Genomic DNA, 55,925 nt, shown 5'->3' on the forward strand with positions numbered 1-55,925 from the left:
CCAGCCAGCGCTTCGTCCACACTGTTATCAATAACTTCCTGGCCCAGATGGTTTGGGCGCGTCGTATCGGTGTACATCCCCGGGCGGCGGCGAACCGGCTCAAGCCCGGTGAGGACCTCAATGGCATCAGCGTTATAGGTTTGCGTCATGATTTAAACTAGCAATTCGCATTGATTGTCAGTGGCTGTGCAGTCCAAGAAAATCGACAATCTGGGTGAAATGATTCTCAAAGCCCGTGAAAGCATGGTTTCCGCCCTCTTCTATAGTCTGGCGGCAGGATGCGTAATACGCCACTGCCTGGCGGTAATCCAGCACTTCATCTCCCGTCTGTTGCAGCAGCCAGATGAGATCCGGTGCCTCAAGCGGGTCGACCTGCATAACTTTGAGATCGTAAATATGGCGTGACTCTAGCACATATTGCTGGCCGGTGTAGGGGTTCTCGTTTTCGCCAAGAAAGTCCCGCAGCAGCTCAAACGGCCGTACCGCCGGATTAACCACAACGGCGGGCAGCATAAAGCATTGCGAGAGCCAGGTGGCGTAGTACCCGCCCAGCGATGAGCCGACCACACCGAATGATTCTCCGCCGTGCCCGAGCACGATAGATTCCAGCATCTCCGCGGCCTGAGCCGGGTAAGGCGGCAGCTGCGGGATGATCATCTCAACGTCGGGGTGATGCTCGCCCAGCCACTGGCGAAACTGCGTCGCTTTTGCGGAGCGCGGCGAGCTGTTGAATCCGTGCAGATAAAGGAGCGTAGACATCAATAGCCTTCTGAAGCGGTGTCCGGGCGGAACTGTGCGCCGGTTAAACGACAGACTTCCGTGGTCAGCGTGCCATCGGCATGCAGTTCCAGCCAGCGCCAGCCTGGCGCGATGGTATCCAGCGTAAAGTTGGCGCAGTGCGGCTTAAACTGAACGCAGGTCGACGGCGTCGCCAGCATCCGACGTCCGTTCCAGTCGAGATCCTGTTCCTGATGAATATGTCCACACAGCAGATTTTTCACCCGCGGAAACTTTGCCAGCACGCGATCCAGCGCCGCGGAGTTGCGCAGGCTGTGTTGATCGAGCCAGCTGCACCCGGCTGGCAGAGGATGATGATGAAGCAGCAACAGCGTATGACGTTCAGGTTCAGCAGCCAGTTTGGTCTCCAGCCAGTCGAGTTGAAACTCGCTTAACTCACCGTGCGGGACGCCAAACACCTGGCTGTCCAGCAGCAGGATCTGCCACTGTTCGCCCGCAAAAACGCATTTCGCCGGAGAGATCCCCGCATCCTGGAGGGAACTGTACATCGCAGGCTGGAAATCATGGTTTCCTGGCAGCCAGACGCAAGGTACGCTAAAGCTCGCGATGCCTTCAGCAAAATGCTGGTAGGCCGCGGAGGATTGATCCTGCGCCAGATCGCCGGTTGCGACAATCAGATCGCATACACGATTTTCAGCGTGAATGGCGCTCAGTACCGCCTGATAACTCTCCCAGGTGTTGACCCCCAGTAGCGTCTCATGCTTTTCGGCAAAAAGGTGGGTATCGGTGATTTGTAATATCCTGACTGGCGCCCCACCAGCAACAGTCAGGTTCAACAGGCTTTCCAAATGGTGTCCTTAGGTAGGTTTATGACGCTAACAAACCGGAATCGCCATTGCTCCATGTGCTAAACAATATCTTAGCCAGTCGGCTAAAAACTGGTTAATTTGATGCTTTTCGTCGCGTTGATGCAACTTTTTATTCGGGTAATCATACCGCGCCTTGAAGCGAAAGATCTGCTGGCTTGAACACACTTCAGCGACCATCGCATCGTGGTAGAGGCGGACCGTCATCGACGGCAGGCTCCAGTAGCTAATACTGGGTGCCGTTTGCTCAATCTCCACCAGCGTAGTGTAGCGCGTTGATTCTGTTATGGTTAACCGATACTGCGCGTTGCTCACCTGATAGCTTACCGTTTCGCCGGGTGCGTCGTTTTTCGGCAGCAGGCGGCGCAATTGTGCGAAATTGGTTTCGCACAGGCGCATCATTTCTGGGAAGTCAGGCGTATAGCGCTTCATTTTTTCCACTCGTTTCGTAATGTCTGATAATGCAGCTGTAGCCATTGCAGGGCGATGACAGACGCTGCGTTGTCGATTTTCCCCTCTTCTACCCACTGGTAAGCCTGCTCCCGGCTCACCACATGAACCCGAATATCTTCGTTTTCATCAGCCAGACCGTGGATCCCTTCCGCCGTCGTGGCGTCCACTTCCCCCACCATAATGGACAAGCGCTCGCTGGTGCCTCCCGGGCTTGCAAGATAGCTCAGCACCGGTTTTGTGCGGCCCACCACCAGCCCCGCCTCTTCCAGCGCCTCGCGCCGGGCGACGTCTTCGACCGACTCACCTTCTTCGATCATCCCGGCCACCATCTCCAGCAGCCACGGGCTCTCGCTCACGTCATAAGCGGCTATGCGGATCTGTTCCACCAGCACAACTTCATCGCGCACTGGGTCAAAGGGTAGCAAGACTGCCGCATGCCCGCGCTCAAAAATTTCGCGTCTGATTTCGCCGCTCATTTCACCGTTAAACAGGCGATGCCTGAAACGGTAAAGTTCCATTGAAAAAAAACCGCTATAAAGCGTTTCTCGTGCAATAATTTCTACATCGTTTTTGGCGAATGTCACGGGCAACTTTTCTGGTTTTTGCATGAGTCGAGTCCTGGTAGCAATGGTGATGAAATTGTGAATTTCAAGGCTGTTTGGCTGCCGTTTGTAAGGCTATATGATAGATTGGTGCAAATTACCGCCAGATGGCACGTAACGCCAACCTTTTGGTGTGGATGATTCTGTTAGAATCGGCAATTATTTTTTAATTAGATCAGCGCTAATACTGCTTCACAACAAGGAATGCAAATGAAGAAATTGCTCCCCATCCTTATCGGCCTGAGCCTGACGGGCTTCAGTGCAATGAGCCAGGCGGAAAACCTGTTACAGGTCTACCAGCAGGCACGTCTGGGCAACCCTGATTTACGTAAATCAGCGGCCGATCGTGATGCTGCGTTTGAAAAGATTAACGAAGCGCGTAGCCCATTGCTGCCACAGTTAGGTTTAGGTGCAGATTATACCTACAGCAACGGTTTCCGCGACGCTAACGGCGTTAACTCCAATGCTACCAGCGCCTCACTGCAATTAACACAGACGCTGTTTGATATGTCCAAATGGCGCGCCCTGACCCTGCAGGAAAAGAGCGCGGGTATCCAGGATGTGACCTATCAGACCGACCAGCAAACGCTGATCCTGAACACTGCCACGGCTTACTTTAACGTGCTGAGCGCGATTGACGCGCTGTCCTACACCGAAGCGCAGAAACAGGCTATTTACCGTCAGTTAGATCAAACCACCCAGCGTTTCAACGTGGGTCTGGTGGCGATCACCGACGTGCAGAACGCCCGTTCACAGTACGACACCGTGCTGGCCAACGAAGTGACCGCGCGTAACAACCTCGATAACGCGCTGGAATCCCTGCGCCAGGTCACCGGGAATTACTATCCTGAACTGGCGTCCCTGAACGTGGACAGCTTCAAAACGGATAAACCGCAGGCGGTTAACGCCCTGCTGAAAGAAGCGGAAAACCGCAACCTGACCTTGCTGCAGGCGCGTCTGAGCCAGGACCTGGCCCGCGAGCAAATTCGTCAGGCGCAGGACGGCCATCTGCCAACCCTGAGCCTGAGCGCGTCTACCGGTGTCTCTGATACGACCTATAGCGGCTCTAAAACCAACACAGCCCAGTATGACGACAGCAACCAGGGCCAGAACAAAGTCGGCCTGAGCTTCTCCCTGCCGCTGTACCAGGGCGGTCAGGTCAACTCCCAGGTGAAACAGGCGCAGTACAACTTTGTTGGCGCGAGCGAGCAACTGGAAAGTGCTCACCGCAATGTGGTGCAGACCGTGCGTTCTTCCTTCAACAACGTAAACGCTTCGATCAGCAGCATCAACGCCTATAAACAGGCCGTTGTGTCTGCACAGAGCTCCCTGGACGCGATGGAAGCGGGTTACTCCGTTGGTACCCGTACCATCGTTGACGTGCTGGACGCGACCACCACGCTTTACAACGCGAAACAGCAGCTCTCCAGCGCGCGTTACCAGTACCTGATTAACCAGCTGAACATCAAACAGGCTCTGGGTACGCTGAACGAGCAAGACCTGCAGATGCTGAACAGCGCGCTGGGTAAACCGGTCTCCACCTCTCCGGACAGCGTTGCACCGGAGAACCCGGAGCAGGTTGCCGCAGTTGATAACTTCAACGGTGACAGCAATACCCCTGCTGCACAGCCAGCTGCTGCGCGTACCACTGCGCCTTCCAGCAAAGGCAATAATCCGTTCCGTAATTAAGCATTGCCCGATGGCGCTTCGCTTATCGGGCCTACTTGATCGTAGGCCGGGTAAGCGCAGCGCCACCCGGCGCAAAATCACACCCGAACGTAAGCCAACGTAAAGATCCCCCTGATTCCGCCCCTCTTCGCTTCATTTTCAACCACTCATCCTCTATCCTGAGCGTTATTACCACTGGGTCCTGGAAGACAAATATGAAACGGACAAAAACGATGAATCACGCGTCGTTCCGCAAAAGCTGGAACGCACGTCACCTCACCCCTGTTGCACTGGCGGTCACCGCCGTCTTTATGCTGGCAGGCTGTGAGCAAAGCGACGAAACGGTCTCGATGTATCAAAACGCAGACGACTGCTCTGCCGCAACCGGTAAAGCTGCCGAATGTAAGACGGCCTACACCAGCGCGCTGAAAGAAGCGGAACGTACCGCACCGAAATATGCTTCGCGCGAAGACTGCGTGGCGGAATTCGGCGAAGGCCAGTGCCAGCAGGCTCCTGCTCAGGCAGGCATGGCGCCGGAAAACCAGGCGCAGGCGCAGTCCAGCGGCAGCTTCTGGATGCCGCTGATGGCGGGCTACATGATGGGCCGTCTGATGAGCGGCGGCGCGGGCTACCAGCAGCAGCCGCTGTTTAGCTCCAAAAACCCAAACAGCCCGGCATACGGTAAATACACAGACGCCACCGGTAAAAACTACGGTGCAGCAACGCCTGGCCGTACCACGACCGTGCCTAAAACGGCGATGGCACCTAAGCCAGCAACCACCAGCACCATCACCCGCGGTGGCTTTGGTGAATCTGTGGCGAAACAAACCACCATGCAGCGCAGCGCGACCGGGTCTTCGACTCGCTCAATGGGCGGCTGATTATGGAACGAGTCAGTATTGTCGAGCGCCCGGACTGGCGCGAAAAAGCCACCGAATACGGTTTTAACTTCCACACCATGTACGGCGAGCCGTACTGGTGTGAAGACGCCTATTACAAGCTCACGCTGGCCCAGGTTGAAAAACTGGAAGAGGTCACCGCTGAATTGCATCAGATGTGCCTGAAGGTCGTGGAAAAGGTTATCGACAGCGATGAGCTGATGACCAAATTCCGCATTCCGAAGCACACCTGGAGCTTTGTACGCCAGTCGTGGAAAACGAACCAACCTTCACTTTACTCTCGCCTCGATCTCGCCTGGGATGGCGTGGGTGAACCTAAGCTCCTGGAAAATAACGCCGATACGCCAACCTCCCTGTACGAAGCGGCGTTCTTCCAGTGGATCTGGCTGGAAGACCAGGCCAATGCCGGAAACCTGCCGGAAGGCAGCGACCAGTTCAACAGCCTGCAGGAAAAGCTGATTGAGCGTTTTGCCGAGCTGCGCGAACAGCATGGCTTCAACCTGCTGCATCTCGCCTGCTGCCGCGATACGGAAGAAGACCGCGGCACGGTTCAGTATCTGCAGGACTGCGCCGCCGAAGCGGAGGTAGCGACCGAGTTCCTCTATATCGAGGATATCGGCCTGGGTGAAAAAGGTCAGTTTACGGATATGCAGGACCAGGTCATCAGCAACCTGTTCAAGCTCTACCCGTGGGAATATATGCTGCGTGAGATGTTCTCCACCAAGCTGGAAGATGCTGGCGTGCGCTGGCTGGAACCGGCCTGGAAGAGCATTATCTCCAACAAAGCCCTGCTGCCGATGCTGTGGAAGATGTTCCCGAACCACCCGAACCTGCTGCCAGCCTACTTTGCGGAAGACGATTTCCCAGAAATGGAAAAATACGTCGTTAAGCCGATTTTCTCCCGCGAAGGCGCAAACGTGTCGATCATCGAAAACGGTAAGACGCTGGAAGCAGTTGAAGGGCCTTACGGCGAGGAAGGCATGATCGTCCAGGAATTTTATCAACTGCCGAAATTTGGCGACAGCTATACGCTGATTGGCAGCTGGCTCATCAACGATCAACCTGCCGGGATTGGCATCCGCGAAGATCGCGCGCTGATCACGCAGGATCTGTCACGCTTCTATCCGCACATCTTTGTGGAGTAAGATCTGCCGGGTGGCGGCTTCGCCTGACCCGGCCTACGGTTTTGTAGGCCCGGTAAGCGTAGCGCCACCGGGCATGTTTTCAGCCTACCTGCACCGACAACATACTCAAACTCCCCATCTCAATTCCGTCGACCGGGATCGTCACCGGTTCCTGACCATCCCACGCGCCAAGAACGTACAGCAGCGGCAGGAAGTGCTCCGGCGTCGGGTTAGAGAGCGAACCGCCCTCGTGCTCCAGATAGTTCACCAGCGGATGCTCTTCGAACGGGCCCTGCCAGGTCAGGTTCGCTTTTACGTAGTCGTTAAAAGAGGTTGCCCACGGGTACGGGGTATTTTCACCGTGCCAGCGCGCCGTGCGGAGGTTATGCACCACGTTGCCGCTCGCCACCAGCATAATGCCTTCATCACGAAGCGATGCCAGCTTACGGCCCATCTCCATGTGCCATGCCGCGGGTTTGGTGCTGTCGATACTCAACTGCACCATCGGGATATCCGCTTCAGGATACATTTTGATCAGCACGCCCCACGAGCCATGGTCAAAGCCCCAGGCTTCTTTATCCAGCGCGACCGGGACAGGTGCCAGCAAATCCACCAGCTTCTGCGCCAGTTCGGGCGAGCCGGGGGCCGGATAATGCGTATCATACAGCGCCTGCGGGAAACCACCGAAATCATGAATGGTTTTTGGCGTTTCCATCGCGGTTACGCCCGTCCCACGGGTAAACCAGTGCGCAGACACCACCACGATTGCTTTTGGACGCGGCAGCGTCTCGCCCAGATGATGCCATGCGCGGGTATAGACGTTGTCTTCCAGAACATTCATTGGGCTACCGTGGCCTAAAAACAGGGCTGGCATACGGGAAGAAGTCATGGTGATATCCTTACAGAAGGTGTCAATTTAATGGTGCTACATTACGCCCAATCGGGCAAAGATGAACGCAGATAAGCGTGAAGATCATCATCAGGAAATTTGAATGTAAGGAATGTGTAAAACGGAGCTCCCTCTCTCGCTTTGCACACAATGAATCATTACTATTAATGAGAATCATTATCATAAGGAGCAATGCATGTCAGTCCCCTTGATCCTGACCATACTGGCGGGGGCCGCGACCTTCATCGGTGCGATCCTCGGCGTGCTTGGCCAGAAGCCATCTAACCGCGTACTGGCCTTTTCACTGGGCTTTGCTGCCGGGATCATGCTGCTCATCTCCCTTATGGAGATGCTCCCTGCCGCACTGGGTACAGAAGGCATGTCTCCGCTGCTGGGTTACGGAATGTTTGTCTTTGGCCTGCTGGGATACTTTGCCCTCGACCGTATGCTACCGCACGCGCACCCGCAGGATTTAATGCAGAAAAACGTAACGCCCATGCCGCGGAATATTAAGCGAACAGCGGTTCTGCTGACGCTGGGCATCAGCCTGCATAACTTCCCGGAAGGGGTCGCCACCTACGTGACGGCCAGCAGCAATCTGGAAATGGGCTTTGGCATCGCGTTGGCGGTCGCCTTACACAATATTCCTGAAGGACTGGCCGTCGCCGGGCCGGTTTACGCCGCCACCGGCTCAAAGCGCACCGCCGTGTTCTGGGCAGGGATATCAGGGATGGCAGAAATTCTCGGCGGCGTGCTGGCCTGGCTGATCCTGGGTAGCCTGGTCTCCCCCGTTGTGATGGCGGCCATCATGGCAGCGGTCGCCGGGATTATGGTCGCGCTTTCGGTAGATGAGCTGATGCCGCTGGCAAAAGAGATCGACCCTAATAACAACCCCAGCTATGGCGTGCTGTGCGGCATGTCCGTAATGGGATTCAGCCTCGTCTTGTTACAATCGGCGGGTATTGGCTGAACGGTTGCGCTCCCCTTATTGAGGGAGCGCAATTTTTTCTTATGTCAGTGAATGCCAACTATCAGTATTAATGATACAAAGTCCGGCACCATACTTTCTGAACACCATAGAATTCACTTAAGAAATATTATTTATAACTATTTTCCGTAAAACAATTACCACTCCGTGTATTAAAAAAAACTCAAAAGGTTGATGTTAATCACTATTTAAACCTAGCCTCTGGCTTTATAGAAAAGGTATCCATCCCTCTCATAATCTCAAAAAATATATTAACCACATCTAAATCGCTCATTAAGAAATGCTCACGAGATAATCCATATTGTGGTTGATATATTTCGACCGCTTTAATGAAATAAATGTGTTGCAATATTAATTCATTAAACTTATTGCGCCATCCAATCTTAGATAAAGGATTATATCTTCATGTTTAACAAGACTATTCTGGCAGTTGCGACAACGGCACTGCTTTCTGGCCTGTCATTTACTGCTGTGGCGGCAGATAACCAGGGCTCAGGGAAGATCACGTTTACCGGTGAGGTGATCAGTGCGCCTTGCTCTATCACCCCGGGAGATGAAAATCAGACCATTGAATTAGGCGAAGTCGCGGATAGCGTGCTGAACAGCGGTAAAAACTCGCTGCCGGTTGACGTAAATATCCACCTGCAGGATTGCATTCTCTCTACAACGACCGGGCAAACCACCACCACGATCGACAAAGTGAAGGTCACCTTTGCCTCCGCAAGTACCGATTCGACTGACACCAGCCTGATGAAAAACACCCTCGATGGCAACATTGGCGGTGCAACAGGTGTAGGCATTCGCTTGCTGGACAGCGGCAGCAATAAAGTCACGCTGGGTAAACCGATTGAAGTGTCATTCCCAACCACAAATGCCTATCAGGAACTGAACTTCAAAGCCCGTATGGAGCCCGTGTCCGGCAGCACGGCTACCCCGGGTAACGTTCAGGCCCAGGCGAACTATATTCTTGAATACAAGTAATTTGATTGTCGTCTGAAAACGTAGCCGATGAAGGACTCATCGGCTTTTATGCATTCTTTTTAAAAGCGAAACGGATTTATGCTAAAACACTCAGCGCATCAACTCTCTCGCCTCTCTGCTTTTATTAAGCATTCGCTGAGTGCCACACTTTACTCAGCATTATTCGTGTTGCCAGTTTCCGCGGTTGAATTCAACACAGATATGATTGACGTTGAAGACCGAAGTAATATCGATATTTCCCAGTTCGAGAAAAAAGGCCACATCGCGCCGGGTAGCTATCTGGTCCGCATTCAGGTGAATAAAAACACGTTGCCTCAATCCGCAACAATGGAATGGATCGCAACGGAAAACGAAAGCGGTTCGCAAATTTGTGTGAATGCCGGTCAACTATCCGATTTCGGACTGAGCACCGATTTTATTTCGCGACTCCATTATTCACAGGTCGGACGTTGCCTTGATCTTTCGACTTTTCCGGAGCTGGGCTTTTCCCTTAATAAAGGGACAATGGTGCTTTCCGTCACCGTTCCCCAGGCATGGATGAAGTATCAGGCGCAAAACTGGACGCCGCCGGAATTTTGGGATGAAGGTATTGCGGGCGTTTTACTCGATTATAATCTCTATGCCAGCCAGTACGATCCGCACGGGGGCGACGACAGCCAGAATGTCAGCGCCTACGGTACGCTCGGGCTTAACCTGGGTGCCTGGCGTCTACGTTCAGATTATCAGTACAATCAAAACTTTCGACACGGCGAGTCTACGGGCAGCGACAGCAGTCTGGCACGGACCTATCTCTACCGCCCTATCCCTTCGCTGTCATCAAAAATGAAGCTGGGGCAGTACGACTTAAGTTCAGATATTTTTGATACCTTCCACTTTACGGGCGCATCGCTGGAAAGTGATGAAAGTATGCTGCCGCCAGATTTACAAGGCTATGCTCCGCAAATTACCGGCATCGCGCAGACCAATGCCAAAGTGACCGTCTCCCAGTCTGGCCGCGTTCTTTATCAAACAACCGTCGCGCCGGGCCCGTTCACAATTTCTGACCTGGGTGAAACCTACCAGGGACAGCTGGACGTAATGGTCGAAGAGGAAGATGGGCGCAAAACCACCTTCCAGGTGGGTTCATCCTCAATTCCCTTCCTGACCCGAAAAGGCCAGGTGCGTTATAAAACATCCGTCGGTAAACCTACCGCTACGGGCCATAACGACATCAATAACCCTCTTTTCTGGACAGGAGAGCTCTCCTGGGGCTGGTTAAGTAACGTTTCGCTTTATGGCGGTACCATGCTCACATCTGATGATTATCAGGCCATGACCACCGGTATCGGCTTCAACCTGGATTCGCTCGGTTCGATATCTTTTGATGTGACGGGCGCTGAGGCCACGCTGCATCGGGAAAAAAATGATAAACAGCGTGGTTACAGCTATCGCGCGAACTATGCGAAACGCTTTGAGGCAACCGGCAGCCAGATTACTTTCGCAGGTTATCGATTCTCGGATAAAGAATATGTCTCAATGAGCGAATATCTCGCCTCCCGGGACGGCGATACCTCAACGACAAACGAAAAAGAGAGCTATGTTATCTCTTTCAACCAGTACCTGGATTCTCTGGCCTTAAATACCTATTTCAACGTCACCCGTAACACCTACTGGGACAACAGCAGCAACACGAACTATTCCTTTTCGGTGAGCCGCAATTTTGATATTGGCAATTTAAGAGGTTTATCCGCATCGCTGGCGCTAAGCCGGGTCCGCTGGGACGACAGCGACGAAAATCAGGTCTACTTCTCCTTCACCCTTCCGCTGGAACAGAGTCGCAGCATTATGTACAGCTACCAGCGATCGGGCGGCGACAGCGCGTCTCACATGGTTTCCTACTATGACGCCTCCGATCGCAACAATACGTGGAACCTCTCTGCCTCGACGACGGAAGACGATTTGCGCGAAGGTGAACCGTCATTGCGCGGCGGATACCAGCACTATTCCCCCTACGGACGTCTCAACCTTTCAGGCAGCGTTCAGCCTAACCAATATCGTTCGATCAGCGCGGGCTGGAATGGCTCGCTTACCGCCACGCGGCATGGCGTAGCCCTGCATGATTACAGCCCGGCCGATAACGCCCGCATGATGATCGATGCCGACGGCGTTGCCGGAATTGAGGTCAATAGTTCGCGCACGCGTACCAACGCATTCGGTATTGCCGTCGTGCCTTCACTCAGCAACTACACCACCTCAACGGTGCGTGTTAACAACAACACGCTGCCTGATGGCGTAGACATTGAAACCTCCGTCATTCGCATCACGCTGACCGAAGGTGCCATTGGTTACAGTAAGCTGAACGCCACCACGGGCTACCAGATTGTCGGCATCATTCGGCAGGAAAACGGACAGTTCCCGCCCCTGGGCGTCAGTATCGTCGACAGCGCTACGGGTAAAGAGGTCGGGCTGGTTGCCGAAGAAGGCTTCGCTTATCTCAGCGGGATTCAGGAAAACAGCACGCTACGTCTCACCTGGTCCGGCAACGCTTGCGAAATCACGCCGCCGAACCAAAGTAACCTTAGCGGTGACGCTATATTTTTACCTTGTAAAACAGTGCATTAATTCAGGACGAATAAAATGAACATGACTTTTTTAACAAAAGGACTTATCTACATGCTGGCCGTGTGCGGTATTGCACATGCCACCGTATCGCCAGACAGAACGCGCATCATTTTCAACGCCTCAGCAAAAAGCGTGTCGGTCAGACTGACGAACCAGAGTAAAACCGCCCCTTATCTGGCTCAGTCCTGGATTGAGGATAAAGAGGGAAAAAAAACGCGCGAGTTTATCTCCCCTATTCCGCCACTGTTGCGTATCGAGCCTGACGAACAGGCGCAGGTTCGCCTGATGGCACAGCAAAACCTCAGCAAACTGCCCGCCGATCGCGAGTCGCTGTTTTATTACAACATGCGGGAGATCCCGCCCAAAGCCGAGCAGAAGAACGTGATGCAAATCGCCATGCAAAGCCGGCTTAAACTGTTCTGGCGGCCAAAAGCCATTGAGCTGAAAGAGGGACAATTTGTGCCGCTGGAAAAAGTGGTCATATCCCGCTCGGCTGACGGTCTGCAACTCAAAAATTACAGCCCCTATTACATCACCGTGGGATATATCGGACTGAATGGCAAAACGCTGTTACCGGGTGCAGAAAGCGTGATGGTTGAACCTTTCGGCCAGGCCTCTCAGACGCTGCGGAATTTACCTGCAGAATTTCAGATAGGCTATGTTGGAGATTACGGCGGGCTGGAAATGTTTAAAGTGAACTGTAATGCGGTGCAAAACACCTGTCAGAGCAAGCCGGTGAAAAAGGGATAATGATGAAAAGGATCTGCTTCGCTGCAATCGCATTATTTTGTTTGTTCTCATCATCCGCATGGGCGCTGGAATGCTATAAAGGTTCAAAAGGGGGGGCAAGCCTGGTGACAACCACGTTGCCGGCTTTCACCGTGCCCGCAAACGCCCCTGCCGGCCAAAAAATCTGGGAAAGCGGCGATTTGCTGGTGACGGTGTATTGCGATAACGCTACGCGCGATCACACTAAGCCGGTCGACCAGGATCCATGGAGTGAAAATATATATGCCTATATCCTGGACAGTTTTCATAATACCGATAGCCTGATGACCAACAATCCCTATCTGGCATTTGGGGTGACCTATAACGGCGTTGACTATGATACCCCTGATATCAAAATTGATACCGGCGCCTGTCTCGATAAAAAAGAGGACTTTTACGGAGAATATAAAGTCGCAGCGTGTAACGGCACCACAATACAAAAAAACGTCACTTTCACCGTGCGGTTTCGCCTCTACGTAAAGTTAAAAGCGGTACCAAAAGAGCAGTTTGACTTCACATTCCCTTCGGTCACCGTACTTACCTTTGATGGTGTTGGCGGAATAAATGTCATGCCTGGTGCCAAAAACCTGCATTACGATATCGCCGGCCTCTCCAATATTCACTTCCTGGACTGCGGTGTGGATATCCGGATCTATCCTGAAAATCAGATTGTGAATTTTGGCCAGTTTACGGAGAGTGCAGTCAGCACCAGCGCCCTCACCTCACCGTTTAGCATTTCGACAATCCGGGATGCCACTGCAGGCTGTTCAGAACAGTTTGACGTAACGACCAGCTTTTACACCACCGATACGCTCTACGATGATACGCATCTGGACATGGGAAATGGTTTACTCATGCGTCTCATTGATAAAACCAACGGCGACGTGACGTACAATCAGTATCTTCCTTTTGCAACCTATCACCCTGATGATACGGTGACGACGCTAACTCACGATTATACGGCTGAACTCACCCGCAAACCGGGTGAAGCCATTGCTCTCGGACCCTTCAGTAAAGACATTATTGTCAAAATCAATTATCAATAATTGATCAAAAAGCAGACCAGCATCTCATGTTGGTCTGCTTTTTCAGCATTTCACCCTCTCTTTTTCTGCATAAGCCATTCACTTCAATAATTAATGAATCAAAGCTTAATGAGTCTTTAATTATTTTTTAATCACAGACCGTTACAATTAGTTTTAGAATGCGACTGCCTCGAAAACAAATACATTTTAAACATTATTCATAAAAGGATATTTCATGCGAAATATTTCAAAAGCACTTTTAGCGGTTGCGTTAACCTCTCTTATCTCTGGCACTGCACTGGCAAGCGATCAGGGCTCCGGTAAAATCACCTTTAAGGGCGTTATTATTGACGCACCGTGTAATATTGCACCAGACAGTATTGATAAAGAGATTGAACTTGGCCAGTTCACCACGGCGATGATGAATGCGAATAAAAAATCCACCGCGGTACCGGTTGATATTAACCTGGAAAACTGCCAGCTTGATGCTGCAGATGAAACTGCAACTCCCGTCACCAAGGTGGATGTGACCTTCAGCAGCACGGCAACCGACACCACCGATAGCAACCTGATGAGCAACACCTATGCCGGCGGTGCGCAGAACGTCGGGGTTCGTCTGCTGAATAACGCAGAGTCCCCCATTACACTGGGCTCCGCGAACAGCGTCGACCTGTCAGAAGGTTCCTCTACTCAGACGCTGCATTTCAAAGCTCAGATGGAAGTAGTCAACGGTAAAACAGCAACGGCCGGTCAGGTTGAATCAACCGCGAATTATGTATTGCTGTATAAATAAGCAAATATCGTTAATTTTATTTCGGCTGGCAATATATTTGCCAGCCATAGCGGTTATTTTATTTTCGAGCTGAATGATGAAATACAGTTCACCAGGATTAATCATCGCAGGCTTTCTTATCTCACACCCGCTTCTCGCCGTTGAGTTTAACATTAACGCTATCGATAAAGATCAGCGCAGCAATATTGATTTATCACAGTTCAGAGATAAACGTCATATTGCTCCAGGATATTATTTCGTTACCGTTTCGATAAATAAAACCCCGCTTGCCGCTGGCTGGCTGCTGGGCTGGCAAAAAAAAGGGGACACAACGGAGGTCTGCATTCCGGCAGACCTGGCTGATACTTTCAGCCTGGATGACAAGATCCGCGGCACGCTTGCCGATAAAACAGGCTGCGTCGATTTTTCCGGTCTGCCGCAGGTGCATTTCGAGTTTATCCAGGCGACACAAACGCTGGAGGTAACCATACCTCAGGCCTGGCTAAAGTACCGCGCCACCGACTGGATGCCGCCTGCAACCTGGGACAACGGCGTCTCCGGCGTACTGCTGGATTACAATCTCTTCGCCAGTCGCTACCAGCCAGATGAAGGGCCAGGCAGCGATAACGTGAACACCTACGGGACCGCCGGAGCGAACCTAGGCGCCTGGCGGTTCCGGGGAGATTATCAGTATGCCCTTAATCGTACCGATGAGGGTTCGCAGAACGAAGGCCGGTTGTCCCGCGCTTACCTTTTTCGCCCTCTGCCATCATTGGGTTCAAAGCTGACGCTGGGTGAGTCTGATTTTCAGTCCGATATTTTCGATGGTTTTTCGTATACCGGCGCCTCGCTTATTAGCGACGAGCGCATGCTTCCCTGGTCACTGCGTGGCTACGCGCCGCAAATCACCGGCATCGCCCGGACCAATGCAACCGTGACCGTCAGCCAGTCTGACCGGATTATCTATCAGACCAACGTGCCGCCCGGCCCCTTTGTGATTCAGGATATCAATCAGTCCGTACAGGGCACCCTGGACGTCAAGGTCGCTGAAGAAGATGGACGTACCAGCACATTCCAGGTTGCTGCGGCGTCAGTACCATTCCTTACCCGCAAAGGCCAGGTTCGCTACAAACTGTCGGGAGGGAAAGCCCGTGAGGACAGCTCGCACCGCATTGAAGGCAATGCGTTTCTGAGCAGCGAATTTTCCTGGGGCATGATGTCCCACACCTCGCTGTACGGCGGCGTACTGAATAGCGGCAATGATTATCGCGCGCTGGCTGCGGGCATCGGACAAAACCTGAATGTGCTGGGCGCGCTCTCGTTTGATGTCACGCAGGCCACCAGCCAGCCAGACGGTAAAGCTCAACAGACGGGATACAGCTACCGCATCAACTACAGCAAACGGTTCGACACCACCGGCAGCCAGCTTACGCTTGCGAGCTACCGTTACTCCGACAGCCGATTTCTCAGCTACGCCCGTTTTCTTGAAAATGAGCAGGACAATAAGGAGACGGAAAAGCAGACCCTGAGCGTTACCGCCAGCCAGTACCTTCCCGCCCTGTCTTTGAACCTGTATCTCGGCATGCTGCGCCAGACATGGTGGGATAGAGCCTCCTCCACCACGGGAACCCTGACGGCAGGCTACAGCTTCGATCTGGGTCGCTGGAAAAATCTTGCCGTCACGGCCTCCTGGAGCAAAACCTATTATCAGGACCAGGGTGATGATACGCAGGTTTACGTCTCGCTGAGCGTACCGCTGGCCCCCGATCGTCGTCTGAGCTACGACCTGAGAAACGGTGACAATACGCGCCAGACGCTCTCCTGGTACGACGCCTCGGACAGGAATAACACCTGGGGGATATCGGCGAGTACAGAAAGTGAAAAGCCCGACGCCGGCGCGCAGCTCAGCGGTACCTATCAGCACTATGCCGGGACGGGAGATCTCAACCTTTCCGGAAGCTATAAGGCCAACGAATACCGTTCGGTCAGCGCGAGCTGGAACGGCTCGTTCACCGCGACTGCCCAGGGTGCCGCACTGCATCGCCGAAGCTATGGCAACGAGCCGCGCGTCATGGTCAGCACGGAAAGCATCGGCAATATCCCATTAAATATGTCCCGTGACGCCACCAACGCGTTTGGCATCGGCGTGCTACCGGCTTTTTCGAGCTATTTACCTGCCAGTGTACAGGTCAATCTCAATGCTCTGCCGGAGGGTGTGGATGTCGACAGTCGCATTATCCGCGCCACATGGACCGAGGGGGCCATAGGTTATCGACAAATCGCTACCCGTAAGGGGCAGGATGTTGTTGGCATTCTGCGCACGCCCACCGGCATGCCGCCGCTCGGCGCGCGGGTTCACGACCAGGAGACCGGCGCCGAAGTCAGCATTGTTGCCGAAAACGGCCATCTCTGGCTGGGTGCGGTAAAAGCAGAAAAACATTTTACGGTGACGTGGGGGGACGGCCAGCAATGCCGCTTCTCCCTGCCCGCTTCTCTGGAAAACACGACGCAGCTTATGCTGCCCTGCCAGTAGATATCATGATGAAATTACACCTGTTATCAGCAACCCTTTTTCTCTTTGGCTCCTGCGCCTCGTTCGCGGCGATCAATTTGGATCGCACGCGAATTGTCTTTCCCGAAAGCGACAAAGCCAGCAGCCTGACGATTGAAAACCAGAGCCATGCGCTTCCCTATCTGGCGCTCGCCTGGATTGAAGATGGTGAGGGGCGCAAAGAGGACAGCCATTTTATGGTGCTTCCTCCCCTGCAGCGCATTGAACCAGGCACCTCATCACAGGTGCGGGTGGTAAAACAGCCGGCAACACGCGAGCTGCCGAAAGACAGGGAGACCCTGTTCTTTTTCAACCTGCGCGAAGTGCCGCCTAAAAGCGAGAGCCCGAAAGACGATCGCAGCGTGATGCAGGTTGCCATGCAAAGCCGCATCAAGCTGTTCTGGCGTCCAGACGCTATTCACAAAAAGCCCGGAGAGGAAACGGAAATGCGGCTCGCCATCACCCTGTCGGGTAAAACCATGACGCTGCATAACCCTACGCCGTACTTCGTCACGCTGGCGTGGCTTAGCAACAACGGCAAAACCATGCTGCCTGGCTTCGACAGCCTGATGATCGATCCGTTTGCGACCCGCACGCTGACGCTGAGCACGGCAGAAGGAACAGGCTACACCATCGGGTACATTGATGATTATGGCGCGCTGCGCAAGGTCAATTTAACGTGCTCCGGGTCAACCCAATGCACGCTGACGCCGCGCAAGGCAGGGCAACATGCGACATCTCGTTAAGCTTTTCTTTCTGCTGTGGGTGATGTCGCCGATTAAGCAAGCGCTGGCGCTGAACTGCTATCTCGGCACGCAAAACGGCCCGGTTGAGCAAACCAAAACGGTGTCTGAATTTTCGATCCCCAGCAACGCCACGATCGGCCAAAAAATTTGGGAATCCAGCGACATCAAGATCCCGGTTTACTGCGACAGAAATACCGCCTCAAACCATGAGAATGAAGATGTGTTCGCCTGGGTGAACCCTTACCCGTCCGTGTCAGATCCTTACTACGAGCTGGGCGTGACCTACGAGGGGGCGGATTACGATGCCGCCGGCCAACCCTACGGTGCGGACACTCGCCAGTGTCTGGACAACAACAGCCTGAGCAATTACACGCCTGAACAGCTCAAAGCGATGGGCTGGGAGAAATACGTGTGTTCGGGGAATCCGTGGGACGTTCATACCTCACGCACCTTTGTGGCGCGCTTCAGGCTGTACGTCAAACTCAAAGCAGCGCCGCCTCAGGGGTATATCAGCACGCTGGGAGATTACATCGTGGTGCAGTTTGACGGCAAAGGGGGCGTAAATACCCTTTCTGATGCGAAAAACCTTAAATATCATATTAACGGGCTGGAAAACATCAAAGTGCTGGACTGCGGGGCAACGTTCAGTATTTATCCTGAGAATCAGGAGATCGATTTTGGCACCTTCAGCGCGCGAGACATCGTGAATCAGGGCGCGCGAACCCGCACGTTTTCGGTAAAAACGACGAAGGTGCAGGATGCGCAATGCTCCGACGGGTTTAAGATTGACTCTTCGTTTTATACCGATAAAACGCTCACCGCCAACGACACGGCACTGCTTATCGGCAACGGCTTAAAGCTGCGTATTCTTAACGGCACACAGCCCTATACCTTCAATCAGTATGACGAGTATGCCGATTTTACCGGTTCGGTGCTGCAGTTCGAAACCACCTACACCGCCGAGCTTTCTCACGCCGAAGGTTCGGGCATTGTTTCAGGCCCTTTTGAAACCGTCGTGCTGTTCAAAATCAACTACCACTAGACACAAAAAAGCCGGGTTTCCCCGGCTTTTTCACATCAGCACGTTCAGCTGGCTTTGCGCTCGTGCGCCTGGCGATACTCCACCAGATCTTCAATGGTCACCACCGGCATGTTGTGCAGACGCGCAAAAGTGATGCACTCCGGCGCGCGCGCCATGGTGCCATCATCGTTGGTCAGTTCACACAGCACGCCCGCAGGTTTGAAGCCTGCAAGCGTCACCAGGTCGATAGTCGCTTCGGTATGACCGCCACGGGTCAGCACGCCGCCCGCCTGCGCGCGCAGTGGGAAGACGTGGCCTGGACGATGCAGGTCGGACGGCTTAGCACCATCGGCAATCGCAGCACGAACGGTGGTCAGACGGTCAGCCGCAGACACACCGGTCGTCACGCCGTGCGCCGCTTCGATGGTCACGGTAAACCCGGTACCAAAAGCGCTGGTGTTGTTTTCGACCATCATCGGCAGGTCGAGCTGCTTACGACGGTCTTCGGTAATACACAGGCATACGATGCCGCTGCCGTGACGGATGGTCAGCGCCATCTGTTCAACGGTCATGTTTTCGGCGGCGAAAATCATATCGCCTTCGTTTTCACGGTTTTCATCGTCAAGCACCATCACACCGCGGCCTTCGCGCAGTGCATCCAGTGCATGTTCAACACGTTGAGTTGAAGTGCCAAAAGAGGAAAGTAGCGTCTGATTCATGGTAAAAAAACCTCATTAACATTATGGTTACCAGAATCAGGGCAGTCTTAGGAGCGCCGTACAAGCGGCAAAAAGATAACGTGAGCGGGCCCATGCCCGACTGGATCGTTACTCTCTCCCATCCGGACTCTAACCGTCGGCCCCGGAATTACACCGGATCTGCTGACCTTTGAGTATTTACCCAAAGCGCTCGCGGGCTTTCAGCGTTAAGCTGATTTACCGCCGGTGGGGAATTTCGCCCCGCCCTGAGAATAAGCGAGATAACTATAACGCTATTGATTAACCTGGGCAATGCATAAGCTTCAAACAAATCTGCTTTATCCTGGAGCATGACGCGCTACAATGTTCATCAACACCGTTTTATCAAGGGAAGCCGCTATGATTGACCCGAAGAAAATTGAGCAAATTGCGCGTCAGGTTCACGAGTCCATGCCAAAAGGCATTCGTGAGTTTGGTGATGACGTTGAGAAGAAAATCCGCCAGACGCTGCAGGCGCAGTTGGTTCGCCTTGATTTAGTGAGCCGCGAAGAGTTTGACGTGCAAACCCAGGTTCTGCTGCGCACCCGCGAAAAGCTGGCGCTGCTGGAACAGCGCCTGACCGAGCTGGAAAACCGCAATACCCCGGAAGAAGTGAAGCCGGCACCGGCGATTCCGCCGGTGGACGACCAGGCCTAAAATCAATGCAAAACGGCAACCTCGGTTGCCGTTTTTTTTGGTTTGCGCCCTCTCCCTGTGGGAGAGGGTTGGGGTGAGGGCATCAGCCCGCACGGACTACTGACTGTCTTTCTGGATCTTCTTAATGATGTTGGTGGTTGAACACCCGTCCTCAAAGTTGAGCACCATCACCTCACCGCCGTTGGCCCAGACCTCTTCGCTCCCCGCGATTTGCTCCGGTTTGTAATCCCCGCCTTTCACCAGCAGGTCTGGCAGAATACCGGCAATCAGGCGCTGCGGCGTGTCTTCTTCAAACGACACCACCCAGTCCACGGCTTCCAGCGCGCCAAGCACGATCATACGCTGCTCCAGCGGGTTCACCGGACGCGTTTCACCCTTCAGGCGTTTCGTCGACGCATCGCTGTTAACCGCCACAATCAGGCGATCGCCCAGCTTGCGCGCATTCGCCAGATAGGAAACATGGCCCGCATGCAGGATGTCGAACACGCCGTTGGTCATCACCACTTTCTCACCGCGCTTGCGCGCAGCGGCGACGGCCACTTTCAGCTCGTCTTCGCTCATGACGCCAAAACCGGTATCGGCACGACCGCGCACCGCGTTTTCCAGTTCGATAGGCGAAACGGTAGACGTCCCGAGCTTACCGACCACCACGCCCGCCGCCGCGTTCGCAAAGTAGCACGCTTCTTCGAGAGAATTACCCGCCGCCAGCGTCGCCGCCAGGACGCCAATCACCGTATCACCGGCACCGGTTACGTCGTACACTTCCTGCGCCTGGGTTGGCATATGCAGCGGCGCTTTGCCTGGCTGCAACAGCGTCATTCCCTGCTCGGAGCGAGTCACCAGCAGCGCGGACAGCTCGAAGTCAGCGATGATCTTCATGCCGCGCTCAACCAGCTCTTCTTCGGTTTTGCACTTGCCCGCCACCGCCTCAAACTCTGACAGGTTTGGCGTCAGCAGCGTCGCGCCGCGATAGCGCTCAAAATCGGTCCCTTTCGGGTCGATCAGCACCGGCACGCTGGCTTTACGCGCCAGCTGGATCATCGTCTGCACGCTGGCCAGGGCACCTTTCGCATAGTCAGACAGCACCAGCGCGCCGATATTGCCCAGCGCCTGGTTGATACGCTCGTGCAGCGGCTCAGGATCAACGCCTTCGAACCCTTCTTCAAAGTCGAGGCGGATCAGCTGCTGGTTACGCGACAGCACGCGGAGCTTGGTGATCGTCGGGTGGGTCGGAACAGAAACGAAGTCGCACTTCACGTTCACGTCCGCCAGCGACTTGCTCAGCGCGCGGGCCGCATCGTCGATGCCGGTCAGGCCCACCAGACGCGAATGCGCGCCCAGAGAGGCAATGTTCATCGCCACGTTTGCCGCGCCGCCGGGACGCTCTTCAATGGTGTCGACCTTAACTACCGGTACCGGTGCTTCCGGAGAGATGCGGCTGGTCGGCCCATACCAGTAGCGATCCAGCATCACATCCCCAACAACCATTACCCCAGCACGTTCAAACTCTGGCAGTGTTACTTTCATTCCTGACTCCAGAAAGATTCACAATTTGCGCGCGATAATATCACACTTGATTTGTTAAGCACGGTTCCACCAGCCACTTCTGCCAGCTGGCCGTTACCTGAGCGCGTTCGGCGGTGAAACAGTCCAGCGCCACGTGCCCCGGCTGCTCCTGCAACGCCAGGTGATGCAGCTCGTCGCGCAGCGTGGTGTAGGCGCGGGTTAAGGCCTGCGCCTCCTGCTCGTCCATAATGTCGTTTTGCGCCAACAGTTCCAGAATGCGCACGTTATCCGACCAGCGAGTGAGCTTCGGCTTGTCGTGCGCGTGCAGCAGCACCAGATACTGGGTAATAAACTCAATATCGGTAATTCCACCCTCATCGGCTTTAATATCAAAGCGATCGCGATGCTTATTGCCTAAGTGCGCACGCATTTTCTCGCGCATTTCGCGCACTTCGGTCTGCAACGTACTGCCGTCACGCAGGGTGGTCATGACCTCCCTGCGGATGACGTCAAACTGCGTTTTGAGCTGCGGATCGCCATACACCACGCGAGCACGCACCAGCGCCTGGTGCTCCCACGTCCAGGCTTCATTCTTCTGGTAATCGGCGAAGGACTCCGTCGAAGTAACCAGCATGCCCGCCGCGCCGGACGGGCGCAGACGGGCATCCACTTCATACAAAATGCCCGACGAGGTGCGGGTGCTGAACAGGTGCATGATGCGCTGCGCCAGGCGCAGGTAGAACTGCCGCCCGTCAATCTCGCGCTCGCCGTCGGTCATCACGTCAACCGGGCAGTCGTGAAGGAAGATTAAATCCAGATCGGAGCTATAGCCCAGCTCCCAGCCGCCGAGCTTACCGTAACCCACCACCGCGAACCCGCGGCCGTCACGGTCGGCCAGGTGTTTCGGCTGGCCGTAGCGCGCCACCATCTGCACCCATGCCTGATGCACCACCGAGTCGATAATCGCTTCCGCCAGCCAGGTTAAGTGATCGCTCACTTTCATTACCGGCAGCGTTCCGGCGATATCCGCGGCCGCCACACGCAGCATCTGGGCCTGCTTAAACTGACGCAGCGCCTCCAGCTGTTGCTCTTCGTCCTCTTCCGGCACGCGCAGCAGATACTGGCGCAGCTCGTCCCGGTAGGCGTCAGTCGCCGTCGGCTGATAAAGGGTATTCGGATCGAGCAGCTCATCCAGCAGCAGCGGGTAACGCGCCAGCTTGTTGGCTACCATCGGCGACGCAGCGCAGAGCGTAATCAGGTGCTTCAGCGCGCCGGGGAACTCGCTCAGGAGTTCAAGATACGTGGTACGCGTGATAATCCCGCTCAGCAGCGGCATCATCCGCGAAAGCGGCACCGGCGCATCCGCCCGCGAGCAGACTTCGCTCAGCAGGTGCGGCATCAGGTGATCCAGCACCTGACGACCGCGCGGGCCGATGGCGCGTTTGTTCAGCTCAAGGCGGAAATCAGCGATCAGCGCCACCACGCGATGACGCGCGTCGTCGGTTAAGTGCGTCAGCACCGGCGTGGTGTCATCTTCCTGAAGCGCATCCTGCCACAGCTCGCGCCAGTGTTCGGAGAGCGCATCGTCCTGCGACTCACTTTCGTCATCGCCGATCAGCTCGTTAAAGATGCGGCGCACGCCTGCCATATGGGCATCGAGCCGTTCGGTCAGCGTTGACCACTCTTCCACGCGCATTCCCCAGGCCAGACGCGCCCGGTTCAGGTCGTCGCCCGGCAGGGTCTGAGTCTGTTCGTCGTTGATGCTTTGCAGCAGATTTTCCAGACGACGCAGGAAAAGATAGGCCTCGCGCAGGGTTTGCGCGTCGCCGTCCGGCAGGAGATGCAGCTGCGCAATGGCGCTCAGCGTCGGTAACAGCGAACGAGACTGCAGCGACGGCTCGCGTCCGCCGCGAATAAGCTGGAAGACCTGGACAATAAATTCGATTTCGCGGATGCCGCCCGCGCCGAGCTTGATATTGTCCTTCAGACCACGGCGGCGCACCTCGCGGGCAATCATCCCTTTCATATTTCGCAGGGACTGGATGACGCTGAAGTCGATATAGCGACGGAACACAAACGGGCGCAGCATGGCGCGCAGCTCGTTGGCGTAAGCGTCGTCGCTGTCGCCCATGATCCGCGCTTTGACCATCGCGTAGCGCTCCCAGTCGCGTCCCTGCTCCTGGTAATAATCTTCCAGCGCCGCAAAGCTCAGCACCAGCGGCCCGCTGTCGCCAAACGGACGCAGGCGCATGTCCACGCGGTAGACAAAACCGTCCTGCGTGGGCTGGTCCAGCGCCTTAATCAGACGCTGGCCGAGACGGGTAAAGAACTGGGCGTTGTCCAGTTCGCGACGGCCGCCGCGCGTGGAGCCGTTCTCGGGCCAGGCAAAAATCAGGTCGATATCGGAGGAGAAGTTCAGCTCGCAGCCGCCCAGCTTGCCCATCCCCAGAATCAACAGCGGCTGGGGAACCCCTTCCTCGCTGCACGGCGTGCCCCACTCTTTACAGCAGGCGGCGTAGAGCCAGTCTCGCGCGGCGACGATCAACGTCTGCGCCAGCTCGCTTAACTGCTGCAGCGTGCTCTCTTCGCTCACCTGCTCCAGCGCCTGCGCCCAGGCAATGCGCACCATCACCCGACGACGGAACTGGCGCAGGACGCGCATCAGCGTGGCCTCATCCGCCACGTCTTCGAGTGCAGCCTGCAGCCAGCCAGCATAGTGCCGCCACTCGTCTGCCTGCGGCGGTGCGTTCTCAAGCTCCGCCAGCCAGTCCGGGTTGGCGGCGATACTTTCCTGCACAAAATCACTGAATACGAGCACGCTCTTTGCCTGCTCGCTTAACGATGACGCCGGTAATGACTCAGGCAGACGTTCGCAAACGGTCTGCCACTGCTGCTGTAACTGCGAAGAAAGCGGCATTATTGGGGTTCCTTGCCAGAGTTAACGTTTTCCGCTGTGCAGCCAGAACGGCTCCTGCGAAATGGCCTCGTTACGGAAATGCTCAATCTCGATATGCTGACGGGTTTCAATGGCATGCTTCAGTCCCTGCCAGTTTTCCAGCCAGGCCTGGGCCTTCGCGCCGTCATAAGCGCCGGAAAGCAGCAGCATGCTGTCGACGTTGCGCGAAAGGCGGGGAAGCTGATCGCCATACTGGTCGCCCAGCGGATAGGCAAACGTGGTCTTCAGCTCAGCGGCATGGCGGGAAAGATGAATATCCGCGAAGCGTTTGAAGTTTTCCGCGATTTTGGCCTCTGCTTTCGCATCCAGGAACGGGCGCCAGCCGCGCGTCACCAGAAACTCGGTCAGCGCCAGTTTTGCCGTCGCGTTTTGCGGGCTGTAGATCGCCGTTTGCGCAGAGACGTCGGAGTGCATCAGCGTTTCGGTTTGCGTCAGCAGATCACGTAAGTGAGCGCTCGCTTTTCGAGGCACGATACCGCCGAAGAGCGTCAGGGTATGGCGCACCAGGGCAATCGCCGCCAGCACGTGGGATTTGGCGTTTTTCACGTTTCGCACCCACAGCTCTTCGTGGTACTGCCACTGAGAAAGCGCCAGCTCCAGCGCGGCCTCCAGGCCCTGTTCAACGCTGGCTTTCGGCGCAACGTGCAAAATGGTCGTCTCTTTCAGCACGCGCGGCGCATTCCCGGCGGCCAGATGGTAACCCCGCGCGGCTTTGCTCAGGCTCCCCTGACGTAATCCGGACTGGTTCACCAGCCTGCGCGCCAGCTTCAGCACGTCATTCGCATCCCCTTCCAGCAGCTCAAGCTCCAGTTCGCAAATCGGCTCATGGAACTCTCCCGCCTTCACGTCACCCAAATCCAGGGCGATTTCGATGCGGCTTTTGCCTTCCGTCACCAGCCATTTTTCACGCCAGAAATCGGTGCTGAACAGCGGTTGCACCTGCTCCGCCAGCGTGGAAGGCAGCTCGCCTTCCGGCCAGACTTCGGCAGGGAAACGTTCCAGCTCAAGTTCTGGCTTACTGATGTCGATATTGTACTCCGGGCGCTGATGCAAACCGCCGACCACACGGCCGGCAATTTTCATCGTCATCTCGTAGCGACCGTTTGCACCGCGGATGCGCAGCCCCATATCGTGGCGGCGCAGCCAGTTGTCCGGCGTTTCGTAATAGATATTAAGCAGTTGTACCGGTGCATGGTGTTCGCCGGAAAGCGTATGCAGATGCTGGCGGAATGCGTCAACGCTGTCTTTTTCGACGATAAATTTTAATTCGATTTCCTGAGCCATAGCCTTGTACTTTTGCGGGCGTCACAGACGCGTCAATGAGGGCGAACTTCCTCGCCATTTGTTTGTCAGTACATAGTATTTTGCGCCAAATTGCCATGCAATGAGCAATTTGACGGGCGTAAATGTGTAGAGTCGTGACACAGATGATTCTGATTGCTGATGAATGCTTTGCGTAGAGACACTGTTGCCACTACTATCGTTCCACTATTTATGAAAATAACGACTAATGATGCTTAAATTACGCCTGATTGGACTTACTTTACTCGCTTTTAGCGCCGCAACCGCAGTGCACGCTGAAGAGAAGCGTTACGTTTCTGACGAACTGAACACCTGGGTACGCAGTGGCCCTGGAGACAATTATCGCCTCGTGGGTACGGTAAATGCCGGCGAGGAAGTCACGCTGTTACAGACCAACGCGGACACCAACTACGGCCAGGTGCGCGACAGCACCGGTCGTACTTCATGGATCCCGCTGAAAGAGCTGAGCACCGTACCAAGCCTGCGCACCCGCGTCCCGGATCTGGAAAACCAGGTGAAAACCCTGACCGATAAGCTGAACAACATCGACGGAACCTGGAACCAGCGCACCGCTGAAATGCAGCAGAAAGTGGCGCAAAGCGACGGCGTGATTAACGGTCTGAAAGAAGAGAACCAGAAACTGAAAAATGAGCTGATTGTCGCGCAGAAGAAAGTGAATGCCGCCAATCTGCAGCTCGATGACAAACAGCGCACCATCATCATGCAGTGGTTCATGTATGGCGGCGGCGTGCTGGGCGTTGGTCTGGTGCTGGGTCTGGTTCTGCCGCATCTGATCCCAAGCCGTAAGCGTAAAGACCGCTGGATGAACTAATTCGTCTTCTCTGCCAGACTTACGTATCATTCTGGAAAAGAGAAAACGGGAGTGTAAGGCGTGAAGAGTTATCTGGTCGGTGGTGCGGTACGTGATGCGTTGTTAGGTCTGCCGGTCAAAGATAAAGACTGGGTGGTGGTTGGCGCCACCCCTGAAGAGATGCTCGACGCGGGCTACCAGCAGGTAGGCCGCGATTTCCCCGTGTTTTTGCACCCGCAAAGCCGCGAAGAGTACGCCCTGGCGCGTACCGAGCGGAAATCGGGCTCGGGCTATACCGGCTTCACCTGCTATGCCGCACCGGACGTCACGCTGGAGCAAGATCTCCTGCGCCGCGATCTCACCATCAACGCGCTGGCGCAGGACGAAAACGGCCAGATCGTTGACGCCTATGGCGGCCAGGACGATCTGCGCAACCGTCTTTTACGTCACGTCTCCCCCGCGTTTTCTGAAGATCCGCTCCGCGTCCTGCGCGTGGCGCGCTTTGCCGCGCGTTATGCGCATCTCAGCTTTCGTATTGCCGATGAGACAATGGCGCTGATGACCGCCATGACCGAGGCGGGCGAGCTTGCACACCTGACGCCAGAGCGCGTCTGGAAAGAGACGGAAAATGCTCTCACCACGCGCAACCCGCAGATCTTTTTCCAGGTCCTGCGCGACTGCGGCGCGCTGAAGGTGCTGTTCCCGGAAATAGACGCGCTGTTTGGCGTTCCCGCCCCGGCGAAATGGCATCCGGAAATTGATACCGGCGTGCATACGCTGATGACGCTGAGCATGGCGGCCATGCTCAGCCCGGACGTGGACGTACGCTTTTCCACCCTGTGCCACGATCTCGGCAAAGGCTTAACGCCAAAAGAATTCTGGCCTCGCCACCACGGGCACGGCCCGGCAGGGGTGAAGCTGGTCGAGGGACTGTGCCAGCGTCTGCGCGTCCCAAACGAGATCCGCGATCTGGCGAAACTGGTCGCCGAGTTCCACGACCTGATCCACACCTTCCCGATCCTGAAGCCGGCCACCATCGTCAAGCTTTTCGATAACATCGACGCCTGGCGCAAACCCCAGCGCGTGGAGCAAATCGCGCTCACCAGCGAAGCGGACGTGCGCGGTCGTACCGGGTTTGAAGCGTGCGATTACCCGCAGGGTCGTTTGCTGCGTAAAGCCTGGGACGTGGCAAAAGCGGTGCCGACGAAAGACGTTGTCGACGCGGGATTCAAAGGACCGGAGATTCGGGAAGAGCTGACGAAACGGCGAGTTCAGGCGGTATCGGACTGGAAGGAAAAGCATTGCCCTCAGCCGAAAGACTGAGGGCCATCGGTCAGAAGAAGACCACGTACACCGCAGCCGCCACGATAAAGCGATAGATCGCGAACGGAATAAACGAGATACGCTTAATCAGCTGCAGGAAGGTTTTGATGGCAATCAGCGCCACAATAAACGCGGTGATGAAGCCCACGGCGAACATCGGAATGTCGCCAGCCGTCAGGAAGTGATAGCTCTTATAGACGTCGAGTACGGTGGCACCCATCATCATCGGCACCGCCAGCAGGAACGAAAACTCCGACGCGGCATAACGGCTCACGCCCATCAGCATCCCGCCAGAAATCGTTGCGCCTGAACGCGAGAAGCCCGGCCACAGCGCCAGACACTGGAAGCAGCCAATAATAAACGCCTGACGATACGTCATGTCGTCCAGACCTTCCGCACGCGGGGTTTTAGGTTTCAGCACTTCTGCTGCAATCAGCAGGAAACCGCCAACCACCAGCGCATACATCACGTTAATCGGGTTAAACAGAGACTTGATGGCGTCATGGAAAACCAGACCCAGCACCACCGCAGGGACCATCCCGAGCAGGATATGGATGAGCGTCAGACGGCCGGTGCCTTCACCTTCGCGCTGAGGAAGACGACCAAAGTGGATGCCGATCAGACCAAACAGACGACGCCAGAACATCACCACCACCGCCAGAATCGAACCCAGCTGAATGACCACTTCAAACGTCTTTGCGGTATCGCCTTCAAAGCCCAGCAGATGGCCAACGATAATCATATGGCCCGTACTGGAAACGGGTAAAAATTCCGTCAATCCTTCGACCACACCCAGTATTGCCGCCACCAGCAGCGAGTGCATATCGCTCATCTATAAACCCCTAAAAAGATATAAAAAAACGGTCGCCCCAACGGCTACCGTGAAAGATACAGCTTTAAGACCGATATAACCTAAAATGGTTTAGCTATTATGACGTTAAATCTGTCCTTTCAGATTTGTGCCACGCTCGATGATGACGCCGACATTGGCGGCTCGCGCCACCGCGCCCGGCTTGCTCAGCTTGATGCGCACCCACGGCGAATTGAATTTGGTGAGCAGCAGTTCCGCCACTTCCTCCGCCACCCGCTCGACCAGCGCAAAGCGTTGCCCTTCAACGTGGCCGATGACCGTTTCACTGATGTCGGCATAGCTCAGACAATCGTTCACGTCATCGCTTTTTGCCGATTTGCGGTTATTCCAGCCCATTTCGATATCGAACACCAGCTTCTGCTCGATGGTCTGTTCCCAGTCGTAAACACCAATCGTGGTGATTACCGAAAGTTGCTCTATAAATACAATATCCATCACGACCTGCCTGCTTTTTGGCTAAACCGGATACCACTTCCGGCGAATTATGCGTATTATCCACAGATGCTGAGAATACAGATACATTTTCAAAACGGAACAGCGTTATGAGTGCAATCGCGCCTGGAATGATCCTCCTCGCCTACCTTTGCGGCTCAATCTCCAGCGCCATTCTGGTCTGCCGCATCGCCGGGTTACCTGACCCGCGTGAAAGTGGTTCCGGGAACCCGGGAGCGACCAACGTACTACGAATTGGCGGCAAGGGAGCAGCCGTAGCGGTTTTGATTTTTGATGTTCTGAAAGGGATGCTACCCGTCTGGGGCGCGTACGCGCTGGGCGTTACGCCGTTCTGGCTGGGGCTCATTGCCATTGCCGCCTGCGTTGGTCATATCTGGCCCGTCTTCTTCGGCTTTAAAGGCGGCAAAGGCGTGGCTACGGCTTTTGGCGCCATTGCGCCTATCGGCTGGGACTTAACCGGCGTCATGGCCGGCACCTGGCTGCTGACCATTCTTCTGAGCGGCTATTCGTCGCTGGGCGCCATTGTCAGCGCGCTGATTGCCCCGTTCTACGTCTGGTGGTTCAAACCCCAGTTTACCTTCCCGGTGTCGATGCTCTCCTGCCTTATCCTGCTGCGCCATCACGATAATATTCAGCGCCTGTGGCGTCGTCAGGAGACCAAAATCTGGACGAAGCTCAAGAGAAAGAAAAAAGACGCTCCGAAGGGTTAGTTATGCCTTATAGCCAAATGTGATTTTGGCCACCTTCTGCCTGTGGTAACTGTTAGAGACACAACACAACCACATCAGAAGAAAATGGCAGACATTACAGAAACCACTCCCCTTTCAACACCACAACATTCAGCGAATGGCGACATCCAGTGGGTGCGCAGCGCCGCTGACGTCTCGCGGCTGGTCAATGACGGTTCTCAGGGACGGGCGAATGCGCGCATCGTCATCGGTATCGCGCTGGGCGGGATTTTCCTCGATGCCTACGACCTCGGCGCGCTGGCCTTCGGCATAAAAGACATCACCCGAGAATTTAACCTTACGCCGGCAGGCACCGGCATGGTGGCCTCGGCCATTACCTTCGGGGCCATTGTCGGGGCGCTGCTCGGCGGCTACCTCACGGACAAGATTGGCCGCTACCGGGTCTTTATGGCCGACATGCTCTTCTTCGTGGTGGCCGCCATCGCCTGTGCGCTGGCACCTAACGAATACGTGCTGGCGGGCGCCCGCTTTGTGATGGGGCTCGGCGTGGGGATCGACCTTCCCGTGGCGATGGCGTTTTTAAGCGAGTTTGCCAAACTCAAAGGCCCGGGGAATAAGGCCTCCAGCGTCGCGATGTGGTGCCCCACCTGGTATGCCGCCATCAGCATCTCGTATCTCCTGGTGCTTTTCTTCTACGCCGTGCTGCCGGAAAGCCACAGCGACTGGCTGTGGCGTTTGATTCTGGGCTTCGGCGCGGTGCCGGCGCTGGTGATTATCGCCATCCGCAGCCGCTATATGAGCGAATCGCCGGTCTGGGCGGCGAATCAGGGCAACCTGAAAGAGGCAACCTCGATCCTGCGCCAGTCCTATAACATCAACGCCCACGTGCCGCAGGACGCGCTCAGCCAGCCCGCACCCGTCGTCAATAAAGCGAAATGGTCTAACTACCTGAACCTGTTTCGCGGCATCTATTTACGCCGCACGACGCTCGCCACGCTGCTGTCCGTCGTCTCGTCGTTTGCCTATAACGCCGTGGCATTTGGCCTGCCGGTGATCATCTCCAGCTTCTTTGTCCAGTCGATGCTCACCACCATTCTGATTTCTCTGGTGCTTAACCTGCTGTTTGCCTTCGTCGGCGGGCTGCTGGCGGTACGCTACGTCCCGCGCTTCGGTGCCTGGCGGATGTCGCTTGCGGGCTACGCCTGCCAGCTAGTCGCGCTGCTCGGGCTGGCGCTGGTCGGGCGGCCAGAAGGCGCAGCGGAAGGTGTGGTTGCCGTCGGCATGCTGGCGCTGTTCCTGTTCGGTCAGGGCTTCGGCCCGGGCGCGCATACCATGACGTTTGCCTCGCTGAGCTACCCGACCTCGCTGCGCGGCGTCGGCGTGGGTCTCAACCAGACGCTGATGCGCAGCAGTTCCACGCTGTCGCTGTTCCTGTTCCCGCTGCTGGTCGCCTCCCTCGATACCGCCGTGTTCTGGGTGATTGCGCTGGCGCCGTTTATCGGCCTGGCCTCCCTGCTGGCGATCCGCTGGGAGCCGTCCGGGTATGACGTGGATGCGGAGGATTACCGCTAATGACCTCGCTTCGGTGGGTTAACCCCACCGAAGGGTTCTTACAAATCATCCAGCAGCGTTCGGGAAAGTTTTTTCAGCATCTCAAGCTCTTCATCATTCATCCGCATGCTGCAGCGAATCTGGTCCGGCAGCGCCATCACCTGCTTTTTCAGTGCGTTAGCCTTCTCCGTCAGAACAACATTTTTCATTCTTTCGTCACCCACAACCGCGATACGGTTGAGAAACCCCTTTGCCTCAAGCTTTTGTACCAGCGGGGTCAATGTGCCCGAATCAAAAAACGTCTTATCGCTGAGATCGCGAAGTGGAATGTTGTCTTTCTCATAAAGCGCCATCAAAACAACAAATTGCGGATAGGTCAGATCCATTTCCTGCAATAAGGGACGATATTGCCGAACGAACGCGTTGGTGACCGAGTACAGTGAGAAGCAAAGTAAATCATCTAATGTCTTGTTTTCTTTCATTTCTCTATCAACCCTGAGTCAGTTTTATAAAAAAATTATAAATAAAGTTTGACTAAAAGTATCTTGCGCGCAAGTATTACACCAGCAACTTAATAGTGCACTACTTAAATAACGTCACCGTTTAACACTCGCTTAAAGAGGTACTACCATGAAAACATTAACCGCCATCCTGGTTTCTTCCGTATTCGCGTCAGCCGCAGCGTCCGCTCACACCACCAATACCCCTACCCCGACCGCAGGCGTACAGGCATTTCTTAATGTTCTCAATTCAGGCAAGGGTAAGCCAATGGAACAGATGACTCCACAGGAGGCCCGCCAGGTACTGATCGGCGCGCAGCAAGGCGCAAAACTGCCCCCCGCTCAGGTTTCAGAAAAAACGATCCAGGTAAATGGTCAGGCGATCAAACTGAAAATAGTGAAACCTGAAAACGCAACCGGCACGCTGCCGGCATTTATGTTCTTCCACGGCGGCGGTTGGGTGCTGGGTGATTTCCCAACCCACGAACGCTTGATCCGCGATCTCGTTCGCGCGTCGGGTGCCGCAGCGGTTTACGTTGATTACACGCCGTCACCTGAGGCCCATTTCCCGGTAGCCATTAATCAGGCCTATGAAGCGACAAAATGGGTAGCCGGGCACGGTCAGGAAATTGGCGTGGACGGTAGCCGTCTGGGTCTGGTCGGTAACAGCGTGGGCGGCAATATGGTGGCTTCCGTGGCGCTGCAGGCAAAACAGTTCAATGGGCCAAAAATTCGCTACAACGTCATGCTCTGGCCTGTTACCGATGCAAATTTTGATACTGCCTCGTATAACCAGTTCGAGAACGGCTATTTCTTGTCGAAAAACATGATGAAATGGTTCTGGGATAACTACACCACCAACGCAGCCGATCGCAACAATATCCTTGCCTCTCCGCTTCGCGCCAGCGCCGCGCAGTTGAAAGGCTTCCCGGAGACGCTGATTCAGACAGCAGAGCTGGACGTTCTGCGGGATGAAGGTGAGGCATTCGGGCGTAAACTGGATGCGGCTGGCGTTCCGGTGACCGTCACGCGCTATAACGGCATGATCCACGATTACGGCCTGCTCAATCCACTGAGCGAAGAGCCTACGGTCAAGGTTGCTCTGGAGCAGGCTGGCGCAGCGCTGCATGAGCACCTGAAATAACAGCATCGCGATGCTTGTCAGACAGCACGCCCCCTGGGGCGTGCTTTTTTGTTTCGTCTTAACCGCCATCCATAAGCGACTCATATGACAGCCTTCAATTCTGCCAGGGCATACTGAAACGACCCCGATGATGAGCGGATGGATGCAGCATGTTAGCAGCTCAGGTCACTGATAATACGTATAAAGGCTGGCAGGCGTCGCTTGCCCTGCAGTTTTGTCACACCCCTGAGAAAACCCTCCTGCACTCTGCTCATCACCTCGGGCCGCTCACCGTTCAGCGGCCGTTTTATCCTGAAAGCGAAACCTGCCACCTCTATCTGCTGCACCCACCCGGTGGCGTTGTGGGCGGCGATACGCTGGATATTTCTGTCCGGCTGGACGCCAACAGCCACGCGCTCATCACCATGCCCGGCGCCAGCAAGTTTTATCGCAGCAGCGGCCCGCAGGCTCGTCTGAGCCAGCACTTTTATCTCGATGAAGACGCCATCCTTGAATGGCTGCCGCAGGACACCATTATTTTTCCCGGTGCGAATGCCGCGCTGCGCTCCGTCTTCCACCTGAAGGCCTCCAGCACGCTGCTGGCGTGGGAGCTGTACTGCCTGGGACGACCGGTGATCGGTGAAACCTTCAGCCACGGCACGCTGGAGAGCCGTCTTGAGGTCTGGGTCGACGACGCGCCGCGCCTGATTGAGCGCCAGCATCTCAGCCATGGCGATCTCACGCCCGTTGCCGGGCATCCGTGGCTCGGCACGCTGCTGTTCTATCCGGCCGGGGAAGCGCATCTCGACACGGTACGCGAGCGGCTCGCCCCGCTGGGTACCTTTGCCGGCGCAACGCTCACTGACGATCTGCTGTCGGTGCGTTTTCTCTCCCACGATAACCTGATTTGTCAGCGGGTAATGCGCGACGTCTGGCAGTCGCTTCGCCCGCTTCTCACCACTAAAACCGCCTGTTCGCCGCGTATCTGGCAGACATAAGAGAAACGTTATGGAACTGACCCCCAGAGAAAAAGACAAGCTGTTGCTGTTCACCGCCGCGCTGGTTGCCGAACGCCGCCTTGCGCGCGGGGTAAAGCTCAATTATCCGGAATCGGTCGCGCTGATCAGCGCCTTCATTATGGAAGGCGCCCGCGATGGCGAAACCGTCGCCTCGCTGATGGAGGCGGGCCGACACGTTCTGACGCGCGACCAGGTAATGGAGGGCGTGCCGGAGATGATCCCGGATATCCAGGTGGAAGCGACCTTCCCGGACGGATCCAAGCTCGTCACCGTTCATAACCCGATCGTCTAAGGAGCGCGTGATGATCCCAGGCGAATATCAGATCCAGCCCGGCAATATTGCCCTCAACGTCGGGCGTGAAACCCGGCGCGTCATCGTCGAAAACCACGGTGACCGGCCGATCCAGGTCGGATCGCACTACCACTTTTACGAGGTCAACCCGGCGCTGAAGTTTGACCGGGAAACCACCAAAGGCTACCGGCTGAATATTCCGGCGGGCACCGCCGTGCGTTTTGAACCCGGCCAGAAGCGCGAAGTGACGCTGGTTCAGGTTACGGGTGCGCGGCGCATAGTCGGTTTTCGCGGCGAGGTTATGGGAGAGGTGAAACATGGCTGAAATTTCGCGCCGGGCTTACGCCGATATGTTCGGCCCTACCACCGGCGATAAGGTGCGGCTGGCCGACAGCGAGCTGTGGATAGAAGTGGAAGACGATCTCACCACCTACGGCGAAGAGGTCAAGTTCGGCGGCGGGAAGGTGATCCGCGACGGCATGGGTCAGGGACAGATGACCGCAGACGACTGCGTGGATCTGGTGCTCACCAACGCGCTGATCGTCGATCACTGGGGGATCGTGAAGGCCGATATCGGCGTGAAGAACGGGCGGATCTTTGCCGTCGGCAAAGCCGGCAACCCGGATATTCAGCCCGCCGTAACGATCCCGATAGGCGCCGCGACGGAAGTCATCGCCGCCGAAGGGAAGATCGTTACCGCCGGCGGGATCGACACCCACATCCACTGGATCTGCCCGCAGCAGGCGGAGGAGGCGCTGGTCTCCGGCGTCACGACGATGATCGGCGGCGGTACCGGACCGGCGGCAGGCACCAACGCCACCACCTGCACGCCGGGGCCGTGGTATATCGCCCGCATGCTGCAGGCTGCCGATACCCTGCCGGTGAATATCGGCCTGCTCGGCAAGGGCAACGGTTCAAACCCGGATGCCCTGCGCGAGCAAATCGCCGCCGGCGCCATCGGGCTGAAGATCCACGAAGACTGGGGCGCGACGCCTGCGGCCATCAACTGCTCGCTGGAGGTGGCCGAAGAGATGGATATCCAGGTGGCGCTGCACAGCGACACGCTGAACGAGTCCGGATTTGTGGAAGACACGCTGGCCGCCATTGGTGGGCGCACTATTCACACCTTCCACACCGAGGGGGCAGGCGGCGGCCACGCGCCGGATATCATCACCGCCTGCGCGCACCCGAATATTCTGCCCTCTTCCACCAACCCGACGCTGCCCTACACGGTCAATACCATCGACGAGCATCTCGACATGCTGATGGTCTGTCACCACCTCGATCCGGATATCGCCGAGGACGTGGCGTTTGCGGAATCCCGCATTCGTCGTGAAACCATCGCCGCTGAAGACGTGCTGCACGACATCGGCGCATTCTCGCTCACCTCGTCAGATTCGCAGGCCATGGGCCGCGTCGGAGAAGTGATTATTCGCACCTGGCAGGTGGCGCACCGCATGAAGGTCCAGCGCGGCGCGCTGCCGGAAGAGACCGGCGAGAACGACAACTTCCGCGTGAAGCGCTACGTCGCCAAATACACCATTAACCCGGCGCTTACCCATGGCATTGCCCACGAAGTCGGTTCGATTGAGGCGGGCAAGCTGGCGGATCTGGTGGTCTGGTCCCCGGCATTCTTCGGCGTCAAGCCCGCCACTATCGTCAAGGGCGGAATGATCGCCTGCGCGCCGATGGGCGATATCAACGCCTCGATCCCTACGCCGCAGCCTGTGCACTACCGTCCGATGTTTGGCGCGCTGGGCGCCGCGCGACACGCCACCCGGCTGACGTTTGTCTCACAGGCCGCCAGCGCCAACGGCATCCCGCAACGGCTCAACCTGCAGAGCGCTACCGCGGTGGTGAAAGGCTGCCGGACGGTGAAAAAGGCGGACATGATCCACAACGGCCTGCAGCCGAATATCACCGTCGATTCGCAAACCTACGAGGTGCGCGTCGACGGTGAACTGATTACCAGCGAACCGGCTGACGTTCTGCCGATGGCGCAACGCTATTTCCTGTTTTGAGGAGTGATGATGATCTATTTAACCCAACGCCTGGACCATGCGCACCCGATTACCGCCAGCGTCACGCTGCCGATTGACGTGCGGGTGAAAAGCCGCGCCCGCGTGGCGCTGAACGACGGTCGCGAAGCCGGGCTGATGCTGCCGCGCGGCCTGCTGCTGCGCGGGGGCGACCTGCTGACTACCGACGACGGCAGCGAGGTGATTGAGGTGATCGCCGCGCCGGAGTCCGTCTCCGTGGTGCGCTGCGCCGATCCGTTCCTGCTCGCCCGCGCCTGCTACCACCTGGGCAACCGCCACGTGCCGCTGCAGGTCATGCCCGGCGAGCTGCGCTATCACCACGATCACGTTCTCGACGATATGCTGCGCCAGTTCGGGCTGGAGGTGGCCTACGCCAGCCTGCCGTTTGAACCGGAAGCGGGCGCGTATGCCAGCGATGCCCACAGCCATAGCCACTCTCACGCCCATTCACATTAAGGATCCATCATGCGTAAGTATTTACCGCTGTTACTGCTGGCCGTTTCCGTACCCGCACTCGCCCATCCCGGCCACGGCGCCGACAGCTTTCAGGCCGGTTTTCTCCACCCGCTGACCGGGCTCGATCACCTGCTGATGCTGGCGGGCGCAGGCGTGCTCTCGGCGCTGAGCGGCCGCAAGCTCCTGCTGCCATTTGCCACTCTCGGGATGATGCTTGTCGGTGCCATCGCGGGCAGCCTGCTCGGCGGCTTTAGCGGCATGGAGATGCTGATTATCACCTCGCTGGCGGTCTGCGGCGTGATGATGTTTAAAACTGAAAACCGGCTGCTGCTGGCGGTACCGGCTCTGGCGATGTTCCACGGCTGGGCGCACGGCGTGGAGATGTCCGGCCACAGCTTCTGGCTCTTCACCAGCGGATTTATGTTCGCCAGCGCCACCGTGCTGTGCGCCAGTTTCGCCGCAGGCTTGCTGCTGCGCCGTCACGACGGCCTGCGTAAAACCTTCGGCGGCGGGCTGATCGTCTCTGCCCTGCTGGCGTTGATGGGCTAATGGACGCTTCCCGCCAGCGGCTGCGCCTGATGCAGCTCTCCAGCAGCAGCCTGCCGGTCGGGTCGTTTACCTGGTCGCAGGGGCTGGAGTGGGCCGTTGAAGCCGGCTGGGTTGCCGACGCAGGGGACTTTAAGCGCTGGCAAATCCAGCAGATGGAGCAGAGCTTTTTCTGCGTCGATCTGCCGCTGTTTCACCGTCTCTGCCAGGCCTGCGTGCAGGACGATCTGCAGGCGGCCACGCGCTGGACGTCCTGGCTGCTCGCCTGCCGGGAAACGCGCGAGCTGCGCGACGAGGAGCGCAACCGCGGGGCAGCCTTTACGCGCCTCATTAAGAGCTGGGAGCCCGACTGTCCGCCCGCGTGGCTGGCGCTGTGTCAGCAAAGCCAGCTCTGCGGCATGGCATGGCTCGGCGCGCGCTGGGGCATTGGCGTACGCGAGCTGGCCCTGAGCCTCGGCTACAGCTGGATGGAGAGCGCGGTAATGGCGGGCGTCAAGCTGGTGCCGTTTGGGCAGCAGGCGGCGCAGCAATTGATTATCGAACTGAGCGACCATTTTGCTGCCCGGTTTGAACAGGCGTTTTTATGCAGTGACGACGAGATAGGCGCGGCGACGCCGCTGTCCGCGATCGCCTCTGCGCGGCACGAAACACAATATTCACGACTATTCCGTTCCTGAGGAAGCAACATGGCTGATTACAAACATCCCCTGCGCGTGGGCGTGGGTGGCCCGGTGGGGTCGGGTAAAACCGCGCTGCTGGAAGCGCTCTGCAAAGCAATGCGCGACACGTATCACCTGGCGGTGGTGACGAATGATATCTACACCAAAGAGGATCAGCGCATCCTGACCGAAGCGGGAGCCCTGGAGCCGGAGCGCATCGTCGGCGTGGAGACCGGCGGCTGCCCGCATACCGCCATCCGCGAAGATGCCTCAATGAACCTGGCAGCGGTAGAAGCGCTCAGCGAGAAGTTCGGCAATCTGGATCTGATCTTCGTTGAAAGCGGCGGCGATAACCTGAGCGCAACCTTCAGCCCGGAACTGGCGGATCTCACCATCTACGTGATTGACGTGGCCGAAGGGGAAAAAATCCCGCGCAAGGGCGGGCCGGGGATCACCAAATCCGATTTTCTGGTGATCAATAAAACCGATCTCGCGCCGTACGTGGGTGCTTCACTGGAGGTGATGGAGCGCGACACCAACCGCATGCGCGGCGAGCGTCCGTGGACGTTTACCAACCTGAAAGCGGGCGACGGCCTGGCGACAATTATTGCGTTTCTGGAAGAGAAAGGGATGCTGCGGGTATAGTGCGGTTTATCGCCGGATGGCGGCTTCGCCTGACCCGGCCTACGGTTTTGTAGGCCCGGTAAGCGCAGCGCCACCGGGCAAAAAAACTCACGCCTCCGGCAGTTCCGCCAGCGGCCAGCGCGGACGCACGGACACGCTCAGGTCAGACGTTGCACCGGCGTTCAGACGCACCATCCCGGCGTAGGCGATCATCGCCCCGTTATCGGTACAGAACTCCGGACGCGCATAGAACACTTCCCCGCGACGTTTTTGCATCATCTCAGCAAGCTTCGCGCGCAGCGTGCGGTTGGCGCTGACGCCACCGGCCATCACCAGGCGCTTAAAGCCGGTCTGATCCAGCGCGCGCTTGCACTTGATCATCAGCGTATCGACTACCGCGTCTTCGAACGCACGGGCGATATCGGCACGGGTCTGCTCGCTGTCGTCATTATTGCGGATAGTATTGGCCGCGAACGTTTTGAGGCCAGAGAAGCTGAAATCCAGCCCTGGACGATCGGTCATCGGACGCGGGAAGACAAAGCGCCCTTCCGTTCCCTGCGACGCCATTTTCGAGAGCATCGGGCCGCCCGGGTAATCCAGCCCCAGCAGCTTGGCGGTTTTGTCGAACGCTTCACCGGCGGCGTCGTCGATTGACTCGCCCAGCAGCTCATACTTGCCAATGCCGGTCACGCTGATCAGCTGGGTATGCCCACCCGAAACCAGCAGCGCCACAAACGGAAACTCAGGCGGATTCTCTTCCAGCATCGGCGCCAGCAGATGCCCTTCCATATGGTGAACCGGAATGGCCGGAACATCCCACGCGAAGGCCAGCGAACGACCAACCGTCGCACCGACCAGCAGCGCGCCGACCAGACCCGGGCCCGCGGTATAGGCCACGGCGTCGATATCGTTTGAACTCAACCCGGCCTCTTTCAGCGCCGCCTGAATCAGGGGAACCGTTTTACGCACGTGGTCACGAGAGGCCAGTTCAGGCACGACGCCGCCGTAGTCAGCGTGCAATTTCACCTGACTATACAGCTGGTTGGCCAGAAGGCCTTTTTCGTCGTCGTAAATAGCGATGCCGGTTTCATCGCAGGATGTTTCAATACCCAGTACACGCATGACTTGTTTTACCTCGTTTCAATACCGCGCAGTGTAGAGCCTGGGCGGGTTGATGTAAAACTTTGTTCGCCCCAGGAAGAAGGCTCGTGTATACTCCTCACCCTTATTAAAGTCCCTTTCAAAATCGCATCGGTGCTTTACAAAGCAGCAGCATTTGCAGTAAAATTCCGCACCATTTTGAAATAAGCTGGCGTTGATGCCAGCGGCAAACCGAATTTATTAAAGGTGAGAGTTACATGCCGGTAATTAAAGTACGTGAAAACGAGCCGTTCGACGTAGCACTGCGTCGCTTCAAACGTTCATGCGAGAAAGCAGGTGTTCTGGCTGAAGTTCGTCGTCGTGAGTTTTATGAAAAACCAACGACCGAACGTAAGCGCGCTAAAGCTTCCGCTGTGAAACGTCACGCGAAGAAACTGGCTCGCGAAAACGCACGCCGTACTCGTCTGTACTAATTGGTTGAGGGCCTCAGCCCTCAATTGACAGACAGAGTAATAGTCGTAAGGCCGTGCTTCCGGAAGGAATGCGCGGCTTGTTTTCGTTTATGAGTCGCTAAAAATAACGGGGCATATGGCCGGAAGAATCCCACGCGTTTTCATCAATGACCTGCTCGCCAGAACCGACATCGTCGATCTCATCGACGCGCGGGTAAAGCTGAAAAAGCAGGGCAAGAATTACCATGCGTGCTGTCCGTTCCATAACGAAAAAACCCCCTCCTTCACCGTAAACGGTGAAAAGCAGTTTTACCATTGCTTCGGCTGTGGTGCTCACGGTAATGCCGTTGATTTTTTAATGAACTACGACAAGCTCGAGTTCGTTGAAACCGTCGAAGAACTGGCGGCGATGCATAACCTTGAAGTGCCGTATGAAGCAGGCAGTGGGCCAAGTCAGATCGAGCGCCATCAACGGCAAACGCTGTATCAACTGATGGATGGCCTGAATTCGTTTTACCAACAGTCTCTTAAGCACTCTGCGGCTGAGCCTGCGCGTCAGTATCTGAACAAGCGCGGACTGAGCGACGATGTCATTGCGCGTTTCGCTATTGGTTACGCCCCGCCCGGCTGGGACAACGTGTTAAAGCGTTTTGGCGGCAATAGCGAAGATCGTAAGTCTCTCATCGATGCAGGCATGCTGGTCACCAACGACCAGGGACGAAGCTACGACCGCTTCCGCGAACGGGTGATGTTCCCGATCCGCGACAAGCGTGGCCGGGTAATTGGTTTTGGTGGTCGCGTGCTGGGTGATGCCCTGCCGAAGTACCTCAACTCCCCGGAAACCGATATTTTCCATAAGGGCCGCCAGCTCTACGGCCTTTATGAGGCGCAACAGAACAACGCGGAACCTCCGCGTCTTCTGGTCGTCGAAGGGTATATGGACGTCGTGGCGCTGGCGCAGTACGACATTAACTACGCGGTGGCGTCGTTAGGAACGTCCACGACGGCGGATCACATCCAGCTGCTGTTCCGCGTGACCAACAACGTGATTTGTTGTTACGACGGAGACCGCGCCGGACGCGACGCCGCCTGGCGCGCGCTGGAAACCGCGCTCCCCTACATGACCGACGGCCGTCAGCTGCGCTTTATGTTTCTGCCCGACGGCGAAGATCCGGATACGCTGGTGCGTAAAGAGGGCAAAGCGGCATTTGAAGCGCGGATGGAGCAGGCTCAGCCGCTCTCCACGTTTTTGTTTAACAGCCTGATGCCGCAGGTCGATTTGAGTACCCCTGACGGGCGCGCGCAGCTCAGTACGCTGGCGCTGCCGTTAATCAGCCAGGTGCCCGGCGAAACGCTGCGCATCTATCTGCGTCAGGAGTTAGGCAACAAGCTCGGCATTCTGGATGACAGCCAGCTTGAACGTTTAATGCCTAAACACGCTGAAAACGGTGCGGTTCGCGCCGCGCCTCAGCTAAAACGCACAACCATGCGTATACTGATAGGGTTGCTGGTACAAAATCCCGAGCTTGCACCGCAGGTGCCGTCGCTGGCGGGTTTGAACCACGAAAAATTGCCCGGACTTGGCTTATTTTCAGAACTGGTCAACACTTGTTTGTCTCAGCCAGGTCTGACCACCGGACAACTTTTAGAGCATTATCGCGGCACAAAAGAGGCCGCTACCCTTGAAAAATTGTCGATGTGGGACGATATAGCAGATAAGGACATTGCAGAAAAAACGTTCACCGACTCACTCAACCATATGTTTGATTCGATGCTCGAGCTGCGCCAGGAAGAGTTGATTGCTCGCGAGCGCACGCACGGTTTGAGCAGCGAAGAACGCCGGGAGCTCTGGATGATAAACCAGGAACTGGCGAAGAAATAAGTCAAAGACAATAGTATTTAACGGCTTAAGTGCCGAATATCGATCGGGAAGCCCCCGGCAGCCGCACTGAGAGGCAGCGGCAAAAATATAAGTACGCCCTCGCTTTAAAGGTTGGCAGCCCCATCGCCGACACCAATCAAACGAATTAAGTGTGGATACCGTCTTATGGAGCAAAACCCGCAGTCACAGCTGAAACTTCTTGTCCAACGTGGTAAGGAGCAAGGCTATCTGACCTATGCCGAGGTCAATGACCATCTGCCGGAAGATATCGTCGATTCAGATCAAATCGAAGACATCATCCAAATGATCAATGACATGGGCATTCAGGTGATGGAAGAAGCACCGGATGCCGATGATCTGTTGCTGGCTGAAACCTCCAACAACACTGACGAAGATGCGGAAGAAGCTGCTGCACAGGTACTGTCCAGCGTGGAATCTGAAATCGGGCGTACCACTGACCCGGTCCGCATGTACATGCGCGAAATGGGTACCGTTGAACTGTTGACCCGCGAAGGCGAAATTGACATCGCAAAACGCATCGAAGACGGGATCAACCAGGTTCAGTGCTCTGTTGCCGAGTACCCGGAAGCGATCACCTATCTGCTGGAGCAGTACGATCGCGTTGAAGCGGAAGAAGCGCGCCTGTCTGACCTGATCACCGGTTTTGTCGACCCGAACGCTGAAGAAGATATGGCACCTACCGCCACTCACGTCGGTTCTGAACTGTCTCAGGAAGAGATGGATGATGACGAAGACGAAGATGAGGAAGAGAGCGACGACGACACCGCGGATGATGACAACAGCATCGACCCGGAACTGGCGCGTGAGAAGTTTGCCGAGCTGCGTACCCAGTACGAAGTGACGCGTGACACCATCAAAGCGAAAGGCCGCAGCCATGCCGCCGCTCAGGAAGAGATCCTGAAGCTGTCTGAAGTGTTCAAACAGTTCCGCCTGGTGCCAAAACAGTTCGACTACCTGGTGAACAGCATGCGCGTGATGATGGATCGCGTACGTACCCAGGAACGCATCATCATGAAGCTGTGCGTTGAGCAGTGCAAAATGCCGAAGAAGAACTTCATCACCCTCTTCACCGGCAACGAAACCAGCGAAACCTGGTTCAACGCCGCTATCGCGATGAACAAGCCATGGTCTGAAAAACTGCACGACGTGAAGGACGATGTGCATCGCGGCCTGCAGAAGCTGCATCAGATTGAAGAAGAGACCGGCCTGACCATCGAGCAGGTTAAAGACATCAACCGTCGTATGTCCATCGGTGAAGCGAAAGCCCGCCGTGCGAAGAAAGAGATGGTTGAAGCGAACCTGCGTCTGGTTATCTCTATCGCCAAGAAATACACCAACCGTGGTCTGCAGTTCCTGGATCTTATTCAGGAAGGCAACATCGGTCTGATGAAAGCGGTAGACAAGTTTGAATACCGTCGTGGCTACAAGTTCTCCACCTACGCAACCTGGTGGATCCGTCAGGCTATCACCCGCTCTATCGCGGATCAGGCGCGCACCATCCGTATTCCGGTGCATATGATTGAGACCATTAACAAGCTCAACCGTATTTCCCGCCAGATGCTGCAGGAGATGGGCCGCGAGCCGACGCCAGAAGAGCTGGCCGAGCGCATGCTGATGCCGGAAGACAAGATCCGTAAAGTGCTGAAGATCGCCAAAGAGCCTATCTCCATGGAAACACCAATCGGTGATGATGAAGATTCGCATCTGGGTGATTTCATCGAGGATACCACCCTCGAGCTGCCGCTGGACTCTGCTACCACCGAGAGCCTGCGTGCTGCCACGCACGACGTGCTGGCTGGCCTGACCGCCCGTGAAGCGAAAGTGCTGCGTATGCGTTTCGGTATCGATATGAACACCGACCACACGCTGGAAGAAGTGGGTAAACAGTTCGACGTGACCCGCGAACGTATCCGTCAGATCGAAGCGAAGGCGCTGCGTAAGCTGCGTCACCCAAGCCGCTCTGAAGTGCTGCGTAGCTTCCTGGACGATTAATCCGGGTAAACAGCAAAAAGCTCCCAGTCGGGAGCTTTTTTTTTGCCTATCCCCTCTCCCTGTGGGCTGAGGGATCCCCACAAAATAATGCCAGCACAGACGTCCCCCTCTCCCTTGAGGGAGAGGGCTAGGGTGAGGGTGAGAGCATCAGGCCACAGAAGCCCCTAAAGCCCCCGCACCATCAGCGCCTCATCCAGTTCCCGATACGCCTCCACCAGCTTATCCAGCGTCGCCCTGTTGAGCCCGCTCGGATTCGGCAGCACCCATACCTGCGTCACACCGATGGTGATGGCCTGCTTGCCCCACTGCGCCCCGCGCTGGCTGAACGCCTGCTCGTAGGCCTGCTTACCGAGGATCGCCAGCGCGGCCGGCTGATAATCTTCTATCTTTTTGACCAGCTCTCGCCCGCCGCTTCGCAGCTCATGCAGGTTAACCTCGCTCGCCTGCACCGTAGGCCGCTCGACCAGCATGGTGATCCCGCAGCGCGTATCCAGCAGGTGCTGCTCCTCTTCGGGCTTGAGTAGCCTGTCGGTAAACCCGGCCTGGTAGATCACCTTCCAGAAGCGATTGCCCGGATGGGCGAAGTGAAAACCGGTGTGCGCCGAGGACTTGCCCGGGTTAATTCCGCAGAACACCACCCTCAGGCCAGGGGCCAGAATATCGTTGATCATCTTTACTCCCGATCGATACATCGTGATTGAAGTATAAAGGATTGATTATGCGTTGTTTATAAAAACAGCAGGCAGGTGTGAATGGCTGGATTGCTGCGGGGAGTTACTTTATAATTCACCGCCACGGCCCCTTAGCTCAGTGGTTAGAGCAGGCGACTCATAATCGCTTGGTCGCTGGTTCAAGTCCAGCAGGGGCCACCAAATTTTAGATTTAAAATCAAATAAAAAAGCCACTCTAGCTAGTGGCTTTTTTATTTATGGTTTCATCGTTGGCAGCAAAATGGCAGCAGGAAATAAGCTGCCACCAATAAAAAAACCGCCGAAGCGGGTTAGTTTGTCAAAAATTCATGTGCCCCTGACCACTGTTTAAAGGGTGCGGAGGCACATGATCGACCTGTCCGGGTGTTACGATAAAGCGCACTACGGTTTCATGAGTAACAAAAGTGGTTCCACAGTTAATGTTTTGGCACTGGCAATAACGCTCTTTCGTATTATCTGATACACGAAAGCTACTGCGAGTATGTGCCGCGTGTCCGCATTTCGGACAATTCATCATATCCGTTTCTCCCCAAGGGGCGCAAGCGCCCTGGTCGGCTGTCGCCTCCTGAAAGTCAACGGCTTTACGAACCATTTTCCACTTCACTGCATGAGTGCAGATCCGGCCCTCAATGATCGGGGACCAGATGCCATAAATACGAACACCGTGATCGCCGTAGGCGCTCGGCTTGTCGTTCAGCTCATAGGCAGTTCTGACCAGGTGATGCTTACGGGAAACAAGAACGCCGCCCTGCTTCATGATGTAGGTGGCAAAACAGCCAGCATCAGCTGCGGCCAGCACAGCATCCAGACGCGGGTTTTCCAGTACGGGCGCGCCGGCCTTCTTGTCACCCTGCGCCCTGGCAGCCTGACCGGCCAGCAGGCGAAGCTCGCGGTACACCTGGCGGCCAGGAATCCCAAAGAAGCGGAATTGCTGGACACGGTGCAGCGAAGCCCAGGTGTTTACGTTCTCAGCGTTATCGCGCAGTGATCTGCCTGTTTCTTTGCTGACTTCCTGCGCCAGCCCGCGCCCGTCGATATTTTTGCTGATGTATTTGGCGATATAGCTGGTCGGTGTACCCTTGCGCGGGTTGATAAGCTCAGACTTGAATCGCGGCCCGGTATTGGTACCCAGCTCCTCCCGGTCCTCACGAATGGCGAATTTACGCAGTAGCGCGGTAATGGATTTGCGGTCTTTTTTGCGCATGAAGCAAAGCAGATGCCAGTGCACGGTGCCGTCATGGTGTGGCTCAGCAACGCGGACGCCATACCAGCGCAGCCCGGCTTTGTGCATCGCCTTACGGAAAGCGGCAAACATATTCACCAGATAATCGCTGCTCTGGCGGACCGTGGTACTGGTCCATTTCGGGTTTGGCCTGCCGTTATTGAGCGTTGCGTGAAAGCGTGACGGGCAGGTGATGGTATAGAACACGGCGCATTCACCACGCATTTCTGCGATCAGCTCCAGCCCCTTAACGCAGGCCATCATTTCGTTGCGCCGGTGCGCCGGATTGCTGCTGCTGGCGTTTACCACTTCTTCCATATCCAGCGTGTCACCTTCGGCGTTAACCAGCTCATGCGAGCGGAAAAACTCCAGGGATTTGCGGCGCTGTTCGCGTTTGTGGATCACAGCCTCATAGCTGACATACGGGGACGCCTTTTTGTTAACCAGGCAGACGGCGCGCACGGTGAATTTAGAGCTGGCTTATTTCAGGGCGATGTTTAATGAGCTGCGCCGGTTGGATGAATGGACTGCGCCCAACCCGTTAGAGAACGTGCGAGAGTTCAAAATCAGTGAATCTGAGATGGCGTATCTCACCATTGAGGAGATTAGAACCCTCCTCGCCGAATGTGAGAACAGCCGATCTGAAGATCTGACTACCATTGTGAAAATCTGTCTGGCAACAGGTGCACGATGGAGTGAAGCCGAAGGCCTGAAGGGCAACCAAATCCGCGCCGGTCAGATCATCTACGTGAAAACTAAAGGCAAGAAAAACCGCGCGGTGCCGATAACTGAAAAATTACAGGCTGAACTGCCATCCAGCAGGAAAGCGCAGGTGCTTTTTAAACCATGCTGTTCAGCCTTCAGAAAGGCCATGCAACGCGCCGGTATAGAAACACCTGCAGGCCAGCTTACTCATGTTTTACGCCATACCTTCGCGTCTCATTTCATGATGAACGGAGGTAATATCTTGGTGCTTCAACGCATATTAGGTCACACGGATATTAAGGTGACGATGCGGTATGCACACTTTGCTCCTGATCATCTAGTCGAGGCTAGGTTACTTAACCCATTAAGTAAAATAAAAAATAATCAACGAAAGACATTATTATGGCCACTCACAAGACAAAAAGAGGTAAATTTAACTTATCATAAACCTTCTTAAATTTACCGCCTTGAACGGGATCAATCGAGTATATGAAAGAAATCATTCCGCTAATGTGATTTGAGAATCCAATAATAGATTTATAATTATTTTTCACGCAATGATTAATGACACCATATTTCTCACAATAATACAAGTCAGCTTTTACCTTATCTCTAATTTCCTTTGGAATGCTAGGCTTATGAGTATTAACAATTAATCCAGTGACAATTTTCCTTGCCCCTGGAGGAACGATTCGAGTCTTTTTAGGGTTAATGTTGAATCCAAACTTTAATAATTCTTTCGAAACTAATTTTTTAAACGCTATGATTTCAGCCCTTGATGAAGAGTGGAAAGAAAAAGTTAAATCATCGGCATATCTTGTATAGCAAGCCTCATGGTTTAATGAAAGCATAAAAAGCAATTCATCAAGTTCTTTAAAAACAATGTTTGATAATGCAGGACTTGTTGGTGCTCCCTGTGGCAAACTCCCGACCTTATCGAATAGATATTCTTTAACAGCATAATTTTTTTCTGTATTAATCCATCTTTTCCCTACTCTCAAATGATCAACTTTGGTGCATAACTTGGCCATTTCAAGAGAAAGCAAGGCGGGGTAATTCATTTTTCTGAAAACATAATATACTTGCCTTTCAGAAATATTAGAGAAAAAGTCTTTGATATCTAATTTCAATAACCACTGAGCACCACAATGCGGAAGTGCATTATCATAAATAGATTCTCCAACCTTATAAGCTTTAGCGCAGTCATGTACATCGACTTGCCTAAGAATATTTCTTGCAATCCAAGACTGCACTATTTTGAGTACTGGGTGAGGAACATGAATATTTCTATAACCGCCAGTTCTTTTTTTAATATTAAAAGTACGATAATGAGGTTCTATTTCCGATAGATAATCTTTTCTCGAAACAAAGCTATGCAAATCATCATATTGAGTATTTGTACATTTTGACAAATGCCCCAAAGTGAAAATTACTGGATGGTGTGTACCACTAATAATATTGCCAGTTTGTACTAAATTTTTAAGATATGTTTTATCATAACCCTGAATGAGGCCATTTCTATGATAGGTATTGGGGACCCAACGATTCATTTACTTAACCTCACGAAGTGAGGGTGAAGCAAAAGCTTTGGAACGAAGGCTACGCGTGAACAAAGCTTTTGCTTCATCCGTTCGCAATAGTTAACATTCCCATCGAGTAATGGAATCCATACTCTGCTGAAGTTAGTCAGGCTAACACTAAATTTCACGAAGGATCCCCAAGTAACTAGAAGGATAGTAGTTTTCATATTCTTTATCAACATAAATTTTACTTTGTTTTTTATTCGACCTTAAAACATCTTTACCAAAGATAGTCAGACAGAAGTTTTTGTCAATTAATCCATACTGAGTTAGGATAGAAACAGCACTATCGAACTCTGTGTTTATTGGTGCAAAAACACTCTTAACCTTCTCAAGACTATAGCCTTTAGATATCAAGGCTAATATTAGTATATATACCTTAGTATCATTAGAAGCATCAAGTTTTTCACAAAATGAAAAAGCCAACTTATATTGCCCTGCATTCCACAATAGCTCAGGATATGTTTTATAAAAAAGGTCACCGTTAAATAATTTATATAATGAACTATCAATTGAACGCTCGCTAAAAATCGCATTCCAGCGACCAGTTGTTATGCCAGCCGCATTAACTTTTGGATTACCAGTTGCCCAAAGTATTGCAGGCGCGTTATTTGGGCAGCCATACTGAAATATTACTGGGGAACAATCTCCATTGTAACCTAAAGCCGCGTCTGGCTTATTAGTTCTAGCACCATACTTAATTAGTAAATTTTTCAAAGTAACATTACTTAACAAAGCTGACTTTTTTATTAGATTACCACAGACCACTCTAGATGAATCAATTGCCTTTAAATTATTTGTTAACTTAGTCAGTCCTCCTTGATGAATAGTATGACTAACAATCCAAATTTTGCAATAACCTCCGGAAACCCAACTCTTTATTGACTTCGATACATCATTTCTCCAGAATTTTAAAAATCTGTTTCCTGACCCAATAATATCATCTACATAAATAATATTTCTGACTTTGCTTTGTGACATCGAAATAACCCTCGGGGAGATTTCGATCCTTCCTTGAAGCTTCCTTTCCAAATTTTTAAGAATATGTCCAATCCTACCCGAGCTATCATTAGCCGCTTTATATTCTTTGCTTTTATTAAATTTATTTCCCGTGTTCTTTCTAATGGGGAAAATTGCAATGGATGTGTTATTATTCATCTGCAATTCATTGACTAACCCTTCCACTTTTTCTAGAATTGTTTTTTCAAAGTTCTCAAAGCTAACGTAATTAAGTGACTGTAAAAGTAACTCAGCTGCATATCTATCAACTAGATCAAACTGTTCAATCCATTGGTTGACACTGTTTAATTCCTTAATATCAAAACTCATGCGCTTGCTCCATCAAGTTTCAGAAAGACATAACAGACTACTGCGTGACGACTTCAATCGAAATTTATCTTGAATTTAAAAAATAATTAACAATATATATACTTCTTGAGCAGTTAAGTCAACATATAAAATTAATTATCCACCATAATAAATCAGCTAATTATATTTAAATTGCAGTAGGTATTTTTCGGTATAACTAATTTTATTATTCCTCCAATATTCGTATAGCATTTCTGAAACCAATTTCCTTAAATTTTTCTTCACTGATAATTTTGCAAAATGGCAGCAAAGTGGCAGCAGAGCGCAACGCTATGTGCCACTTTTCATCACTATTCGGCCTGAAGAAAACATAAAAATCAGTAAGTTACTGATTTCATTAACCTAGAATTGGGACTCATAATCGCTTGGTCGCTGGTTCAAGTCCAGCAGGGGCCACCAAATTTTAGCTGTAGAGTAAAAGACCACCTTCTTAGAAGGTGGCTTTTGAGAATGCCCCCTGTAAGGGGGGCGATTGTCACCTTCCTCATGCTACTCTAGCAATTCCATCTGCTGTTCGTGCGTTTGCTCCATTTTCTCCTGATGCCGCACATATTGTCTGATAATTTCCTCGTTCACACCGACAGTATCTACAAAGTATCCACGTGATACCCCATAGCTTCTTTCGTATATGTGGAAAACGATTGTAGAGCCTGATTGCACTGCGGCCTTTCAGATGCCCCATCAGGGTTGATATTGAGATTTTAGGTGGGACGATTACAACAAGATGTACATGATCTGGCTGAATATTTAGCTCAAGAACCTCACAATCTTTTATTCCGCAGAGAATGTAGATTGTCCTGTAAAGCTCCTTACCCAGCTTATCTTTCAGGATCCTGAAGCGGTACTTTGGCGTCCAGACTATGTGGTATTTGCAACGCCAATATACATGTGATGAACTCCTGTAAAGCCCCATGTCGGTCTGTCTCCTTTTACTTGTGGTGAGTAAGCAGAGATATTCCGGCATGGGCATTCTTCAGGCTATAGCCTTACAGGATCAATCACCACCTCCCTAGGAGGTGGTTTAGGGGTGACAATAAATAAGCCACTCATTGAGTGGCTTTTTTTATTGGTGTTTAAACAGCTGGTAGCGAAGTTATTCGGGCTTTGCCAGCGTCGCCAGGGGTCGCAATCAGACGCTCCACGGACTCCATCGTCACGAACGTACAGCTGCAGTCCACATTGGTGCACTGGTGATACCGCTCTTTGGTATTTTCACTCAAGTAGCGACTGGTACGCGCATGCGCTGAATGCTTGCACTTAGGACAATGAAACATGTACCCCTCCGTTTAATTCACAATTTGTGAATTAATAATACTCAAAAACAACGTAAAGGCAAATAAATTACTCACTGTCGACAGCAAATTTTTCGTCGGTGACGTTACGCTCAAGGTTCAGCTTCGTGGTGTATCCACTCCCGCTGAGGGTATGAACCACCTCGCTGATGATCCAGGCCTGCTCGTCAATGACGCGTTTAAAGCCGTTTACCAGCACCGGCGTTTCGGGGAACAGATCGGCGCGTCCCAGCGCCAGCTGGATGGAGAAATTCACGGTACCGCGCTGAAGCGCGCGCCACTTCGCCTCCGCAGCCCTCAGCGCCTGCTCTTCCGAGGCATACACCGTGGTGAGCTCAAATACGTTTTCCGCCGATCCCACCAGCATCTCTTGCGGCTTCTGCTCCTTCCCCCCTGCTCCCGCAATCGGCGCAGCGGCATCCGGGTGCTGCAGCCCCTCTGCCGCCTGCCCCTCAGGCAAACGATTAATACTCAATTGAGGATTTTGCTTTTTGGGGTCGCGCGTTTGCAGCCATTTGGCCGTCACGCCGGAGTAATTTTCACGGTCCGCGACGGAAAAAAGATGCTTATCGCCATCCCCACGTTCAATCATCATCAAGGGAATCGAGGTGCCGCCAGCCGTCACGGCCTGGCCCGCTTTCATAAAAATAACCTTGCCGGCTTTAATTGAAACAAAGGCACCGTTGCGTTCGGCCAGGCGGGTGAGAAACGCCGCGTCTGTCTCCTGAGACTGATCGATATGAGAAATAGCAATGGATGAAAGATCCGCCGCGACGCTGGCGGTCAGCCGGTTACGCTGAGCAATGGTATTCACGATCGCGCCGATCGTCGTGTCATGCCACGACTGTTCGCGCCGCACGTTTAGCTTTCCGCGAAAATCCGCGCTGCATCCCCGAATGGTCAGCGTGTCCGGCGCGCCCCGAAACTCAATGGTATCGACCGTAAAGTTCCCTTTCTGCTCGAGCGGGGTTCCCGCCCATCCCAGCCATAAGGAGAGCGTTGCCCCCCGGGCAGGCAGGTCTAACAGCCCGTCGGAATCATCCAGCTGAATATCCAGCTGATCGGCCTCCAGCCCGCGCTTGTCGGTCATGGTCAAACTGATAAGACGATGGCTGAAATTTTGCGTGATATCGCGATCGTCAAGCTTAAGCATAAAATCAGGGGCGATTTTCCCACCCGCCCGGATATTCATTTCAGCGATCATCCCGCCAGCCCTCCAATGCTATTATGTGCGCTTTCCACCAGCTCTGAAGCCTGCGTTCTCAGGTCGCCAAACATCGTCATCAGCGATTCGTCCACGCGTTTTAGCGACAGGGTAAACTCAATTTTTCGGGCGGCACCATCGCTGTAAAAATCCGTGTGCGTATGCGTGACTTTCTCAATGACAAACATGCCGTGAATGATGCCGGTGCCGTCTATCAACGGCCACGCCCGCCCTTCATTCGCCATCAGCTCGATCGCCTTCAGGGAGAGGCGCCCGCCGGTGATTTCCGGATAGAGCGTCCCTGTGAGCAAATGAGAAGTCTCGCCTTCGCCAAGATACTGCCAGGCTTTGGGTTTTCCGATGCGATCGTTGGACACCCAGCGGTAGTCCTTTGAAAATTGCATTGACTGATACGGTAAGGTTCGTCGTTCAAAGACAAACAGACCCAGCACCATTAACATTTTCTCTCTCCTCAACCATAAAAAAAGCTGGATTGCCGCTGTCTCGCTTTTTCACGTTCACTGTTCTCTATTTCCTCCCGGATTTGACGAGTCAGATCCGTTCCGGAGGCCGTGCTCCCCTGCAGCGTGATGTTGTATTCGCTTTTACTCTGATCGACGTAAGAACGTCCTCCCGCGGCAGCCGTCGGCTGGTATCCCATGAAGCCGCTATAAACAGGTGGCTCCAGGTCCCAGGCACTGCCGGCGTCAGCAGAGGATGTGCCTTCTTTCGGCACAGCCGAGTCGATATTGCCCGACTCTTTTTTTATGACGCCGAGCTTCTCCAGCAGCCAGCTGGCCTTGCCGCTCAGGCTGTTAAAGAGATTAAGCGGCGCCATTAGCGCATCGCCCAGCGCCTGACCGAACGCCACGCCGACATTTTTACAGCTGTCGAGCGTTTCCTGCGTTGCCTTAATCGGCGCAATCAGATCGGTAAACCACTGCCAGATCCCGCCCAGTTTTTCTGAAATGAAACCAAAGGCCTGTAACAGCGGAGCGAACAGCTCGCCCAGCGGCGCGAAAGCCGCAGAAAGCCCCTCAATCACTCCGCCAAAGAAGGCGCTGATGGGCTCCCAGTATTTAAAAATCAGCAAAGCACCGGCGGCAATCGCCGCGCCAAGGGCAATAACCGGCCAGCTAAGGGCGCCCAGCACCGTCATGATGGCACCACCCACCACGCTGAATACCGTTCCCAACATTCCTGCGGCGGTCATGACCAGATTCAGGCCAGACAACACCGGCGCGACGACCATCCCTAAGGTGCCCAGTACGCCGGTAAATGCCTGTGCGCCGATAATCACGCTGACCAGGGTTTGCGTCAGCTCAGGGTTAGCGTTTACCCAAAGCGAAAGCGTGCCGACCCACCCCGTTGCGGTAGTGGTCAGGTTGCGCAAAGCGCCATCCGATTTATCAAATACATCAATCTTCAACCCGTTCAACGCGGCCTGGAACCGGCTGATGTCGCCGTCAAGATTATCGGTCTGAACGGAAGCCGCGAGTGCGGTACTGCCCTTCGCCCCCTGCAGCTGCTGACGTTTTTCATCAAGCGATCCATCACCCGAAGCGGAAGCCAGCAACCCCGCGGCTTTTATGGCATCCGGAGTCTGAACATGGCGCAGCATCGCGCTGAGCGCGTCCCCGGCGGCGGCACCTTTCATTCCTTTTTCCGCCAGAACGCCAAGCAGCGCGGTGGTCTCTTCAAGCCCCAGACCGGAAGCATCCGCAGCGGGCGCGGCGGAGGTGATGGCGGCCTCCATCTCAGCGAGGGTGGTATTTGAAGAGGTAAAACCGCGCGTAAGCACGTCTGCGATGCGCCCCGCATCCGTATTCGCCAGGCGATACGCGGCCTGCGTGCTGGCGATCGTATCGGCCGCCTTAGCCGCGTCGACGTTCCCCGCCAGGCTGAGGTTGACCGCTGGCGCGGTGGCCGCAAGCAGCCCATCGGCGTCATAGCCTGAACGGGCCAGCGCGTTCTGAGCCCGAACGACCGTATCCGCAGGTACGCCGGCGCTGACGCTAACCTCCCGCGCCTGCTGGCGAATGGCCTCAAGCCGGGCGTCGCCCTTCTCCAGGCCAAGGCTTGCCTGTATGGCCGACATCTGCTTTTCAAAACTGATGCCGGGGGCCATGAACCGGGACGTCTGGTCAAAGCCCGCTTTGGCCATGCCCACGCCCGCATTAGCCAGCTGATGCACCCGTGCGGCAAAGCGTTTGCCTGACTCATAGCGATTCTGAACGGTACTCAGCCGCTCCTGCTGCTGGTTGACGCGGGCCAGCGCATCACGCTGTCGGTTAAGCTGCAGCGTTTTATCGCTGATGTGGGTGCGTAAACGACGCTCATCCGACGAGAGCGTGCGCGTGTTTATTCCCGCCTGGGCGAGTTCAGCGCGCTGGCGCTGCACCGAGTAGCGCAAGCTGTTGTACTCAAGCTTAAGGTCGGCTGCCGATTTTCGGGCTGCGGACAACGCATCGGCCTGGGCCTGGGTGGGGTTTTGCGTGTTCTTAAACTGCACCGCCAGCGCCGCTGCCTGCTGTTTCGCCAGGGCAAGCGACTGCTCCGTCACGGTGAGCCGGGCGTTTGCTTTCCTGAAGCCGTCAATACGCCCTGCCTGCTCATCGAGCGCCCCCAGCATCGTCTGCGTACTGCGGATATCGCTCGCGAGAGTGAGGCTGGCGTTATGGAGAGCGTTAAGCGGTCGGGTTGCCCGGTCGACTGCCTTAAGCAGCTCCTCAAGTCTGACATTATTACTCATGGTGGTTTCCGCTTCGCTGCAGCGCTTTTTCGCGCCATAAGAGGAGTTCGGTCACGCTCAGGGAGTACAGCTCTGACGGCGGCCAGTGAAAGATCACCGCGATATCCGCCATCAGATCGTCGACCGACAGTTTTTCGGGAAATTTCAGCGAGCCGAAGCCGGTGACAAAAAACCGATCACCTTACCTGCAAAAGAGAGCAGATCGCAGGCATCCAGGCGCGCAACCTCATGCTCGGTCAGCGCCGGCGAGGTCATTCGCGGCAGCACCTTGATCAGCGCATCGACGTCAGATTGCGCCAGCGACGCCAGCGACACCCCGCGCAGGGTTCCCGCATTGGGTTTGGCGACGGTCACCTTTTCGATTTTTTGCTCGCCGCGCAGAACGGGGCTATCCAGCGTGACGATATGTAGGTTTTCACTTTCGTTCATGGCAGTCTCGTTGATATTGTCCATTTCGTTACTCTTCAGAAAGTTAACTTACCGGCCGGCAGTCCCGGCCGGTTAAAGGGTTACAGGCCAATCGCCTTACGGTGTTCAGCCAGACGATCGACGCCGTCGACTTTCAGCACCATGTTGATGATGTCGATCTCGACGATCTCTTTGCCATCGATGGTCAGCTGGTAGTAAGCGCACTCGGTGGACATTTTGGTGGTGCCGCTCTCGCCCTGCTTGTTTTCACCGCCATCAAACTCTTTGTGACGGCCGCGCATGACGATCTCGACGGCGGAGATTTCGCCGGTGTCGTCACGCTGGAAGGAGCCGGTAAAGCGCAGAGGCACGCTGTCCGCGCCCGGAGAGGCGTACTGCGCCCACAGCGCCACGTCCGGCAGACCGCCAA

General features: G+C 54.8%; 53 protein-coding genes, 1 tRNA gene, 3 pseudogenes and 1 riboswitch (2 of these 58 cut by a window edge). Of the genes and pseudogenes, 31 read left to right on the forward strand and 26 right to left on the reverse strand.

The annotated features are described in order from the left end of the window. The 5 genes in view from parE to nudF are tightly spaced (at most 28 nt apart) and all read right to left on the reverse strand, a layout consistent with a single transcriptional unit that may run on beyond the window. Positions 1–149, reverse strand: partial view of a DNA topoisomerase IV subunit B gene (gene parE, locus AC3WOK_RS12095; protein ID WP_047347830.1) — the beginning only. The gene continues 1,744 nt to the left of window position 1, outside the view; only the first 149 of its 1,893 coding nucleotides appear in the window; the start codon lies at positions 147–149; its stop codon lies beyond the left edge, outside the window. Between the two features lie 28 nt (positions 150–177). Then, positions 178–759, reverse strand: coding sequence for an esterase YqiA (gene yqiA, locus AC3WOK_RS12100; RefSeq protein WP_492354584.1), 582 nt, complete (start codon positions 757–759; stop codon positions 178–180). Continuing rightward, complete coding sequence (cpdA, locus tag AC3WOK_RS12105) at positions 759–1,586, reverse strand: 3',5'-cyclic-AMP phosphodiesterase (protein WP_059310594.1); 828 nt, start codon at positions 1,584–1,586, stop codon at positions 759–761. Before cpdA ends, yqiA begins: the two co-directional genes overlap by 1 nt. Before the next feature lie 27 nt (positions 1,587–1,613). Further along, positions 1,614–2,036: a DUF1249 family protein gene (locus AC3WOK_RS12110; RefSeq protein ID WP_014833293.1), complete on the reverse strand. Its 423-nt coding sequence runs from the start codon at positions 2,034–2,036 to the stop codon at positions 1,614–1,616. Beyond that, positions 2,033–2,665 carry an ADP-ribose diphosphatase gene (gene nudF / locus AC3WOK_RS12115; protein ID WP_025758512.1) on the reverse strand — a complete coding sequence of 211 codons (633 nt, stop codon included), beginning with the start codon at positions 2,663–2,665 and terminating at the stop codon, positions 2,033–2,035. Before nudF ends, AC3WOK_RS12110 begins: the two co-directional genes overlap by 4 nt. A 204-nt stretch (positions 2,666–2,869) precedes the next feature. On the opposite strand from nudF, the gene tolC reads away from it, so the two are divergent. From tolC to AC3WOK_RS12130, 3 genes are all read left to right on the forward strand, one after another. Next, entirely contained in the window at positions 2,870–4,348 is a 1,479-nt protein-coding gene (tolC, locus tag AC3WOK_RS12120; protein WP_492354585.1) for an outer membrane channel protein TolC, read from the forward strand. A gap of 194 nt (positions 4,349–4,542) precedes the next feature. Beyond that, on the forward strand, positions 4,543–5,208 hold the full coding sequence (locus tag AC3WOK_RS12125; RefSeq protein ID WP_492354586.1) for a DUF1190 family protein: 666 nt from the start codon (positions 4,543–4,545) through the stop codon (positions 5,206–5,208). Between the two features lie 2 nt (positions 5,209–5,210). Continuing rightward, positions 5,211–6,371, forward strand: coding sequence for a glutathionylspermidine synthase family protein (locus tag AC3WOK_RS12130; RefSeq protein ID WP_059310591.1), 1,161 nt, complete (start codon positions 5,211–5,213; stop codon positions 6,369–6,371). Positions 6,372–6,450: 79 nt separating this feature from the next. Here AC3WOK_RS12130 and ygiD read toward each other — a convergent pair whose 3' ends face one another. Beyond that, positions 6,451–7,239 (reverse strand): 4,5-DOPA-extradiol-dioxygenase, encoded by a 789-nt coding sequence (ygiD, locus tag AC3WOK_RS12135; protein WP_063957102.1) that lies wholly within the window; start codon positions 7,237–7,239, stop codon positions 6,451–6,453. Between the two features lie 196 nt (positions 7,240–7,435). Here ygiD and zupT point away from each other — a divergent pair, with 196 nt between their 5' ends. The 9 genes from zupT (at position 7,436) to AC3WOK_RS12180 (ending at position 18,713) form a co-directional block, all read left to right on the forward strand. After that, positions 7,436–8,209 carry a zinc transporter ZupT gene (gene zupT, locus AC3WOK_RS12140; protein ID WP_063957104.1) on the forward strand — a complete coding sequence of 258 codons (774 nt, stop codon included), beginning with the start codon at positions 7,436–7,438 and terminating at the stop codon, positions 8,207–8,209. 423 nt (positions 8,210–8,632) lie between these two features. Continuing rightward, a complete protein-coding gene (locus tag AC3WOK_RS12145; RefSeq protein ID WP_447856199.1) occupies positions 8,633–9,208 on the forward strand; it encodes a fimbrial-like protein in 576 nt (191 codons plus the stop codon). Between the two features lie 78 nt (positions 9,209–9,286). After that, complete coding sequence (locus AC3WOK_RS12150; protein WP_059310587.1) at positions 9,287–11,809, forward strand: fimbria/pilus outer membrane usher protein; 2,523 nt, start codon at positions 9,287–9,289, stop codon at positions 11,807–11,809. 15 nt (positions 11,810–11,824) lie between these two features. Beyond that, positions 11,825–12,559 carry a fimbrial biogenesis chaperone gene (locus tag AC3WOK_RS12155; protein ID WP_059310586.1) on the forward strand — a complete coding sequence of 245 codons (735 nt, stop codon included), beginning with the start codon at positions 11,825–11,827 and terminating at the stop codon, positions 12,557–12,559. Positions 12,560–12,561: 2 nt separating this feature from the next. Further along, entirely contained in the window at positions 12,562–13,623 is a 1,062-nt protein-coding gene (locus AC3WOK_RS12160; RefSeq protein WP_059310585.1) for a pilus assembly protein, read from the forward strand. 214 nt (positions 13,624–13,837) lie between these two features. Beyond that, positions 13,838–14,395 (forward strand): fimbrial protein, encoded by a 558-nt coding sequence (locus AC3WOK_RS12165; RefSeq protein ID WP_447856201.1) that lies wholly within the window; start codon positions 13,838–13,840, stop codon positions 14,393–14,395. Between the two features lie 73 nt (positions 14,396–14,468). Beyond that, a complete protein-coding gene (locus AC3WOK_RS12170) occupies positions 14,469–16,907 on the forward strand; it encodes a fimbria/pilus outer membrane usher protein (protein WP_492354587.1) in 2,439 nt (812 codons plus the stop codon). 8 nt (positions 16,908–16,915) lie between these two features. Then, complete coding sequence (locus AC3WOK_RS12175; protein ID WP_059310606.1) at positions 16,916–17,671, forward strand: fimbrial biogenesis chaperone; 756 nt, start codon at positions 16,916–16,918, stop codon at positions 17,669–17,671. Continuing rightward, positions 17,655–18,713, forward strand: a complete 1,059-nt coding sequence (locus AC3WOK_RS12180) for a hypothetical protein (RefSeq protein WP_063957112.1) — start codon at positions 17,655–17,657, stop codon at positions 18,711–18,713. Before AC3WOK_RS12175 ends, AC3WOK_RS12180 begins: the two co-directional genes overlap by 17 nt. A gap of 44 nt (positions 18,714–18,757) precedes the next feature. Here AC3WOK_RS12180 and ribB read toward each other — a convergent pair whose 3' ends face one another. After that, entirely contained in the window at positions 18,758–19,411 is a 654-nt protein-coding gene (gene ribB, locus AC3WOK_RS12185) for a 3,4-dihydroxy-2-butanone-4-phosphate synthase (RefSeq protein WP_033146666.1), read from the reverse strand. Positions 19,412–19,517: 106 nt separating this feature from the next. Then, positions 19,518–19,668, reverse strand: a riboswitch (FMN riboswitch). 121 nt (positions 19,669–19,789) lie between these two features. Here ribB and ubiK point away from each other — a divergent pair. After that, the gene (ubiK, locus tag AC3WOK_RS12190) at positions 19,790–20,086 is read left to right on the forward strand and encodes a ubiquinone biosynthesis accessory factor UbiK (protein ID WP_013098757.1); all 297 of its coding nucleotides are present in this window, start codon (positions 19,790–19,792) and stop codon (positions 20,084–20,086) included. Between the two features lie 96 nt (positions 20,087–20,182). On the opposite strand, the gene hldE is transcribed toward ubiK, so the two are convergent. Genes hldE through AC3WOK_RS12205 form a run of 3 tightly spaced genes read right to left on the reverse strand, consistent with a single transcriptional unit; the run spans position 20,183 to position 25,832 of the window. Then, a complete protein-coding gene (gene hldE / locus AC3WOK_RS12195) occupies positions 20,183–21,613 on the reverse strand; it encodes a bifunctional D-glycero-beta-D-manno-heptose-7-phosphate kinase/D-glycero-beta-D-manno-heptose 1-phosphate adenylyltransferase HldE (RefSeq protein ID WP_047347819.1) in 1,431 nt (476 codons plus the stop codon). A gap of 40 nt (positions 21,614–21,653) precedes the next feature. Continuing rightward, a complete protein-coding gene (gene glnE, locus AC3WOK_RS12200) occupies positions 21,654–24,509 on the reverse strand; it encodes a bifunctional [glutamate--ammonia ligase]-adenylyl-L-tyrosine phosphorylase/[glutamate--ammonia-ligase] adenylyltransferase (RefSeq protein ID WP_492354588.1) in 2,856 nt (951 codons plus the stop codon). A 21-nt stretch (positions 24,510–24,530) separates the two neighbouring features. Continuing rightward, positions 24,531–25,832 carry a CYTH domain-containing protein gene (locus tag AC3WOK_RS12205; RefSeq protein WP_492354589.1) on the reverse strand — a complete coding sequence of 434 codons (1,302 nt, stop codon included), beginning with the start codon at positions 25,830–25,832 and terminating at the stop codon, positions 24,531–24,533. Between the two features lie 229 nt (positions 25,833–26,061). Between AC3WOK_RS12205 and AC3WOK_RS12210 the strand changes: the two genes are divergently transcribed. After that, complete coding sequence (locus AC3WOK_RS12210; RefSeq protein WP_024906484.1) at positions 26,062–26,682, forward strand: TIGR04211 family SH3 domain-containing protein; 621 nt, start codon at positions 26,062–26,064, stop codon at positions 26,680–26,682. Between the two features lie 60 nt (positions 26,683–26,742). Beyond that, entirely contained in the window at positions 26,743–27,984 is a 1,242-nt protein-coding gene (locus AC3WOK_RS12215; protein ID WP_492354590.1) for a multifunctional CCA addition/repair protein, read from the forward strand. Positions 27,985–27,994: 10 nt separating this feature from the next. Here AC3WOK_RS12215 and bacA read toward each other — a convergent pair whose 3' ends face one another. Both bacA and folB read right to left on the reverse strand, forming a co-directional pair. Then, positions 27,995–28,816 (reverse strand): undecaprenyl-diphosphate phosphatase, encoded by an 822-nt coding sequence (gene bacA, locus AC3WOK_RS12220; RefSeq protein ID WP_047347815.1) that lies wholly within the window; start codon positions 28,814–28,816, stop codon positions 27,995–27,997. A 105-nt stretch (positions 28,817–28,921) separates the two neighbouring features. Then, on the reverse strand, positions 28,922–29,290 hold the full coding sequence (folB, locus tag AC3WOK_RS12225) for a bifunctional dihydroneopterin aldolase/7,8-dihydroneopterin epimerase (RefSeq protein ID WP_492354591.1): 369 nt from the start codon (positions 29,288–29,290) through the stop codon (positions 28,922–28,924). 107 nt (positions 29,291–29,397) lie between these two features. On the opposite strand from folB, the gene plsY reads away from it, so the two are divergent. Continuing rightward, positions 29,398–30,018, forward strand: a complete 621-nt coding sequence (gene plsY, locus AC3WOK_RS12230; RefSeq protein WP_047347813.1) for a glycerol-3-phosphate 1-O-acyltransferase PlsY — start codon at positions 29,398–29,400, stop codon at positions 30,016–30,018. Positions 30,019–30,102: 84 nt separating this feature from the next. After that, on the forward strand, positions 30,103–31,569 hold the full coding sequence (locus AC3WOK_RS12235; RefSeq protein WP_492354592.1) for an MFS transporter: 1,467 nt from the start codon (positions 30,103–30,105) through the stop codon (positions 31,567–31,569). Positions 31,570–31,607: 38 nt separating this feature from the next. On the opposite strand, the gene AC3WOK_RS12240 is transcribed toward AC3WOK_RS12235, so the two are convergent. Continuing rightward, positions 31,608–32,030 (reverse strand): MarR family winged helix-turn-helix transcriptional regulator, encoded by a 423-nt coding sequence (locus AC3WOK_RS12240; protein ID WP_023617355.1) that lies wholly within the window; start codon positions 32,028–32,030, stop codon positions 31,608–31,610. Positions 32,031–32,178: 148 nt separating this feature from the next. Between AC3WOK_RS12240 and AC3WOK_RS12245 the strand changes: the two genes are divergently transcribed. From AC3WOK_RS12245 to ureG, 9 genes are all read left to right on the forward strand, one after another. Then, positions 32,179–33,192: an alpha/beta hydrolase gene (locus AC3WOK_RS12245; protein WP_059310575.1), complete on the forward strand. Its 1,014-nt coding sequence runs from the start codon at positions 32,179–32,181 to the stop codon at positions 33,190–33,192. Positions 33,193–33,341: 149 nt separating this feature from the next. After that, complete coding sequence (locus tag AC3WOK_RS12250) at positions 33,342–34,169, forward strand: urease accessory protein UreD (RefSeq protein ID WP_063957127.1); 828 nt, start codon at positions 33,342–33,344, stop codon at positions 34,167–34,169. Between the two features lie 10 nt (positions 34,170–34,179). Further along, positions 34,180–34,482, forward strand: a complete 303-nt coding sequence (locus tag AC3WOK_RS12255; RefSeq protein WP_003862556.1) for an urease subunit gamma — start codon at positions 34,180–34,182, stop codon at positions 34,480–34,482. A gap of 10 nt (positions 34,483–34,492) precedes the next feature. Then, positions 34,493–34,807: an urease subunit beta gene (locus tag AC3WOK_RS12260; protein ID WP_063432392.1), complete on the forward strand. Its 315-nt coding sequence runs from the start codon at positions 34,493–34,495 to the stop codon at positions 34,805–34,807. After that, positions 34,800–36,503 (forward strand): urease subunit alpha, encoded by a 1,704-nt coding sequence (gene ureC, locus AC3WOK_RS12265; protein WP_063432390.1) that lies wholly within the window; start codon positions 34,800–34,802, stop codon positions 36,501–36,503. Before AC3WOK_RS12260 ends, ureC begins: the two co-directional genes overlap by 8 nt. A gap of 9 nt (positions 36,504–36,512) precedes the next feature. Next, positions 36,513–36,977 carry an urease accessory protein UreE gene (gene ureE, locus AC3WOK_RS12270; RefSeq protein WP_063432388.1) on the forward strand — a complete coding sequence of 155 codons (465 nt, stop codon included), beginning with the start codon at positions 36,513–36,515 and terminating at the stop codon, positions 36,975–36,977. Positions 36,978–36,986: 9 nt separating this feature from the next. Then, complete coding sequence (locus AC3WOK_RS12275) at positions 36,987–37,526, forward strand: HupE/UreJ family protein (protein WP_059310570.1); 540 nt, start codon at positions 36,987–36,989, stop codon at positions 37,524–37,526. Continuing rightward, positions 37,526–38,200 carry an urease accessory protein UreF gene (locus AC3WOK_RS12280; RefSeq protein ID WP_063957129.1) on the forward strand — a complete coding sequence of 225 codons (675 nt, stop codon included), beginning with the start codon at positions 37,526–37,528 and terminating at the stop codon, positions 38,198–38,200. Before AC3WOK_RS12275 ends, AC3WOK_RS12280 begins: the two co-directional genes overlap by 1 nt. A 9-nt stretch (positions 38,201–38,209) precedes the next feature. Beyond that, entirely contained in the window at positions 38,210–38,827 is a 618-nt protein-coding gene (gene ureG, locus AC3WOK_RS12285) for an urease accessory protein UreG (RefSeq protein WP_014071813.1), read from the forward strand. 87 nt (positions 38,828–38,914) lie between these two features. Here the strand turns inward: ureG and tsaD are convergent, their stop codons facing one another. Then, positions 38,915–39,928, reverse strand: coding sequence for a tRNA (adenosine(37)-N6)-threonylcarbamoyltransferase complex transferase subunit TsaD (gene tsaD / locus AC3WOK_RS12290; protein WP_029741753.1), 1,014 nt, complete (start codon positions 39,926–39,928; stop codon positions 38,915–38,917). A gap of 236 nt (positions 39,929–40,164) precedes the next feature. Between tsaD and rpsU the strand changes: the two genes are divergently transcribed. The 3 genes from rpsU to rpoD all read left to right on the forward strand — a co-directional run bounded on the left by rpsU (position 40,165) and on the right by rpoD (position 44,254). Then, positions 40,165–40,380, forward strand: coding sequence for a 30S ribosomal protein S21 (gene rpsU / locus AC3WOK_RS12295; RefSeq protein ID WP_001144069.1), 216 nt, complete (start codon positions 40,165–40,167; stop codon positions 40,378–40,380). A 115-nt stretch (positions 40,381–40,495) separates the two neighbouring features. Next, positions 40,496–42,241: a DNA primase gene (gene dnaG, locus AC3WOK_RS12300; RefSeq protein WP_047347803.1), complete on the forward strand. Its 1,746-nt coding sequence runs from the start codon at positions 40,496–40,498 to the stop codon at positions 42,239–42,241. Positions 42,242–42,406: 165 nt separating this feature from the next. Beyond that, positions 42,407–44,254, forward strand: coding sequence for an RNA polymerase sigma factor RpoD (gene rpoD / locus AC3WOK_RS12305; protein ID WP_023309228.1), 1,848 nt, complete (start codon positions 42,407–42,409; stop codon positions 44,252–44,254). Positions 44,255–44,418: 164 nt separating this feature from the next. Here rpoD and mug read toward each other — a convergent pair whose 3' ends face one another. Next, positions 44,419–44,925: a G/U mismatch-specific DNA glycosylase gene (gene mug, locus AC3WOK_RS12310; protein ID WP_059310567.1), complete on the reverse strand. Its 507-nt coding sequence runs from the start codon at positions 44,923–44,925 to the stop codon at positions 44,419–44,421. Between the two features lie 125 nt (positions 44,926–45,050). On the opposite strand from mug, the gene AC3WOK_RS12315 reads away from it, so the two are divergent. Continuing rightward, a tRNA-Ile gene (locus AC3WOK_RS12315) sits at positions 45,051–45,126 on the forward strand. Positions 45,127–45,262: 136 nt separating this feature from the next. Here the strand turns inward: AC3WOK_RS12315 and AC3WOK_RS12320 are convergent. Continuing rightward, positions 45,263–46,648 (reverse strand): annotated as a pseudogene (locus AC3WOK_RS12320) (replication endonuclease); the annotation flags it as partial. Between AC3WOK_RS12320 and AC3WOK_RS12325 the strand changes: the two are divergent. After that, positions 46,638–47,348 (forward strand): annotated as a pseudogene (locus AC3WOK_RS12325) (phage integrase); the annotation flags it as partial. The pseudogenes AC3WOK_RS12320 and AC3WOK_RS12325 sit on opposite strands and share 11 nt — an antisense overlap. Here the strand turns inward: AC3WOK_RS12325 and AC3WOK_RS12330 are convergent. From AC3WOK_RS12330 to AC3WOK_RS12375, 10 genes and pseudogenes are all read right to left on the reverse strand, one after another. After that, positions 47,302–48,441: a reverse transcriptase family protein gene (locus tag AC3WOK_RS12330; RefSeq protein WP_492354593.1), complete on the reverse strand. Its 1,140-nt coding sequence runs from the start codon at positions 48,439–48,441 to the stop codon at positions 47,302–47,304. The pseudogene AC3WOK_RS12325 and the gene AC3WOK_RS12330 sit on opposite strands and share 47 nt — an antisense overlap. Before the next feature lie 147 nt (positions 48,442–48,588). After that, a complete protein-coding gene (locus AC3WOK_RS12335) occupies positions 48,589–49,800 on the reverse strand; it encodes a phosphoribosyltransferase-like protein (RefSeq protein ID WP_492354594.1) in 1,212 nt (403 codons plus the stop codon). A gap of 528 nt (positions 49,801–50,328) precedes the next feature. Then, a pseudogene (tnpA, locus tag AC3WOK_RS12340) lies at positions 50,329–50,752 on the reverse strand (IS200/IS605 family transposase). A 160-nt stretch (positions 50,753–50,912) separates the two neighbouring features. Continuing rightward, a complete protein-coding gene (locus AC3WOK_RS12345; protein WP_492354595.1) occupies positions 50,913–51,113 on the reverse strand; it encodes an ogr/Delta-like zinc finger family protein in 201 nt (66 codons plus the stop codon). Positions 51,114–51,180: 67 nt separating this feature from the next. Further along, positions 51,181–52,335, reverse strand: coding sequence for a phage late control D family protein (locus AC3WOK_RS12350; RefSeq protein ID WP_252000859.1), 1,155 nt, complete (start codon positions 52,333–52,335; stop codon positions 51,181–51,183). After that, the gene (locus tag AC3WOK_RS12355; RefSeq protein WP_063432380.1) at positions 52,332–52,796 is read right to left on the reverse strand and encodes a phage tail protein; all 465 of its coding nucleotides are present in this window, start codon (positions 52,794–52,796) and stop codon (positions 52,332–52,334) included. Before AC3WOK_RS12355 ends, AC3WOK_RS12350 begins: the two co-directional genes overlap by 4 nt. An 11-nt stretch (positions 52,797–52,807) precedes the next feature. Next, positions 52,808–55,087, reverse strand: coding sequence for a phage tail tape measure protein (locus AC3WOK_RS12360; protein WP_492354596.1), 2,280 nt, complete (start codon positions 55,085–55,087; stop codon positions 52,808–52,810). Then, positions 55,080–55,199 (reverse strand): GpE family phage tail protein, encoded by a 120-nt coding sequence (locus AC3WOK_RS12365; protein ID WP_023616176.1) that lies wholly within the window; start codon positions 55,197–55,199, stop codon positions 55,080–55,082. The genes AC3WOK_RS12360 and AC3WOK_RS12365 overlap by 8 nt, the downstream gene beginning before the upstream one ends. A 32-nt stretch (positions 55,200–55,231) precedes the next feature. Further along, positions 55,232–55,540 (reverse strand): phage tail assembly protein, encoded by a 309-nt coding sequence (locus tag AC3WOK_RS12370; RefSeq protein WP_059310559.1) that lies wholly within the window; start codon positions 55,538–55,540, stop codon positions 55,232–55,234. A gap of 56 nt (positions 55,541–55,596) precedes the next feature. Beyond that, a protein-coding gene (locus AC3WOK_RS12375; protein WP_047347797.1) for a phage major tail tube protein crosses the window boundary here: on the reverse strand, positions 55,597–55,925 show its 3' portion. The gene runs 190 nt beyond the window's last position; the window shows 329 of its 519 coding nt (coding positions 191–519); its start codon lies beyond the right edge, outside the window — the gene reads right to left on this strand; the stop codon is at positions 55,597–55,599.

It is taken from the genome of Enterobacter sp. FW301-JW81 (assembly GCF_058788735.1).

What these genes read in the sequence shown, in the direction of transcription:
- yqiA (WP_492354584.1), bottom strand. Translation starts at nt 759, where the DNA reads ATGTCTACGCTCCTTTATCTGCACGGATTCAACAGCTCGCCGCGCTCC.
- AC3WOK_RS12110 (WP_014833293.1), bottom strand. Translation starts at nt 2,036, where the DNA reads ATGAAGCGCTATACGCCTGACTTCCCAGAAATGATGCGCCTGTGCGAA.
- nudF (WP_025758512.1), bottom strand. Translation starts at nt 2,665, where the DNA reads ATGCAAAAACCAGAAAAGTTGCCCGTGACATTCGCCAAAAACGATGTA.
- tolC (WP_492354585.1), top strand. Translation starts at nt 2,870, where the DNA reads ATGAAGAAATTGCTCCCCATCCTTATCGGCCTGAGCCTGACGGGCTTC.
- AC3WOK_RS12125 (WP_492354586.1), top strand. Translation starts at nt 4,543, where the DNA reads ATGAAACGGACAAAAACGATGAATCACGCGTCGTTCCGCAAAAGCTGG.
- AC3WOK_RS12130 (WP_059310591.1), top strand. Translation starts at nt 5,211, where the DNA reads ATGGAACGAGTCAGTATTGTCGAGCGCCCGGACTGGCGCGAAAAAGCC.
- ygiD (WP_063957102.1), bottom strand. Translation starts at nt 7,239, where the DNA reads ATGACTTCTTCCCGTATGCCAGCCCTGTTTTTAGGCCACGGTAGCCCA.
- zupT (WP_063957104.1), top strand. Translation starts at nt 7,436, where the DNA reads ATGTCAGTCCCCTTGATCCTGACCATACTGGCGGGGGCCGCGACCTTC.
- AC3WOK_RS12145 (WP_447856199.1), top strand. Translation starts at nt 8,633, where the DNA reads ATGTTTAACAAGACTATTCTGGCAGTTGCGACAACGGCACTGCTTTCT.
- AC3WOK_RS12150 (WP_059310587.1), top strand. Translation starts at nt 9,287, where the DNA reads ATGCTAAAACACTCAGCGCATCAACTCTCTCGCCTCTCTGCTTTTATT.
- AC3WOK_RS12155 (WP_059310586.1), top strand. Translation starts at nt 11,825, where the DNA reads ATGAACATGACTTTTTTAACAAAAGGACTTATCTACATGCTGGCCGTG.
- AC3WOK_RS12160 (WP_059310585.1), top strand. Translation starts at nt 12,562, where the DNA reads ATGAAAAGGATCTGCTTCGCTGCAATCGCATTATTTTGTTTGTTCTCA.
- AC3WOK_RS12165 (WP_447856201.1), top strand. Translation starts at nt 13,838, where the DNA reads ATGCGAAATATTTCAAAAGCACTTTTAGCGGTTGCGTTAACCTCTCTT.
- AC3WOK_RS12170 (WP_492354587.1), top strand. Translation starts at nt 14,469, where the DNA reads ATGATGAAATACAGTTCACCAGGATTAATCATCGCAGGCTTTCTTATC.
- AC3WOK_RS12175 (WP_059310606.1), top strand. Translation starts at nt 16,916, where the DNA reads ATGAAATTACACCTGTTATCAGCAACCCTTTTTCTCTTTGGCTCCTGC.
- AC3WOK_RS12180 (WP_063957112.1), top strand. Translation starts at nt 17,655, where the DNA reads ATGCGACATCTCGTTAAGCTTTTCTTTCTGCTGTGGGTGATGTCGCCG.
- ribB (WP_033146666.1), bottom strand. Translation starts at nt 19,411, where the DNA reads ATGAATCAGACGCTACTTTCCTCTTTTGGCACTTCAACTCAACGTGTT.
- ubiK (WP_013098757.1), top strand. Translation starts at nt 19,790, where the DNA reads ATGATTGACCCGAAGAAAATTGAGCAAATTGCGCGTCAGGTTCACGAG.
- hldE (WP_047347819.1), bottom strand. Translation starts at nt 21,613, where the DNA reads ATGAAAGTAACACTGCCAGAGTTTGAACGTGCTGGGGTAATGGTTGTT.
- glnE (WP_492354588.1), bottom strand. Translation starts at nt 24,509, where the DNA reads ATGCCGCTTTCTTCGCAGTTACAGCAGCAGTGGCAGACCGTTTGCGAA.
- AC3WOK_RS12205 (WP_492354589.1), bottom strand. Translation starts at nt 25,832, where the DNA reads ATGGCTCAGGAAATCGAATTAAAATTTATCGTCGAAAAAGACAGCGTT.
- AC3WOK_RS12210 (WP_024906484.1), top strand. Translation starts at nt 26,062, where the DNA reads ATGCTTAAATTACGCCTGATTGGACTTACTTTACTCGCTTTTAGCGCC.
- bacA (WP_047347815.1), bottom strand. Translation starts at nt 28,816, where the DNA reads ATGAGCGATATGCACTCGCTGCTGGTGGCGGCAATACTGGGTGTGGTC.
- folB (WP_492354591.1), bottom strand. Translation starts at nt 29,290, where the DNA reads ATGGATATTGTATTTATAGAGCAACTTTCGGTAATCACCACGATTGGT.
- plsY (WP_047347813.1), top strand. Translation starts at nt 29,398, where the DNA reads ATGAGTGCAATCGCGCCTGGAATGATCCTCCTCGCCTACCTTTGCGGC.
- AC3WOK_RS12235 (WP_492354592.1), top strand. Translation starts at nt 30,103, where the DNA reads ATGGCAGACATTACAGAAACCACTCCCCTTTCAACACCACAACATTCA.
- AC3WOK_RS12240 (WP_023617355.1), bottom strand. Translation starts at nt 32,030, where the DNA reads ATGAAAGAAAACAAGACATTAGATGATTTACTTTGCTTCTCACTGTAC.
- AC3WOK_RS12245 (WP_059310575.1), top strand. Translation starts at nt 32,179, where the DNA reads ATGAAAACATTAACCGCCATCCTGGTTTCTTCCGTATTCGCGTCAGCC.
- AC3WOK_RS12250 (WP_063957127.1), top strand. Translation starts at nt 33,342, where the DNA reads ATGTTAGCAGCTCAGGTCACTGATAATACGTATAAAGGCTGGCAGGCG.
- AC3WOK_RS12255 (WP_003862556.1), top strand. Translation starts at nt 34,180, where the DNA reads ATGGAACTGACCCCCAGAGAAAAAGACAAGCTGTTGCTGTTCACCGCC.
- AC3WOK_RS12260 (WP_063432392.1), top strand. Translation starts at nt 34,493, where the DNA reads ATGATCCCAGGCGAATATCAGATCCAGCCCGGCAATATTGCCCTCAAC.
- ureC (WP_063432390.1), top strand. Translation starts at nt 34,800, where the DNA reads ATGGCTGAAATTTCGCGCCGGGCTTACGCCGATATGTTCGGCCCTACC.
- ureE (WP_063432388.1), top strand. Translation starts at nt 36,513, where the DNA reads ATGATCTATTTAACCCAACGCCTGGACCATGCGCACCCGATTACCGCC.
- AC3WOK_RS12275 (WP_059310570.1), top strand. Translation starts at nt 36,987, where the DNA reads ATGCGTAAGTATTTACCGCTGTTACTGCTGGCCGTTTCCGTACCCGCA.
- AC3WOK_RS12280 (WP_063957129.1), top strand. Translation starts at nt 37,526, where the DNA reads ATGGACGCTTCCCGCCAGCGGCTGCGCCTGATGCAGCTCTCCAGCAGC.
- ureG (WP_014071813.1), top strand. Translation starts at nt 38,210, where the DNA reads ATGGCTGATTACAAACATCCCCTGCGCGTGGGCGTGGGTGGCCCGGTG.
- tsaD (WP_029741753.1), bottom strand. Translation starts at nt 39,928, where the DNA reads ATGCGTGTACTGGGTATTGAAACATCCTGCGATGAAACCGGCATCGCT.
- rpsU (WP_001144069.1), top strand. Translation starts at nt 40,165, where the DNA reads ATGCCGGTAATTAAAGTACGTGAAAACGAGCCGTTCGACGTAGCACTG.
- dnaG (WP_047347803.1), top strand. Translation starts at nt 40,496, where the DNA reads ATGGCCGGAAGAATCCCACGCGTTTTCATCAATGACCTGCTCGCCAGA.
- rpoD (WP_023309228.1), top strand. Translation starts at nt 42,407, where the DNA reads ATGGAGCAAAACCCGCAGTCACAGCTGAAACTTCTTGTCCAACGTGGT.
- mug (WP_059310567.1), bottom strand. Translation starts at nt 44,925, where the DNA reads ATGATCAACGATATTCTGGCCCCTGGCCTGAGGGTGGTGTTCTGCGGA.
- AC3WOK_RS12330 (WP_492354593.1), bottom strand. Translation starts at nt 48,441, where the DNA reads ATGAATCGTTGGGTCCCCAATACCTATCATAGAAATGGCCTCATTCAG.
- AC3WOK_RS12335 (WP_492354594.1), bottom strand. Translation starts at nt 49,800, where the DNA reads ATGAGTTTTGATATTAAGGAATTAAACAGTGTCAACCAATGGATTGAA.
- AC3WOK_RS12345 (WP_492354595.1), bottom strand. Translation starts at nt 51,113, where the DNA reads ATGTTTCATTGTCCTAAGTGCAAGCATTCAGCGCATGCGCGTACCAGT.
- AC3WOK_RS12350 (WP_252000859.1), bottom strand. Translation starts at nt 52,335, where the DNA reads ATGATCGCTGAAATGAATATCCGGGCGGGTGGGAAAATCGCCCCTGAT.
- AC3WOK_RS12355 (WP_063432380.1), bottom strand. Translation starts at nt 52,796, where the DNA reads ATGTTAATGGTGCTGGGTCTGTTTGTCTTTGAACGACGAACCTTACCG.
- AC3WOK_RS12360 (WP_492354596.1), bottom strand. Translation starts at nt 55,087, where the DNA reads ATGAGTAATAATGTCAGACTTGAGGAGCTGCTTAAGGCAGTCGACCGG.
- AC3WOK_RS12365 (WP_023616176.1), bottom strand. Translation starts at nt 55,199, where the DNA reads ATGGCGGATATCGCGGTGATCTTTCACTGGCCGCCGTCAGAGCTGTAC.
- AC3WOK_RS12370 (WP_059310559.1), bottom strand. Translation starts at nt 55,540, where the DNA reads ATGGACAATATCAACGAGACTGCCATGAACGAAAGTGAAAACCTACAT.